Annotated in this window: 56 protein-coding genes, 1 pseudogene, 3 riboswitches and 1 other annotated feature (2 of these 61 only partly in view); of the genes and pseudogenes, 19 read left to right on the top strand and 38 right to left on the bottom strand. The window is 39.8% G+C overall.

What is annotated here, in order from left to right; all coding sequences use genetic code 11:
• Positions 1 to 6, top strand: a pseudogene (locus JOC74_RS01440) (GNAT family N-acetyltransferase) (it extends 654 nt beyond the left edge of the window).
• Between the two features lie 248 nt (positions 7 to 254).
• On the opposite strand, the gene ptsP reads toward JOC74_RS01440, so the two are convergent.
• The 9 genes from ptsP to JOC74_RS01395 all read right to left on the bottom strand — a co-directional run bounded on the left by ptsP (position 255) and on the right by JOC74_RS01395 (position 11,668).
• Positions 255 to 1,970 carry a phosphoenolpyruvate--protein phosphotransferase gene (gene ptsP, locus JOC74_RS01435; RefSeq protein WP_053602619.1) on the bottom strand — a complete coding sequence of 572 codons (1,716 nt, stop codon included), beginning with the start codon at positions 1,968 to 1,970 and terminating at the stop codon, positions 255 to 257.
• Complete coding sequence (locus JOC74_RS01430; RefSeq protein WP_053602618.1) at positions 1,970 to 2,236, bottom strand: phosphocarrier protein HPr; 267 nt, start codon at positions 2,234 to 2,236, stop codon at positions 1,970 to 1,972. The genes ptsP and JOC74_RS01430 overlap by 1 nt, the downstream gene beginning before the upstream one ends.
• Before the next feature lie 238 nt (positions 2,237 to 2,474).
• Positions 2,475 to 3,569, bottom strand: a complete 1,095-nt coding sequence (locus tag JOC74_RS01425; protein WP_053602617.1) for a M24 family metallopeptidase — start codon at positions 3,567 to 3,569, stop codon at positions 2,475 to 2,477.
• A 415-nt stretch (positions 3,570 to 3,984) separates the two neighbouring features.
• On the bottom strand, positions 3,985 to 5,898 hold the full coding sequence (locus JOC74_RS01420) for a heavy metal translocating P-type ATPase (protein WP_053602615.1): 1,914 nt from the start codon (positions 5,896 to 5,898) through the stop codon (positions 3,985 to 3,987).
• 185 nt (positions 5,899 to 6,083) lie between these two features.
• Positions 6,084 to 6,566, bottom strand: coding sequence for an endospore biogenesis thiol-disulfide oxidoreductase StoA (stoA, locus tag JOC74_RS01415; protein ID WP_053602614.1), 483 nt, complete (start codon positions 6,564 to 6,566; stop codon positions 6,084 to 6,086).
• Positions 6,567 to 6,618: 52 nt separating this feature from the next.
• Entirely contained in the window at positions 6,619 to 7,956 is a 1,338-nt protein-coding gene (locus JOC74_RS01410; protein WP_053602613.1) for a polysaccharide biosynthesis protein, read from the bottom strand.
• A 106-nt stretch (positions 7,957 to 8,062) separates the two neighbouring features.
• Positions 8,063 to 9,127 carry a Ger(x)C family spore germination protein gene (locus JOC74_RS01405; protein WP_053602612.1) on the bottom strand — a complete coding sequence of 355 codons (1,065 nt, stop codon included), beginning with the start codon at positions 9,125 to 9,127 and terminating at the stop codon, positions 8,063 to 8,065.
• A 2-nt stretch (positions 9,128 to 9,129) separates the two neighbouring features.
• Complete coding sequence (locus JOC74_RS01400) at positions 9,130 to 10,218, bottom strand: GerAB/ArcD/ProY family transporter (protein ID WP_053602611.1); 1,089 nt, start codon at positions 10,216 to 10,218, stop codon at positions 9,130 to 9,132.
• Positions 10,219 to 10,231: 13 nt separating this feature from the next.
• Entirely contained in the window at positions 10,232 to 11,668 is a 1,437-nt protein-coding gene (locus JOC74_RS01395; RefSeq protein ID WP_376773345.1) for a spore germination protein, read from the bottom strand.
• A 297-nt stretch (positions 11,669 to 11,965) separates the two neighbouring features.
• Here JOC74_RS01395 and JOC74_RS01390 point away from each other — a divergent pair, with 297 nt between their 5' ends.
• Positions 11,966 to 12,439 carry a sigma-70 family RNA polymerase sigma factor gene (locus JOC74_RS01390; RefSeq protein ID WP_053602610.1) on the top strand — a complete coding sequence of 158 codons (474 nt, stop codon included), beginning with the start codon at positions 11,966 to 11,968 and terminating at the stop codon, positions 12,437 to 12,439.
• 131 nt (positions 12,440 to 12,570) lie between these two features.
• Here JOC74_RS01390 and ykzS read toward each other — a convergent pair whose 3' ends face one another.
• Positions 12,571 to 12,768 (bottom strand): protein YkzS, encoded by a 198-nt coding sequence (gene ykzS, locus JOC74_RS01385; RefSeq protein WP_053602609.1) that lies wholly within the window; start codon positions 12,766 to 12,768, stop codon positions 12,571 to 12,573.
• Between the two features lie 150 nt (positions 12,769 to 12,918).
• Here ykzS and JOC74_RS01380 point away from each other — a divergent pair, with 150 nt between their 5' ends.
• Complete coding sequence (locus JOC74_RS01380; protein WP_053602608.1) at positions 12,919 to 13,104, top strand: YkvS family protein; 186 nt, start codon at positions 12,919 to 12,921, stop codon at positions 13,102 to 13,104.
• 322 nt (positions 13,105 to 13,426) lie between these two features.
• On the opposite strand, the gene JOC74_RS01375 is transcribed toward JOC74_RS01380, so the two are convergent.
• From JOC74_RS01375 to JOC74_RS01350, 6 genes are all read right to left on the bottom strand, one after another.
• Positions 13,427 to 13,627, bottom strand: coding sequence for a cold-shock protein (locus JOC74_RS01375; RefSeq protein WP_053602607.1), 201 nt, complete (start codon positions 13,625 to 13,627; stop codon positions 13,427 to 13,429).
• A 248-nt stretch (positions 13,628 to 13,875) separates the two neighbouring features.
• Positions 13,876 to 14,373, bottom strand: coding sequence for a preQ(1) synthase (gene queF, locus JOC74_RS01370; RefSeq protein WP_098945194.1), 498 nt, complete (start codon positions 14,371 to 14,373; stop codon positions 13,876 to 13,878).
• A 21-nt stretch (positions 14,374 to 14,394) separates the two neighbouring features.
• Entirely contained in the window at positions 14,395 to 15,126 is a 732-nt protein-coding gene (gene queE, locus JOC74_RS01365) for a 7-carboxy-7-deazaguanine synthase QueE (protein WP_053602605.1), read from the bottom strand.
• Entirely contained in the window at positions 15,119 to 15,559 is a 441-nt protein-coding gene (queD, locus tag JOC74_RS01360) for a 6-carboxytetrahydropterin synthase QueD (RefSeq protein ID WP_053602604.1), read from the bottom strand. The genes queE and queD overlap by 8 nt, the downstream gene beginning before the upstream one ends.
• Position 15,560: 1 nt before the next feature.
• The gene (gene queC, locus JOC74_RS01355; protein ID WP_053602603.1) at positions 15,561 to 16,217 is read right to left on the bottom strand and encodes a 7-cyano-7-deazaguanine synthase QueC; all 657 of its coding nucleotides are present in this window, start codon (positions 16,215 to 16,217) and stop codon (positions 15,561 to 15,563) included.
• Between the two features lie 101 nt (positions 16,218 to 16,318).
• Positions 16,319 to 16,363, bottom strand: a riboswitch (PreQ1 riboswitch).
• An 81-nt stretch (positions 16,364 to 16,444) separates the two neighbouring features.
• A complete protein-coding gene (locus JOC74_RS01350; RefSeq protein ID WP_053602602.1) occupies positions 16,445 to 17,500 on the bottom strand; it encodes a YkvI family membrane protein in 1,056 nt (351 codons plus the stop codon).
• Between the two features lie 378 nt (positions 17,501 to 17,878).
• On the opposite strand from JOC74_RS01350, the gene JOC74_RS01345 reads away from it, so the two are divergent.
• The 4 genes from JOC74_RS01345 to JOC74_RS01330 all read left to right on the top strand — a co-directional run bounded on the left by JOC74_RS01345 (position 17,879) and on the right by JOC74_RS01330 (position 23,342).
• A complete protein-coding gene (locus JOC74_RS01345; RefSeq protein ID WP_053602601.1) occupies positions 17,879 to 19,966 on the top strand; it encodes an ATP-dependent Clp protease ATP-binding subunit in 2,088 nt (695 codons plus the stop codon).
• Between the two features lie 153 nt (positions 19,967 to 20,119).
• On the top strand, positions 20,120 to 20,914 hold the full coding sequence (gene motA, locus JOC74_RS01340; protein ID WP_053602600.1) for a flagellar motor stator protein MotA: 795 nt from the start codon (positions 20,120 to 20,122) through the stop codon (positions 20,912 to 20,914).
• Complete coding sequence (gene motB, locus JOC74_RS01335) at positions 20,907 to 21,659, top strand: flagellar motor protein MotB (RefSeq protein WP_053602599.1); 753 nt, start codon at positions 20,907 to 20,909, stop codon at positions 21,657 to 21,659. Before motA ends, motB begins: the two co-directional genes overlap by 8 nt.
• Before the next feature lie 177 nt (positions 21,660 to 21,836).
• On the top strand, positions 21,837 to 23,342 hold the full coding sequence (locus JOC74_RS01330) for an ATP-binding protein (RefSeq protein WP_211086024.1): 1,506 nt from the start codon (positions 21,837 to 21,839) through the stop codon (positions 23,340 to 23,342).
• Between the two features lie 85 nt (positions 23,343 to 23,427).
• On the opposite strand, the gene JOC74_RS01325 is transcribed toward JOC74_RS01330, so the two are convergent.
• The gene (locus JOC74_RS01325) at positions 23,428 to 23,574 is read right to left on the bottom strand and encodes an aspartyl-phosphate phosphatase Spo0E family protein (protein ID WP_225970328.1); all 147 of its coding nucleotides are present in this window, start codon (positions 23,572 to 23,574) and stop codon (positions 23,428 to 23,430) included.
• Between the two features lie 276 nt (positions 23,575 to 23,850).
• Complete coding sequence (locus tag JOC74_RS01320) at positions 23,851 to 25,041, bottom strand: pyridoxal phosphate-dependent aminotransferase (protein ID WP_053602597.1); 1,191 nt, start codon at positions 25,039 to 25,041, stop codon at positions 23,851 to 23,853.
• A gap of 95 nt (positions 25,042 to 25,136) precedes the next feature.
• Here JOC74_RS01320 and JOC74_RS01315 point away from each other — a divergent pair, with 95 nt between their 5' ends.
• Both JOC74_RS01315 and mtnK read left to right on the top strand, forming a co-directional pair.
• Positions 25,137 to 25,913, top strand: a complete 777-nt coding sequence (locus JOC74_RS01315; RefSeq protein WP_211086099.1) for a carbon-nitrogen family hydrolase — start codon at positions 25,137 to 25,139, stop codon at positions 25,911 to 25,913.
• A gap of 69 nt (positions 25,914 to 25,982) precedes the next feature.
• Positions 25,983 to 26,130: riboswitch (SAM riboswitch) on the top strand.
• Between the two features lie 86 nt (positions 26,131 to 26,216).
• Positions 26,217 to 27,401 (top strand): S-methyl-5-thioribose kinase, encoded by a 1,185-nt coding sequence (gene mtnK, locus JOC74_RS01310; protein WP_053602596.1) that lies wholly within the window; start codon positions 26,217 to 26,219, stop codon positions 27,399 to 27,401.
• Positions 27,402 to 27,672: 271 nt separating this feature from the next.
• On the opposite strand, the gene JOC74_RS23790 is transcribed toward mtnK, so the two are convergent.
• The 3 genes from JOC74_RS23790 to JOC74_RS01300 all read right to left on the bottom strand — a co-directional run bounded on the left by JOC74_RS23790 (position 27,673) and on the right by JOC74_RS01300 (position 30,586).
• Entirely contained in the window at positions 27,673 to 27,795 is a 123-nt protein-coding gene (locus JOC74_RS23790) for a hypothetical protein (RefSeq protein WP_264080153.1), read from the bottom strand.
• Between the two features lie 86 nt (positions 27,796 to 27,881).
• Entirely contained in the window at positions 27,882 to 28,379 is a 498-nt protein-coding gene (locus tag JOC74_RS01305) for a methylated-DNA--[protein]-cysteine S-methyltransferase (protein ID WP_376773318.1), read from the bottom strand.
• Positions 28,376 to 30,586: a PAS domain-containing sensor histidine kinase gene (locus JOC74_RS01300; RefSeq protein ID WP_211086023.1), complete on the bottom strand. Its 2,211-nt coding sequence runs from the start codon at positions 30,584 to 30,586 to the stop codon at positions 28,376 to 28,378. The genes JOC74_RS01305 and JOC74_RS01300 overlap by 4 nt, the downstream gene beginning before the upstream one ends.
• Before the next feature lie 255 nt (positions 30,587 to 30,841).
• Here JOC74_RS01300 and JOC74_RS01295 point away from each other — a divergent pair, with 255 nt between their 5' ends.
• The gene (locus JOC74_RS01295) at positions 30,842 to 31,807 is read left to right on the top strand and encodes an acyltransferase family protein (RefSeq protein WP_053602594.1); all 966 of its coding nucleotides are present in this window, start codon (positions 30,842 to 30,844) and stop codon (positions 31,805 to 31,807) included.
• Between the two features lie 22 nt (positions 31,808 to 31,829).
• Here JOC74_RS01295 and ykzE read toward each other — a convergent pair whose 3' ends face one another.
• The 5 genes from ykzE to htpX form a co-directional block, all read right to left on the bottom strand.
• Positions 31,830 to 32,018, bottom strand: a complete 189-nt coding sequence (gene ykzE / locus JOC74_RS01290; RefSeq protein ID WP_053602593.1) for a protein YkzE — start codon at positions 32,016 to 32,018, stop codon at positions 31,830 to 31,832.
• Between the two features lies 1 nt (position 32,019).
• Positions 32,020 to 32,166, bottom strand: a complete 147-nt coding sequence (ykzP, locus tag JOC74_RS01285; protein WP_098945193.1) for a protein YkzP — start codon at positions 32,164 to 32,166, stop codon at positions 32,020 to 32,022.
• A 128-nt stretch (positions 32,167 to 32,294) separates the two neighbouring features.
• Positions 32,295 to 34,307: a penicillin-binding transpeptidase domain-containing protein gene (locus JOC74_RS01280; RefSeq protein ID WP_211086022.1), complete on the bottom strand. Its 2,013-nt coding sequence runs from the start codon at positions 34,305 to 34,307 to the stop codon at positions 32,295 to 32,297.
• A gap of 35 nt (positions 34,308 to 34,342) precedes the next feature.
• Positions 34,343 to 35,689: a TrkH family potassium uptake protein gene (locus tag JOC74_RS01275; protein WP_211086021.1), complete on the bottom strand. Its 1,347-nt coding sequence runs from the start codon at positions 35,687 to 35,689 to the stop codon at positions 34,343 to 34,345.
• 234 nt (positions 35,690 to 35,923) lie between these two features.
• A complete protein-coding gene (htpX, locus tag JOC74_RS01270) occupies positions 35,924 to 36,820 on the bottom strand; it encodes a protease HtpX (RefSeq protein ID WP_211086020.1) in 897 nt (298 codons plus the stop codon).
• A 142-nt stretch (positions 36,821 to 36,962) separates the two neighbouring features.
• Between htpX and JOC74_RS01265 the strand changes: the two genes are divergently transcribed.
• Positions 36,963 to 37,667, top strand: a complete 705-nt coding sequence (locus JOC74_RS01265; protein ID WP_053602589.1) for a DUF1836 domain-containing protein — start codon at positions 36,963 to 36,965, stop codon at positions 37,665 to 37,667.
• 144 nt (positions 37,668 to 37,811) lie between these two features.
• Positions 37,812 to 38,006, top strand: coding sequence for an alpha/beta-type small acid-soluble spore protein (locus JOC74_RS01260; RefSeq protein ID WP_053602588.1), 195 nt, complete (start codon positions 37,812 to 37,814; stop codon positions 38,004 to 38,006).
• 7 nt (positions 38,007 to 38,013) lie between these two features.
• Here the strand turns inward: JOC74_RS01260 and JOC74_RS01255 are convergent, their stop codons facing one another.
• The 3 genes from JOC74_RS01255 to JOC74_RS01245 all read right to left on the bottom strand — a co-directional run bounded on the left by JOC74_RS01255 (position 38,014) and on the right by JOC74_RS01245 (position 41,074).
• Positions 38,014 to 39,300 carry an anti-sigma factor domain-containing protein gene (locus JOC74_RS01255; RefSeq protein ID WP_053602587.1) on the bottom strand — a complete coding sequence of 429 codons (1,287 nt, stop codon included), beginning with the start codon at positions 39,298 to 39,300 and terminating at the stop codon, positions 38,014 to 38,016.
• Positions 39,297 to 40,049, bottom strand: coding sequence for an RNA polymerase sigma factor SigI (gene sigI / locus JOC74_RS01250; RefSeq protein WP_053602586.1), 753 nt, complete (start codon positions 40,047 to 40,049; stop codon positions 39,297 to 39,299). Before sigI ends, JOC74_RS01255 begins: the two co-directional genes overlap by 4 nt.
• A gap of 242 nt (positions 40,050 to 40,291) precedes the next feature.
• Complete coding sequence (locus JOC74_RS01245) at positions 40,292 to 41,074, bottom strand: MeeY/MeeF family manganese export membrane protein (RefSeq protein WP_053602585.1); 783 nt, start codon at positions 41,072 to 41,074, stop codon at positions 40,292 to 40,294.
• Between the two features lie 328 nt (positions 41,075 to 41,402).
• Here JOC74_RS01245 and ku point away from each other — a divergent pair, with 328 nt between their 5' ends.
• Together ku and JOC74_RS01235 are read left to right on the top strand one after the other, a co-directional pair.
• On the top strand, positions 41,403 to 42,269 hold the full coding sequence (gene ku, locus JOC74_RS01240) for a non-homologous end joining protein Ku (protein ID WP_053602584.1): 867 nt from the start codon (positions 41,403 to 41,405) through the stop codon (positions 42,267 to 42,269).
• A 14-nt stretch (positions 42,270 to 42,283) separates the two neighbouring features.
• Positions 42,284 to 44,104: a DNA ligase D gene (locus JOC74_RS01235; protein ID WP_053605974.1), complete on the top strand. Its 1,821-nt coding sequence runs from the start codon at positions 42,284 to 42,286 to the stop codon at positions 44,102 to 44,104.
• Positions 44,105 to 44,127: 23 nt separating this feature from the next.
• Here the strand turns inward: JOC74_RS01235 and JOC74_RS01230 are convergent, their stop codons facing one another.
• The 3 genes from JOC74_RS01230 to ykzB form a co-directional block, all read right to left on the bottom strand.
• Positions 44,128 to 44,592: a MarR family winged helix-turn-helix transcriptional regulator gene (locus JOC74_RS01230; protein WP_098945192.1), complete on the bottom strand. Its 465-nt coding sequence runs from the start codon at positions 44,590 to 44,592 to the stop codon at positions 44,128 to 44,130.
• Positions 44,593 to 44,741: 149 nt separating this feature from the next.
• A complete protein-coding gene (locus JOC74_RS01225) occupies positions 44,742 to 44,921 on the bottom strand; it encodes a Fur-regulated basic protein FbpA (RefSeq protein ID WP_053602583.1) in 180 nt (59 codons plus the stop codon).
• A 113-nt stretch (positions 44,922 to 45,034) separates the two neighbouring features.
• Positions 45,035 to 45,190, bottom strand: coding sequence for a protein YkzB (gene ykzB / locus JOC74_RS01220; RefSeq protein WP_098945191.1), 156 nt, complete (start codon positions 45,188 to 45,190; stop codon positions 45,035 to 45,037).
• A 180-nt stretch (positions 45,191 to 45,370) separates the two neighbouring features.
• Here ykzB and JOC74_RS01215 point away from each other — a divergent pair, with 180 nt between their 5' ends.
• The gene (locus JOC74_RS01215; protein WP_053602582.1) at positions 45,371 to 45,703 is read left to right on the top strand and encodes a MerR family transcriptional regulator; all 333 of its coding nucleotides are present in this window, start codon (positions 45,371 to 45,373) and stop codon (positions 45,701 to 45,703) included.
• 11 nt (positions 45,704 to 45,714) lie between these two features.
• On the opposite strand, the gene JOC74_RS01210 is transcribed toward JOC74_RS01215, so the two are convergent.
• Entirely contained in the window at positions 45,715 to 46,086 is a 372-nt protein-coding gene (locus tag JOC74_RS01210) for a hypothetical protein (RefSeq protein ID WP_053602581.1), read from the bottom strand.
• 118 nt (positions 46,087 to 46,204) lie between these two features.
• Positions 46,205 to 47,563 (bottom strand): magnesium transporter, encoded by a 1,359-nt coding sequence (gene mgtE / locus JOC74_RS01205; protein ID WP_053602580.1) that lies wholly within the window; start codon positions 47,561 to 47,563, stop codon positions 46,205 to 46,207.
• Between the two features lie 390 nt (positions 47,564 to 47,953).
• On the opposite strand from mgtE, the gene isp reads away from it, so the two are divergent.
• The 3 genes from isp (at position 47,954) to guaD (ending at position 52,500) form a co-directional block, all read left to right on the top strand.
• Complete coding sequence (isp, locus tag JOC74_RS01200) at positions 47,954 to 48,919, top strand: serine protease Isp (protein WP_053602579.1); 966 nt, start codon at positions 47,954 to 47,956, stop codon at positions 48,917 to 48,919.
• Positions 48,920 to 48,965: 46 nt separating this feature from the next.
• Positions 48,966 to 49,159: riboswitch (cobalamin riboswitch) on the top strand.
• Between the two features lie 142 nt (positions 49,160 to 49,301).
• On the top strand, positions 49,302 to 51,569 hold the full coding sequence (gene metE, locus JOC74_RS01195) for a 5-methyltetrahydropteroyltriglutamate--homocysteine S-methyltransferase (protein WP_053602578.1): 2,268 nt from the start codon (positions 49,302 to 49,304) through the stop codon (positions 51,567 to 51,569).
• Positions 51,570 to 52,029: 460 nt separating this feature from the next.
• Entirely contained in the window at positions 52,030 to 52,500 is a 471-nt protein-coding gene (guaD, locus tag JOC74_RS01190; protein WP_053602577.1) for a guanine deaminase, read from the top strand.
• 48 nt (positions 52,501 to 52,548) lie between these two features.
• Here guaD and ohrB read toward each other — a convergent pair whose 3' ends face one another.
• Positions 52,549 to 52,962, bottom strand: coding sequence for an organic hydroperoxide resistance protein OhrB (ohrB, locus tag JOC74_RS01185; RefSeq protein WP_053602576.1), 414 nt, complete (start codon positions 52,960 to 52,962; stop codon positions 52,549 to 52,551).
• Positions 52,963 to 53,098: 136 nt separating this feature from the next.
• Between ohrB and aldA the strand changes: the two genes are divergently transcribed.
• The gene (gene aldA, locus JOC74_RS01180; protein ID WP_053602575.1) at positions 53,099 to 54,544 is read left to right on the top strand and encodes an aldehyde dehydrogenase; all 1,446 of its coding nucleotides are present in this window, start codon (positions 53,099 to 53,101) and stop codon (positions 54,542 to 54,544) included.
• Between the two features lie 142 nt (positions 54,545 to 54,686).
• On the opposite strand, the gene JOC74_RS01175 is transcribed toward aldA, so the two are convergent.
• The 3 genes from JOC74_RS01175 to purU all read right to left on the bottom strand — a co-directional run.
• A complete protein-coding gene (locus tag JOC74_RS01175; RefSeq protein WP_053602574.1) occupies positions 54,687 to 55,937 on the bottom strand; it encodes a glutamate-5-semialdehyde dehydrogenase in 1,251 nt (416 codons plus the stop codon).
• Complete coding sequence (gene proB / locus JOC74_RS01170; protein ID WP_053605972.1) at positions 55,938 to 57,056, bottom strand: glutamate 5-kinase; 1,119 nt, start codon at positions 57,054 to 57,056, stop codon at positions 55,938 to 55,940.
• Between the two features lie 57 nt (positions 57,057 to 57,113).
• Positions 57,114 to 57,331 (bottom strand) — a binding site (T-box leader).
• Between the two features lie 45 nt (positions 57,332 to 57,376).
• A protein-coding gene (purU, locus tag JOC74_RS01165; RefSeq protein WP_053602573.1) for a formyltetrahydrofolate deformylase crosses the window boundary here: on the bottom strand, positions 57,377 to 57,671 show its 3' end. 608 nt of this gene lie beyond the right edge of the window; the window shows 295 of its 903 coding nt (coding positions 609-903); the start codon falls outside the window, past its right edge; the stop codon is at positions 57,377 to 57,379.

The raw sequence follows: 57,671 nt of genomic DNA, 5'->3' as shown, positions 1-57,671 counted from the left end.
GATTAATACGGCTTGAAACTCGTTCTTTTTTCATTTTACTTCTTAATTGGGCTGAATATTTATGGATTCTAGCAGGAAACGGAACATCTATTATTTCTGTCAGTTCACCTAATAATAAAAATCATCCCTGTTCCTTAAAAATTAAAACAGCCAAGATTATAATTATTATACGGTATGTCCTCTATTAATTGTATTGAAAAGGATACTAAAATTGGATAAAAAAACGGCCAAATCAAGTGATTTGGCCTTACGTGTTAAACATTGAATGTTTCTTTAACAAATGATACTACTTCCTCAGTTGAGCTCATGGAAAGGATTTTTTCTTTGAATGATTCAGCTTCTGCTTTTGATAGCTTGCTGATTTGTGTTCTTGCTGGAAGGATTGATGTTGCACTCATCGAGAATTCATCTAATCCAAGTCCCAGCAATATAGGAATCGCTACTTCATCTCCAGCCATTTCACCGCACATTCCAACCCATTTCCCTTCCTTATGGGCTGCTTCTATAACGAGTGTAATCAATCTCAGTATGGCAGGATTATACGGTTGATATAAGTAAGACACGCGTTCGTTCATACGGTCTGCTGCCATTGTGTATTGAATGAGGTCATTCGTTCCAATACTGAAAAAGTCGACTTCTTTCGCAAATTGATCAGCTAAAACCGCTGTAGAAGGAATCTCAACCATGATACCGATCTGTATATCATCGCTGACTTTATGCCCTTCATTCAAAAGCGTTTCTTTTACTTCAAGCAGTAAAGATTTTGCTTCTTTAAATTCATTGACAGTAGCAATCATCGGGAACATAATCCGTAAATTTCCATATGTACTCGCTCTGAGCAATGCACGAAGTTGAGTTTTAAAAATGTCTTGTTCCTCAAGGCACAGTCTGATGGCCCTAAATCCGAGGAATGGATTCATTTCTTTTGGCAGGTGCAAATATGGAAGTTCCTTGTCTCCGCCAATATCAAGCGTTCTTACAACAACCGGCTTTCCTTCCATTTGCTCCAAAACTGATTTATACGCATCAAATTGCTCTTCTTCAGTCGGAAGCTGGTCTCTGCCCATATAAAGGAATTCGGTACGATAAAGGCCTACCGCTTCGCCGCCATTCTCAAGAACACCTTTGACGTCAGCAGGTGTACCGATGTTCGCAGCAAGTTCCACATGCTGTCCGTCTGTAGTTACAGTTGGTTCATTTACGAGCTTCGCCCACTCTGCTTTCTGTTCTAAAAATTTGTCGTTTTTCGCCTTATATTCTGCGATCGCATCTTCTGATGGGTCAACGATTACTTCTCCGCTAATCCCGTCAACGATAACCAATTTTCCATTTTCGATTTCCTGGGTAGCCTTTTTCGTGCCGACTACTGCCGGGATTTCTAAAGATCTGGCCATAATCGCTGAATGTGAGGTGCGTCCACCGATATCTGTTGTAAAACCTTTGACAAATTCTCTGTTAAGCTGAGCAGTATCAGAAGGAGTCAAATCTTCCGATACGATAATCACTTGCTCGGAAATCAAGCTCGGATTTGGGATCTCCACACCAAGCAAATGCCCGATCACACGTTTTGTCACGTCTCGAATATCGGCAGCTCTTTCTTTCATATACTCATTATCCATTGATTCAAACATACTAACGAACATATCAGCGGTTTCTCTTAAAGCAAATTCTGCATTGACTGATTCGGAGCTGATTTTTTCCTTTACAGGGTTCAAGAGCTCCGGATCGCTTAATACGAGCAAATGCGCGGAAAAAATATCGGCTTTGTCTTGTCCAAGTTCTTTTAACGCATGAGCCTTGATGACTTCCAGCTCTTTTTTTGAGTTTTCAACCGCTTGAGCAAATCGCTCGATTTCAGCCTCCGAGTTTGTAACGGCTTTCTTTTCTACTGATAAATCCGGCTCTTCCAGGCGGTAAGCCTTTGCAATTGCAATGCCTGCAGAAGCACCGATCCCCTTTAGTTCCAACATTATTCCCCTAGTCCTTCACTCTTCATTGTTTCTTCAAGTGCGCTAAGTGCATCATTTTCATCTGATCCAGCTGCAGAAATTGTAATTTCAGCACCTTTTGCAATGCCAAGAGACATAACACCCATGATAGACTTTAGGTTCACTGTTTTTCCATTATACTCAAGGTTAATATCTGAGTCATATTTGCTTGCAGTTTGAACTAAAACTGTTGCGGGACGTGCGTGGATACCTGAATCTGCAGTTACTTTAAATGTCTTTTGTGCCATATTATACCGATCTCCTTTTTGCTATGCTTAATATACGCTCACAATATTACATCATACATCCGTAGTTGTCATCTGACAAGTGATCCATTTTAACAAAATTCTTTGTTTTTCGCTAAAATTGTTATTGTTTGTTGATAGTTTGACCTAAATGGCTGAATTCATCACAATAAAAATTAACTTTTCATTTTTATGCAGCAAAAGACCCACCTAACAATTATGATAGATCCCAACCTTAGTGTTATTTGATGATCATTTGATCCTTAGGATAGCTTGTCATTGTTTCGAAGCCGTCATTGGTAATCAAAATATCATCCTCTATCCGGACGCCCCCGACCTCAGAAAGGTAGATCCCCGGTTCGATTGTAAATGCCATTCCCTTTTCTAAAAGCAAATCATTCGTATGAGTGATAGACGGATATTCATGAACGGAAATTCCTAACCCGTGCCCGAGACGATGTGGGAAATAATCCCCGTATCCGCTTTCTTCAATGATTTCTCTTGCTTTTTTGTCTAGGTCACCTATCCGAACCCCGGGCTTACACATCTTTAACGCAGACGTTTCTGCATGTAATACGGTGTTGTAAATGTCGTTCTGCTTCTCATCCATATGCTTATAGGCAAAAGTTCTTGTAATATCCGAGCAATACCCTTCGAAAACTACTCCTAGATCAAATAGAACGAAATCTCCTTCTTTTAACTGCTCTAAGCCGGGATTTCCGTGAGGCTTGCTCGATTTTTCTCCAAAGAGGACCATCGTCGAAAATGACATGTCTTGAATTCCTTTTTTCTTTAATTCAAATTCTATTTTTGCTAAAACATCCATTTCGCTAACTCCTGCTTTAATCGCACTTACACCGACTTCAACACCATAGTCAGCAAGCTTGGCAGCTTCTCTCAAAATCTCTATCTCGCGCTTGTCTTTTACCAGCCTTTCTTCTTTCAGCTTTCCGTCAACTGAAACAAATTCGGCTCCGGAAAAAACCGATTTCAGAGCTTCTGCATGTGCATATGATATCTCTTCCGTTTCAATAGCTGCAGCTTCGATTGCCAGCTTTCTTTTTTCCAACTCTATTTTCACGAGATGCCAGGGGTTTTCATGATCTCCGTAGCCAATAATCTGATGATTCCAACCAGCCGTTCTAGCCTGCTCGACTTCCATGTTCGGACAGAGAAAAAAAGGCTCTTCATCCGGAAAAAGAAACACACCCATTACTCTTTCATGTGGATTTGTCAAAAAACCAGTCAAGTAAAAAACGTTTTCTTTTGAGTGGATAAATGCACAATCTGCCCCTTGATTTTTTAACCAATTTGATATTTTTTCAATGCGATCCATCGCGATTCAACTCCATTTATTAACGTTTCATTATTGTAGCATGATGTAAGTCACATGAAAAAGCGCAAAAGCACATACATTATAAAGGAATACACCCGAATTTTTTGGTATACTGAGTTGGAGATCGGATGAAACAGGAGTTGAGGTCTGCATTGAAAAAATTTTTGAATAAAAGTGTTGTGTCTCTCTTATGCTTTAGCGGACTATCAGCTCCAGCACTTAGCATATTGTTAGTTGAATACTATGATTTCAGTTTCTTTTACGGTTGTGCGATCGGATTCCTCTGCTTCCTCGTTTCGTTTATAATCGTAATGAAGCGTCCCGATAATGAAAAGAAAAAAATAAACGCGATAGAAAGAGATTCTTGAATATCAAAAAGATAAGCCGGCCTTATAAAGTACCAGCTTCTTTGTGCTTATGATTTTAACAGCCTTAATCCATTCAGAATTACTAATATGGTACTGCCTTCATGACCTATGACTCCTAAAGGTAAATCTAAAATTTGCAGGAAATTTGAACAAATGAGCAGACAAATGACTGCCATAGAAAAGATAATGTTTTGCTTAATAATTTGATTCATTTTTTTTGAGAGTTTGACCATTCTTGTCAAGCTTGATAAATTGTTTTTTATGAGCACAAGATCCGCTGTTTCAAGCGCCACGTCTGTTCCTCCGCCCATTGCAATTCCGACGTCTGCTGTAGCAAGTGCGGGAGCGTCATTTATCCCGTCACCGATCATAGAAACAGTGCCGTGGGCTTCACGGAGCTTTTTAATTTCATCTGCTTTATTTTCAGGAAGGCAATCAGAAATCACAACTGATATTCCTGCATCCTTAGCTATTGCAAGGGCAGTTTCCCGGTTGTCCCCCGTAAGCATAGCGGATTTTATTCCCATTTTCGTTAGTACTTGTATCGCTTCTTTTGCTTCCTGCCTGATCTTATCCTTCAAGGCGAAGCATGCAACAATTTCAGTATTTTTCTTTACAAAAACCAACGTGTACCCTTTTGTCTTCGTATCATTGGCTTGACGCTGAAGAAACAATTCTGCTTCCTTCTTGCCTACAAAAGCATCCCTTCCCACGGTCCATTTCTCACCATTGATTTGTGCAGAAACACCAAATCCCGAGGTTTCTTCAATCGACAGTGTCTCGTATTGTGTGTCATTATTTTTGTTTATAAAACGAACGATTGCCTTTGCAAGCGGATGGGACGACTGGTTTTCAATTGATGCTACTGCTGTCAAAACTACTGTGCTATCCTCATCGGCACTGGCAATAAAAGCTTCTACCTCAGGGGTGCCGGTTGTGATCGTTCCCGTTTTATCAAACGCAACGACTTTTGTATCTCCTAAACTTTCAAGGAATTTTCCGCCTTTAATTAATAAACCGTTTCTCGCTCCGTTCGAAATCAGCGATAAAAATGCCGGCGTAATGGAGGCAACAAGAGCACAAGGTGAAGCTACAACCATAAACACCATGGCCCGGTAAAATGTTTCATTCAAGCTCCAGCCCAGCAGGAAATGGGGAAGAATAAGCAGAACTGCCGTGACAGACAAAACGGCATTCACATAAATCCCTTCAAATTTTTCAATAAATTTTTGGGATGGCGATTTACTTGATTGCGCAGCTTCAACCAGTTTTACTATTTTCTTAAACAGGGAATCTTCATTTTTTTTCGTCACTTCAATCGTGAGTGAGCCGTTTAAGTTTATCGTTCCTGAAAAAACGGCGTCACCTTCGCCTTTTTCCGCAGGAACTGATTCTCCAGTAAGTGCTGCTTCATTTATACTGGAATTCCCCGATTTAATAAGTCCATCTGCTGCAATTTTCTCACCGGGTTTTACTAATATGTGCTCCCCAACGGATAGTGCGGCTGCTGAGATAACCCGGGTATTTCCGTTTGACAACAGAACGGCTTCTTCTGGTTCGAGAGCCATGATAGAGGTTAAATCCTTTTTACTTTTGTTCATAGTGTAGGTTTCAAGGGCCCCGCTCAAAGAAAAAATAAAAATCAGGACCGCGCCTTCAGCCCAATAACCAATAAGAGCGGATCCGATAGCAGCGAAAATCATCAAAAGCTCCACATTTAATTTTTTGCTTTCCAGTGTGGCTTCGATCCCTTCTTTCGCTTTAGCAAAACCGCCAATTATAAATGCGCTGATAAATAAAATAGCTGACAAAGCAGGGGATTCGTTATAAAACCAGCCTAAGAAAATAAGTATTCCAGAGACAATTGCTGCAATGAGTTCGATATGCTGAAAGAATACAGACATTCTGGCCTGATTAAAATATGTGGTGTGCTCATGTAAACTGCTCGTTTTTTCTGACAAACCCAGTACCCCCTTTAAATAAAGTGAATCTTTGTAATCGTTTAAGGAATACTTAAAGTTTATCATATCTCCATTTATTTTCAAGTGATAATTATTACAATTACTAATTGATAATAATTATTAATAATAAAAGCTCACTTTCATCTGCCTCTACGGCTTAATAAAAGTGAGCTTTTAAACAACTCTTATCTTGGGATTTTTTTTGCTGACCAGCTGTGCAGTTGATCCGACGTCATAGGACCGACAATCACATTTTCAAGCTTTCCATCTTCATTATATAAATAAGTCGTTGGAATGGTGACAATTCGGTACAAATTCATGAACCTTCCATCCGGATCTAAGACAACCGGCAGAGTAAGATGATACTCTTTTAAAAATCTGCTTACAGACTCCTTGCTCTTTTCCTGTGAGGTTAAATTGACTGTAATCAGCTGAGTACGATTTTTATTCTCCTCATAGAATTTTTGAAATTGAGGCAGCTCTTCTTTGCATGGCGGACACCACGATGTCCAAAAATGCACAGCAGTTTTCTTTCCTTTTTCGGGGATGATCATTTTTCCCCCGTCAATCGTAGTTGCATGTATTTCAGCCTGTGCTGCTTCGACGGGCCAACTGATAAGAAAGAGCAAGGGAATACATGTGAGTGCGGCGATCAGTCGATTGAGCATAGCAATAGCTACTCCTTTTATTTTTTATCTTACCCAGGATACCGAATCGCACTCATATTTTATTTGCTGCAGCATTTGGCTTATCCATCATAAAGATCGTCATATTCAACTCTTTGCATATCGTCAAATAATGCATGCTGGTTAAAAGAATGACTCCCATATTCATGCCTAAAATAATGCCTGTCATTTGAAACTCGCTCATCGAACCAAGAAAATACATCATTAGGAATGATATAACGGAAGCCCAGACGTTATGATAAAACGCGTCTTTTACGAGCCCCATCCCGATTAAACAGGCTTGAAACGGCATGACAAAAAAGTGAAAGAGAAAATACGGCCATAAAAGCTGTAAATAAACCGATGCTTCCGGGGAATCGAAAAATAAATGAGTCAAAGGTTCAGCAAATTGGTACATGACCCATACAGCAGGAACGCCATAGCCCAGTGTGATAAAAACAGCCTGTCTAAGCCTCTGAATTACTTTGGCATATTCTCTTCTGGAATAGGCTTCGGATATGCTTGGGATCAATACTGTCAGCAGGGCATGGCCGATAAATGCCGGGAAAAAGCCAATCGTCAACGCAACACCGGCAAGCATGCCGTACTGGTCGATCGTTGATGTACCGGCTACACCGCCTGCTAACAGGGCAGCCTTAACTAAGAACGGTTCAATCGCATTCATGACAGCGTGAAAAATTCTCAATCCTGTCGTGGGGATCGAAACCGAAAGCAGTCTTTTTCTTACGTCCTTCCCGCGAAGATAAATTTTTTGGTTCTTTTGCAGCGTCCTTTTTTTGATGACATATTGAGAATACAGGTAAATGAGAACCACTACTTCACTTAGTACCAGCACACATAATGAAATAAGCACAGAAGTATCGTCCTCAAATGAGAACCAGGAAAAAATGAGAAACAAGCAAAACAGCTGTATCGTTTTTCTTAGCAGGTTCGAGATTGCGATTCTGCCCATTTGCTGGACGCCCATAAAATAGCCCCTGGCGATCGAGCTAAATGCAATTGTCGGAATAAGTGCGATCACCAATCCTTTTATTAACGGATGATAATGATCAAAAACCGGTATCAAAGGAAGGGCCACAATTGCGACAACTGTAGATATGCTTGTATACAAAACGGTTAATCGGAACGCATGCCTCAGCATGCTTGCGTGAAGCTTCTGTTCAGATTCTGCAATAAATTTAGCAATTGATATTGGCAGCTCCAAACTAGAAATAACCACTAGAAGTATAATGGTCGGCAAGATGCTCATGTACAAGCCCATCCCATGCTCTCCAAGTTCTCTTGCCAATATAATGTTAATGAAAAATTCCAGACATTCTCCAAAAAATGCTGCAATTGATAACAGTAATACTCCCTTTGCAAATCGATTCATATGGACGCTCCTTGTCTCGTGATTCGTAATATCATATGAGACAAGATATAAATTTATTTTATATTTAAAGAACAATTACAAATCTTCTCAAATTCGTGGGTATTTGTTATTCAATGACACCTGATTGTGTTATATTTACATCAACATCGAAGTCCACTTTAAGCTGATCGTAATCTCTGTATAAGTCCTCTTTATTGTAGTGTCCTGTTTTCCATTCGATTTGCTCTGAAATAGCTAAAGGATCAATTTTCAAGTCTCTGAACGTATGAATAAGCTCAGTACACTTATTCTTTATATCTTTTTCAAACTTCCTTTCAATTCCCTTCAATTTTTTCCTATCCAGTTTATTCCCGGTATATTCCTCTATAATCCCCGTTACTTTTATCGTATATTTCACATCATGAATATCATTATTTATCAGTGAAAAAGTTCTTTTTGAAGCAATGCTCCTGATAGCTGCTTTTGTTTTTTCTTTAAGAGTTACAGTATGTTCGCCTTTCACATGGCCGTCGGTCAATAACTTAAAAAAGAAAAGATGGTCCCTTCCGATCTCTCCTATCATAGTTTGACCTTTGAATAATGCCAGTCCGTCTATTTCAATTGAATCCTTGCGGTTGAGAGAAAGAATCGGAAGATAGACGTCACCGCCTGTCAAATTAAGTAAAAATAAAAATACATGCAAATTCGTTCTTGGCAAGTCCCCATATTCAATATTTTGCTCGATCATGGAAGATATAAAATACGGAGTCCCCTTGCGGCCATAATATTTTGACAGCACCTCTTCCGCTTTATTTCTGCTTATGGCCAGGTATATTCGCGAACCTACTTTCGGGTCACGCTGCAGTGCATCAATCTGCTCAGAAATCCCCCGTTCAGCCAATACTTTGTTAAAGATGACTGTTGTAAGCTTTCCTCTGCCCAGCGGAGAATCGGATTGTTTTTCCAAATCACTGATAATGTCCCGGCTGATATCTGATACCGCAGTAAGAATATCATCTTTTACAGGCTGATCTTTTTCATAAATCGGACTGACAGCTATACCTTTAATCAATCCCGGCTCATACGGATCAAAGCCCAAGCCTTGAATCAACGAAAGATCGTCAAGTGTCATTTTTTGCACACCTGAAATTAGCAAAAGACATAGGCTGACGATAATAACGATATACTTCATTATTATGCCCCCCTCCATTTTCTCGCTAAAATCTGCAGAATAAACAATAAAGGAATATAAGAGATCAAAAAATAGAAACCTACATTTCCTAAAATGGTATTAAATTGATTAACTATCTCCCTGGAATTTAAACTATACAAACTGAGAAAAATGATTGCTAAAATGATATAAACAGCATTTTTCTGCTCGATGTGAAACAGCTCTCTCCATAAACGGCTTGCACACCAAACGCCTAAGCAGAGATTAGGCAATATCACAAGGCACCACGCGGCAATCCCGATGTATTCGAACCGCTCGACGAAAGGAAGCTCAATGACTTTCCAAATCGAAAGAGTCGCCCAAATATTTTTTTCAAGCTGCGCTGTACTAAAGAAAATAATGGCTGAAGCCATCCATACCAAATAAACAACAGTAGTAAAAAGAAGAGACGCATGAGCCCACGGTTCGGATTTTTTCGGATTTTTAATAAATGGAAAGTAGACTAACAGCGCTTCAAAGCCGAGAACTGATAGAGACATTTGTTTTGCACCAAGCAATATATCCACTAAGGGAACATTCAACACCGGATAAAACCGCCCAAAGACACCAAATTCAATTGTGCTTAAAAAAGTAAGAAGTAAAAAACTTGGAATAACGACTCCTAAAAAACAAATTCCCGTCACGACACGAAATCCCCCAAGCACAGCATAGAGGACTAGCACAAGCAATAAGAATGAAAAAATATTCGTGTTTATTGTGGCAAACATCCACACCTGAGTGACTTCAACATAAGTCCGCAATACATTAACTGCCTGCGCGATAAAGTAAATGCTCAGCAAAAACGTAAAGACCGACCCTAGTCGTACTCCCGCGATTTGATTATGGACAGACAGAATATTATTACCATTCGAGTTTTCGAAAAGCCGATAAATAAGCCAGACAATAAGGTGCGTCATAATGCCTGCGATCAAAACAGATATCCAAGCATCATGTTTAGCATGCTTTGCGATAAGTCGTTGAAACCCAAGAATCCCAACACCATATTGCATGCCATGGATCAAGAAAAACACAAAGTACGGCGATACTTGAAACTTTTCAGACACTTTGGGCATTTTTTCGCACCTCCTATTTCTGATTACCGTCATTTTTTTTCTTCACATTTGCTATATTAAACTTTCCGATTCTTTGCGGCCGCAAAAATACAGGACGCTTATACATTTTTGAAAACGGCGCTCTAAAAATCGCATCCTTAATATCGTTAGGCCGCATTGGAAAAATCGGCTCAAGGTACGGTCTCCCCAATGACGTCAATTTCAGCAAATGAACCATTAGAAAACTTAGTCCGTAGACAATCCCGAGGAGGCCGTATTGATTGGCTAATAAGAGTAATGGAAAACGCAAAATGCGAATGGTATTGCCCATGTTATAAACGGGTGTTGTGAAGGATGCAAGAGCGGTTAACGCTACTACGATCAATAAAATATTGCTCGTGAGACCAGCTTCAACCGATGCCGTTCCGATAACAATACCGCCCACGATACCGATCGTCTGCCCGACTTTGGTCGGGAGTCTTGCCCCCGCTTCACGAAGCAGCTCGATCGTCAATTCTAAAAAAATCGCTTCAAGAATCGGCGGGAACGGTACATCTCTCCTCGAAGTAATGACCGTATTAAGCAAATCTCTCGGAACAAGTTCGTAATGATAATTGAGCACAGCAACATAGACAGGTGTGATCAATATCGAAAATGTGACAGAAAATAACCTGACGATACGAAAAAACGATGCGACAATCCAGTTGTAATAGTAGTCATCGAACGCAGCAAAAAACTCGACAAATGTCGTCGGCCCTATTAATAACTGGGGAGAACCATTGACTGCAATGGACACTTTCCCTTCGGCGAGCGCCGCCGCAATTCTGTCCGGTCTCTCTGTATCCAAAAGCTGCGGAAAGGGAGAATATTTATTATCGCTTATCAGCTGGGTAATCATCGAGCTGTCATTAATCAAATCAAAATCTATATCATTCAGCCGCTGCCAAACGGTTTGTACATTATCTGGGTCTGCTATCCCTTCAATATACATTACTGCTATTTTTGTAGAGGAAAGATTGCCGACTTGTGTTTCTATCACCTGCAATTCACTTGTCGCCAATCTTTTTCTTATGAGGTTTATGTTTGTGTCAAGTGCTTCGACAAACGATTCTTTCGGTCCGATTACACTGAATTCAACCTCTGGCAATGTAACACTTCGGTTATTGGACACAGGCGCTTTAATAACAGCTGCAGGTGACCCGTATTCAGTCAAGGCGATAATAATATATCCTCCGAGTGCTTTTTGCTTAATCATATCGGTATCTATCGTAATGACTATATCCTCAATAGGAACAATCTTTGAAATGTCTTCAAGCGAGCTCCACTCTTTGTGGGAAAGAGGGGTTAGAATTAATTTTTCTAAAACGGCCGGATCAACCATTGTCCGATAATAGCTTAACCAAAACCGGATATCTTTCCCGTGAATTACCATCTGTAAAAAATCAGTGGAATTTTTTAAATTAGTCATCATTTCAATCATGTTTGGCTTTTTCTCGCCATTTTCATATCTCAATACAAGTATCCCTCCCCCCACTTTTTGCTTAGATTGCGTAAAAAAAACGAGATTATGCAAATAGGGGCTAAAAGGAAATTTTGCAGTATTGACAAGCAGTTAATTGATAATTTTTCAGAGGGAAATTGACGTTTTCCTGTAAAAAATCGATTTTCCTCTTCAATAACGTCTTTTTAACTTTAATCCTATCCGCCCTACAATAAATTTACCGCGGAATTGATAGAAGCGCGCTTCTCATAAGAGAGGCATTACAAATTGACGTATGAGCAGATTTTAAAAGACCATGAGAGAATGATTTTTTACCTGTTAAAGCATTTGAACATTTATAAAGACAGAGACGAATATATTCAAATTGCCTATATCGCACTTTGGGAGTGCACGATTGCTTTTGATCCGAAAAAAGGAAACTTTTCTTCCTTTGCATTTGCATCGGTTCGCGGAAAGCTGATCAATGAATTGAAAAGAAGGAGAAAGCACGAGGAAAGAAATGAGTATAAAGAAGTAGCTGCGTCATATTATGAGACGCCATTTATCGAACTAGTCGATGAGTGGGAAAGAAAAGCAGAAGAAAAAAAGCTGACAGACCTTCAAAAGAAATGGCTTTTTTCCGCAATTCGCGGAGAAACACTGCAAGAAATCGCTGAAAGGAACAATTGCTCGGTCGCCGCAGTCAAATCGTGGAGAAAACAGGCTTTAAAAAAGCTTGGCATAAAAAGAAAACAAAAATAAACTTATTTCAGCAAGCAGATACTTCGGGAACACGCAGATGGAGATCTATTCCACTTGCGTGAAATATCATGCCTGACTTTGCTAGAGGATGTGAACTTATCATAAAGCAAATTAGGGGGGAAGATCCCCCCCTAATCTATTTTCGAGTCCACATGATACTCAAATACGATATGACCGCCATGCCGGGCAATTCCCCGGAATTGCTGGAAATCGGGCTGTTCAATAAGCACCTCTCGAAAGGAGAGAAAATCATCTTTTTCAATATACAGCTGCTCCACTTCTCTTATTCGCAGTTTTTCAAGCTGAAAAACCGCCATTTCACGATCCATTTACATCCCTCCAAGAAATTAATATAACACCTGATATTGACTTGAACAATCTAATTAGCTTTGCACATCCAGAGTTTTTCCTTTACAACTAAGACAAAATATTGCAAAATACGTTCAATAGGGTTGATTTATATTCAAGGAGTGATATCAATGAAAATTGCAAAAGTGGGTAACGTGATTGAATTTAAAAACGGAATGACTGGAGTAGTTGAAAAAGTAAATGAAAATTCGGTTATAGTCGATGTAACCATTATGGATAATTATAGAGATTTGGAGCTTGATTCCTTAACGGTAGTTAACCATAAAAATTATAAAATTATTAAAGAATCCGTCTAGTACAATATCCCCCGCCTTTTTTGCCTCATTTAGAGCAACATTTTTTATTGAACTGCAAAAATCAATACCGCCTCTTCTAACTCTTAAGAAGATGGATTATTTTTAAATGCTGCCCTATTAAGATTTATGAGCTTTTTTTACAATGAAACAACATATTCTTTTTCATCGGATCGATCAACATAGGGTGGCAATTGTATTATAATTATGTTAGTATGAACTGAAACCATTTTACTAATACTCGAAAGCACCTCTATTCGCCTCCTGAATAGAGGTGTTTTATTTTTGGCAAAAATAAAAAAAGGCTCCACCGAGCCTTTTTTACTTATATTTTTTGAACGTTAGATGCTTGAGGTCCGCGTTGGCCTTGCTCAACTTCAAATGAAACTTCTTGACCTTCATCTAGTGATTTGAAGCCATCACTTTGAATAGCAGAGAAGTGAACGAATACATCGTCTCCACCCTCACGCTCAATAAATCCAAATCCTTTTTCTGCATTAAACCATTTTACTTTACCTTGTTCCATTGTTGTTTCCTCCTAGTGCATTCTTCGCACTGCTAGATACTACTCTTGCTCTGTGTTAAGACCGAACAAAAATAATTCCTTTTAATCATAGCAGAAGCAGCGGCACATAGCAAGGTATTTAAGGATGATGTGCAGGACAAGGATGATGAATTAGACTTGGGAATAATTCATTATTTCAATTCAATCTCACTTTGCCGGCCGTCCCCACATTTCATGGATGGGTCTTAAGGACATTTGTAATCAATCTGCTACCGATTATCCACCTTTTCCGGATACAAATCATGGTTCATTAGCCGGTGGGCTGCCATTTCTTCATATTTCGTCCCTGGCTTGCCGTAATTCGTATACGGATCAATCGAGATCCCGCCTCTTGGGGTAAATTTCCCCCACACTTCGATGTAGCGGGGATCCATCAATTCAATTAAGTCATTCATAATGATATTCATGCAATCCTCATGAAAATCGCCATGATTGCGAAAGCTGAACAAGTATAGCTTCAACGATTTGCTTTCAACCATTTTTTGATCCGGGATATAGCTGATATAGATCGTAGCAAAATCAGGCTGCCCTGTCATTGGACATAACGATGTAAACTCCGGACAATTAAATTTAACAAAATAGTCTCGATTAGGATGTTTATTTATAAAAGATTCTAAGATTTCCGGTTTATAGCTGAACTCATAGGATGTTCCTCGGTTTCCAAGGAGCGAAACTCCTTCGAGCTCTGATTTTTTTCTAGACATGATTCACCCTTCTCTCCCTATTAGTTATACTCCTCTTTTATTCCCCCATATTAAGGTGTGAAGCTGGGGAAGAACGCGGACATTGGTTAAATCCTCATCCGCACAAACCTTTTCGACAAGCCCTTCATATTTTTCCAGAAGCTTTTGCGCTAAATCATTCGTATCCCGAGAATTCAGATCATCGTTTCCAACTTGCAGAAACAACGGGAGCCCGGGGTATTTCTGATGCACTCCTTTAGCAAACTCCAAATCTTCATCTGAAAAAATAACGATTTTCAAGGTTACACTTTGAAGACGATTCATTTTTTCTAACGATTCAAATATAGCTGTAAGCTTCGTAAAATCGCAAACCATTCCCGAGCTTGGCGGCTTCGGTGAAATGGTTAAATCATCGATATCCGCGAACCACTCCTGGAAGATACTCCCTTGTGTCTCAAGTGCAATTCGATAGCCTTTTTCTTTTAGCAATGCAGTCAATCCGCCAAGAGGTTTCAGCAAGGCGGGGTTGCCTCCGGAAATGGTGACGTGAGAAAAACACCCTCCTCCTGTCTCTCTAAGAGAATCGAGAACTTCATTTGGCTCAAGCCACTTGATATCTCCTTTTGCTGAACCATCCCATGTAAAAGCAGAATCACACCAGCTGCAGGAATAATCACAGCCCGCCGTCCGGACAAACATCGTTTTCTGCCCGATGACACTGCCCTCTCCCTGCACGGTCGGTCCGAATATTTCTAAAACGGGAATTGGTTTATTCATGGGCTTGCTCCTTTTTCGGCCGGTATACACAATAACTTGTCGGCGTCTCTCTCACGAAAACCTGGACGCAGACGGGCCGGTTGGACAATGTATTCAAATATGTTTCTACTGCATCATAAATCGATTTAGCCACGACCTCAGTCGTAGGAAACGAATAAGCATCTTCGCCTGAAAATTCAAGATGATCATTTAAAAGCGTATGATCGTATTTTCCATGGACGATTTTTTTTAACGTACTAAAATTAACCAAAAAACCGCAAGAATCCAGGGTATCTCCTGCAATCGTCAGATTTACCGTGTACGTATGGCCGTGGACGCGGCTGCACGCGCCCGCTTCTTCTCTCGGAATAAAATGTGCTGCAGAGATCTGCATGTCTTTATTCAATTCAAACGAATATGGATGAAATGCTTGAGGATACGTTTGTGAAAGCATTCTAATTTCCTCCTTTTTCATGTAAATATTCGTTTAACCCATTTTTCCTAAGCACACAGGCAGGGCATTCGCCGCATCCGTCAGCAATGATGCCGTTATAGCAAGTCAAGGTTTCATTTCTCACTAAATCCAGTGCATGAAGCTCATCAGCAAGCTTCCACGTTTCTTTTTTATTCAGCCACATTAATGGTGTATGAATGACAAAAGGCTTATCCATTGCCAAATTAACTGTCACGTTGCAGGACTTAATAAAAGAATCCCTGCAATCCGGATATCCGCTGAAATCTGTCTCGCATACACCGGTAACAATATGTCTGGCTCCGATTTGATAAGCCAGTATAGAAGCAAAGGATAAAAAGACTAAATTTCTGCCAGGGACAAACGTGGAAGGCAAGCCATCCTCATTCATTTTTATCTCCATTTCGTCTCTTGTCAGGGCATTAGGGGCCAATTGATTCAGCAAAGACATATCAAGCAAATGATTCTTAACGTTTAGCTTTTTGGCAATCTTTCCAGCTACCTCTGTTTCCAGCTGGTGCCGCTGGTTATAGTGAAAAGTAACAGTTTCGACTTCAGCAAACTCCTGAAGCGCCCACACAAGACAAGTTGTGCTATCCTGTCCTCCGCTAAATACAACAACTGCTTTTTCCTTCCTCATTTTTACTCCTTCTTTCGTATAACATATAAAAAACACCCTCCGTTTGAATGGAAGGTGTTCTAGCCATAAAAAACAAAAAGCCGCATCCAAGGATACAGCATGAGTCCTTAGTTTTTTATAGAGGGTTTTTCTAGAACCTCTCCCGTTTAGTTACACGGTATTTATTTATTTTGTAGACACGTTCGTTAGTTTAGCATATTTTAAGCTTGCTGCCAATGTGCTGCTTCTCATTTCAAGACGCTGTTGTCAGGTATTTTTTTAAACAATAAGAACAAGACAAAAAATATGCTAACATTTCCGAACAAAGGATAAATGGCAGTCAAGAGCTTCCCGTATCCTACGAGACTGATGCAATAAGCTATACCTAAAATCATGCAATAAATTACAATTCGATTGATGTTCACATATTTTCTGATCTGCTTCTCCATACCGTAAATGTTGCCGATGACAGAGGTGAAAATTTCCCCGAAAATAATTAATAGATAAATCATATGTATACTCCCGGATGAGATTTGCACGACATGAGCCATTGGAACGTCAAAAAAAAGAGTATCCGGCAGCGTCGTCATTGCCAAAAAAGAACAAAGCAAAATGACGGTTAAAATCCCTCCTCCCAAATACGCTCCTGCTTTTATTTGTTTCTCAGATTCTAATTCAGAAGCAACCGGGACAAGAACAGCTTGTGCAAGCGACAAATTAAAAGCGCCGTAGGAAATTGCTGAAACGATCCAGCCAACGTCTGATTTTTCTAAATCGACTACCCAAAATTGCGAGCCCAAGTCTTCATAAAACAAAAACGAATCCGTAAAGACAATCATCGTAAAGAGCATAAGCATCGGCACCACAAGGATATTCACTCCGAAAAGCCCATTTATTCCCCGCGAAAGAACCAGCAAGCAAATAGCAATCGTTAAAAGGATTCCGAAATGGGCAGAGGTATGAAGCTGTTCCTTGAAAATCGCTCCCGCTCCCGATAAAAGTACTGAGGTAACCCCGAATAAGATCAGCAGCAAAAAACCATTTACGACCGGGCCGATTGTTTTTCCAAAAAGAAATATGTTAAGCTCCCGATAAGACGCCGCTCTGATCCTTCTTGAAATGATCATCATTTTGGATCCTAAAAAAGTAAACATTATTCCGCTGATAAGGATACCCAGCATCCCTGCTGGTCCGAATTTCAAGAAAAACTCAACAATTTCTTTTCCAGTGGCAAAGCCTGCACCGACAACAGTCCCCACATAGACAAACGATAGTTGAATAGTAGAATTTCCCGAATGCTTCATTTGATTCCTCCGTGTGACAAGCCTTGATACAGCTTATGAGACAAGTAGCTTGAAAAGAAGAACATTTCATGGTTTACTTTTAAAAATATCCCGCATAAAGTGACCAGTAAGCTCTCCTATCTCGAGGGCTATAGGTTCCAAGAAAAGTCTAGGTGAGGTATGTATGTACGGCGGCTTTACTCAGGCATCCTGTTGAAATGCCTTCAATATCGTCGAATCCCCGCTTATTGAAGATTCACTTTTTCAAAAAAGGTTAAGCATATTATTTGAAAGTCAAAATAGGTCAAAGTATACTATAACCATAGATGGTCACAAGAGGCCATTTTTTCAAATCGCATTAGTCAAAGATAATCAAACTTTATTAGGGGGTTATGGCAAATGCTTTGTCAAAACTGTCAAAAAAACGATGCAACCATTCGATTGAATATGCAAATAAATTTCAACAAAAAACAAATGGATATTTGTGAGTCCTGCTACGCGTCTTTAACACAGCCGTCAATGAACGCCGGAAACACACCATTTGGCGGATCATCATTTTTCAATCCGCAAGGACCGGAAGTTAAAAATCGCAGCCATAGCCGAAAAGGATTGCTTGATGAATTGGCCACAAACGTGACAAATGCTGCGAAAACGGGAGTTATTGATCCGGTGATTGGAAGAGATGGAGAAGTGAAACGCGTCATCGAAATTCTAAACCGCAGAAATAAAAACAATCCTGTTCTTATCGGAGAGCCTGGTGTCGGAAAAACAGCAATTGCTGAAGGCTTGGCCTTAAAAATTGTCGAGGGCGACGTTCCAAACAAATTAAAGGACAAGGAGCTTTATCTGCTTGACGTCGCTTCCCTTGTTGCCAATACAGGTATCCGAGGCCAATTTGAAGAACGGATGAAACAGCTCATCCAAGAGTTGAAAAGCAGAAAAAATGTAATTCTGTTTGTGGATGAAATCCACCTGCTTGTCGGGTCTGGAAGTGCTGAAGGATCAATGGATGCCGGCAATATTCTCAAACCCGCGCTTGCCAGAGGCGAGCTGCAGCTCATTGGTGCAACTACACTGAAAGAGTATCGCAAAATTGAAAAAGATGCAGCTTTGGAACGCCGGTTCCAGCCAGTCATTGTTAATGAGCCGTCCATTCAAGAAGCGATGACAATCCTAAACGGAATTAAGGATAAATATGAGGCTTACCATGGTATTTCATATTCCGAAGACGCAGTGAAGGCTTGTGTGGAATTATCGCACAGATACATTCAGGACCGCCACTTGCCGGACAAAGCGATTGACCTATTGGACGAAGCAGGTTCAAAAGCCAACTTGCTTTTGGATACAAACGAAAGCACAAATATTCCGGAGCGGCTGAAAGCCCTGGCAATTGAGAAAGAAAAAGCCCTCAAGGAAGAAAACTACGAGCTGGCAGCAAAATTGCGTGACGAAGAAGAGGTATTAACTAACAGCACAGAAAAACATTTTGAAAAGCCAACAGTAGATGCCGCTGCAATACAAGCAATTATAGAACAAAAAACAGGCATTCCAGTCGGAAAGCTACAGGGAAATGAACAGCAAAAAATGAAAGACCTTGAAGACAAGCTGAATGAAAGAGTCATCGGGCAAAAAACAGCAGTCCAAAAAGTTGCAAAAGCTGTCAGACGCAGCCGGGCAGGTCTAAAATCTAAGCAAAGACCAACAGGCTCATTCCTTTTCGTAGGTCCTACCGGCGTTGGTAAAACAGAACTCTCAAAAGTCTTGGCAGAAGAGCTTTTCGGTACGAAAGAAAGCATCATTCGCCTTGATATGAGTGAATATATGGAGAAGCATTCGGTCTCAAAAATTATCGGATCTCCTCCAGGTTATGTCGGACATGATGAAGCGGGGCAGCTGACCGAAAAAGTTCGCAGAAATCCTTATAGCATTCTTTTGCTTGATGAAATTGAAAAAGCACATCCGGATGTGCAGCACATGTTCCTGCAAATCATGGAGGATGGCCGTTTGACAGACAGCCAAGGGCGAACTGTCAGCTTTAAAGACACGGTCATTATTATGACAAGCAACGCAGGCACCTCTGAAAAGAGAATAAAAGTCGGCTTTCAACCTGAAGGCAGTGCGATAGAAGAACAAACTTTAATTGACTCCTTGAGTTCATACTTTAAACCTGAATTTTTGAACCGCTTTGACAGCATCATCTCTTTCAATGCATTAGAAAAAGAGGATTTGAAACAAATCGTCTCTATCCTTCTACAAGATCTGGAGAAATCATTGGCAGAACAAGGTACCGAACTCGAAGTGACAAAGGAAGCTGTCAATAAAATTGCCGAGCTGGGCTATCATCCTCAATTTGGCGCCCGTCCGCTAAGAAGAACGATACAAGAGCAACTTGAAGATAAAATGACTGACTTGCTTTTGGATCATGAAAGCATCGGTAAGTTTCTGATTGAAGTTGAAAATGGTCAATTGACAGTTACCGCGAGATAAGACGCACCCGTAAGCATCCATCCTTATTCCAAGGATGGATGCTTTTTTCATTTTTATGAGAAAGACTCCGACCCATTTCTCCTTCGAAAGCCTAAAGACCTTTTAAAAGTTACCGATATAAATTGTAGAAAAATAAAGGAATTGGTGTGAGCTATGGATAAAACTTCAATAATTGGTATCATTCTTGCGTTTATTGCCATTGGTGTTGGAATGGTTTATAAAGGGGTAAGCTTGGACGTATTAGTAAACCCTGCAGCGATCCTCATCATTTTTCTGGGAACGGCGGCAGCGGTTATTATTGCTTTTCCTACTGAAGAAATCAAACGCGTTCCAAAGCTGTTTGGCGTTTTATTTAAAGAAAAAAAACAGACTGAAATAGAAGATTTAATTACAATGTTCTCTGAATGGGCGCAAATTGCTCGAAGAGAAGGCCTTTTAGCTCTTGAAGCAAAAGTAAATGAAATAGACGATCCTTTTTTAAGCAACGGCATCACGATGGCTGTTGATGGTCAAAATGCTGAATTTATCAGAGACGTGCTAACTGAAGAAATCGAGGCAATGGAAGACAGGCATCAAGCAGGCGCAAGCATTTTTACACAAGCTGGAACGTACGCTCCTACTCTAGGAGTACTCGGGGCGGTGATCGGGCTCATTGCCGCGTTGGCCAATATGGACAATACAGAGGAGCTTGGCCATGCTATAAGCGCTGCATTCGTAGCCACTCTACTCGGAATATTTACAGGTTATGTGTTGTGGCATCCTTTCGCCAACAAGCTGAAACGAAAATCCAGGCAAGAGGCGAAAATCAGGGAGATTATGATCGAAGGAGTGCTTTCAGTATTAGAGGGCCAATCTCCCAAAATAATAGAAGAAAAATTACTCATGTATGTGCCGGCAAATGAACGGTCAAAATTGAAAATTCTTGAAGGAGAAACCCGCAATGTGTAAAAGAAAGAGACGACAACGCGAAGACGATCATATTGATGAATCATGGCTGATCCCTTATGCTGATCTGTTGACTCTTTTATTGGCGCTATTTATTGTGTTATTTGCTATCAGTTCTGTTGACGCTAAGAAATTCCAAACGATGTCGCGGGCATTTAACGACGTATTTACCGGGGGATCGGGGGTACTGGATTTTACAAGCATGGAGCCCCCCCTCGACCCTTTGCCTATTGAAAAAAAAGATCCGTCTGATCAGAAACAGCAGGAGAAAGAAGAATATAAATCACTATTAAATATTAAAAAACACGTAGATCATTTTATACTGAATAATAAACTTCAAAACCAATTGAATACAAAACTTACAGATGAAGGGTTATTTATTACGATTAAAGACAATATCCTATTTGATTCCGGCAGTGCAGAAATTCGCAATGAGGTTATGCCTCTGGCAAAAGAGATTTCAGAACTGCTCGTTATCCGGCCACAACGAAATATCATTATTAACGGCCATACAGATAATGTTCCGATCCATAATTCTGTATATAATTCTAATTGGAAGCTTAGTGCAATTCGTGCGGTAAATTTTTTAGATGTGCTGCTTGAAAATCCTCAGCTGGATTCAAATGTTTTTAGTACGAAGGGTTACGGGGAGCATAAACCGATTGCAGACAATGCAAGTTCTATTGGCAGAGAGAAAAACAGACGTGTTGAAATTCTCATTAAGCCGATAGAAACCAAGGATTCTTGATCCATAGAATGACCTTCTGAAAGGAAAAGGAAGTTGAGGCATCATTCAACTGCTTTTTCCTTTCCTATTGTATATCCTTCATACATAAATTATGTAGATATACAAAGTTATCATATGTTTGTACATAATTAAATGCTATAATTACCCATATCCATGTGTATGCTTGGAGCGATGAATATGCAAAAATTAAAACTTTACTGGAAAAGATTCGGACTTTACATTTTACTTGTTATCTTACCTGCATTGATACTATGTATAGCAGTCTATACAAGCACAAGGGATGCGACGCTCCAGAAATACAGGCAGGATGCTTATTTAACTTTATTCATTGATAGACAGCAAATCGATTCACTTATTAGCGAAACAGAAGCGAAAATAAACTCGTTATCATTTGCCCTGCATCCGCCGTTTCTGAAAAACGAAGTTGAAATGTTATTTGACGACGAGATTCAAAAAAACCCTATTCTATCAGGCTTAAACTTACTGAATCAAGACGGGAATACCATTTACTCTACAATTCCATATGATCGAAATATTTATATGAAGGATGAGTTTTTTCAAATCGCAAAGCAGACCAATAAGCCAGTTTCATCAGACCCTTATTACGAAAAAACGACAGGGAAACACCTTTTTTCTATCTATCATCCAATCATCGATGAAAATCGAAAGACGATCGGCTTTTTACTGGCATCTGTTGATATGGATTATATAAAAAACATGATTAATAGTCTAAATTCTGATATGTATATTCGGGTGAAGAACAGCAAAAATCAAACGATATTAACAAGTGGAGATGATTCGTTTTCAGACTTGAACGTCTCCCCTGTTGAGACAATCCTGAATAAATCAAATTGGAAGCTGGAAGCTTATCCAAAAGCGGTTAAGTCGTTTGCACTTGGCAAAAGTCTATTTTTATCCTTTTTAACGAGTTTTATCGCTCTTAATATCGTGTTTTTATTTGTGAAATATCTCATGCTTAAAAGAAGGACAAAGACAGAATTATCTCAAATCAAAGCGCAGAAGCTCGAATTGTTGAGCAGTCTGGCAGCCAGCACTGCTCATGAAATCAGAAATCCGTTAACAGGTATTCGGGGATTTATCCAGCTTCTAAAGAAAAAGCATCAATCAGATGATGACAGCTTTTATTTTTCAATCATTGAAAACGAAATCAACCGTATCAATCAAATCGTTACCGAGTTCCTTGTATTAGGCAAACCTACAGCCGTACAGGATAAAGTACATTCACTATTTGATATCATCAATGAGATTCTGCCTATTATTCATTCCGAAGCTAATTTGCATCGTTCAGATGTCTCACTGGAATTTGTACCGAATGAAGAAATTCACATTCGGGGCTCTAAGGATCAGATCAAACAAGTGATCTTGAATCTGGCAAAAAATGCATTTGAATCAATGAAAAATGGCGGTATTCTGCATATACAGGCTATAAAAAAAGACGATCACGCGATTTTACGGATCACAGATAACGGCGAGGGCATTCCGAAAGAAATGATCCAAGAAATTTTCCAGCCATTTGTTTCTCATAAGAAAAATGGCACAGGACTTGGCTTAATGGTCTGTAACCGTATTGTTGCTATGCATGGCGGAAAAATTGACATCTCAAGCGAGCTGAGTAAGGGAACAACGGTAACTGTCACCTTTCCGGCTGTATCCCCTGGTTAAGCAGTAAAATCAAGTGCTTACTTCACCGTAAGCACTTTCACTTTTTATAGGCAAGTGTTTAATGAGAAGGAATAGGATTTTATAATTAGTATTTTTGGAATAGATTAATTAGGTTGTCCAGTTCTTGACTTCGTTTTATCGTTTCATTTCCGGTATATCCTTGCCTTTTTGCTGTTTCAACCATTTCTTTTCGCTTTTCATCAATCGTCAACATTAATTTTGTAGTTTCCAAATTAACGTTCTCCCCTCTCGTTATTTAGATAAAACTTTAAATACCGGTAAATTAATGTCATGAAAACTTTACATAAGTATACCCTGTTTTTATTTACAATTTAATACCCAGATTCAAAGTTTTGTAAACAATTTTTATTCAATTTCCATAATGATTTTTGCTAAAAATACAGAAAAAACGCCTCACTGGGTTATGAGACGCTATACTTTTATTAATTATGCTAATTGCAAATTTCTTACGTATACTTTCTTAAAGCTTTTCAGCGCAGGATATTTATTAGGAGAAATGATTTATTTTCCTAAAAAGGCCTAACTCGCCAATTCGTTCGGCTGCTTCACGAAGACGCTGTTCGCTTGTCAACAGGCCGACTCGCACATAACCCTGTCCGTATGCGCCAAACCCTTCGCCAGGTGCAACGACAACTCCTGCTTTCTCCAATAATAGATCTGAAAATTCTACAGATGTATAGCCTTTTGGTACCGGGTGCCATACAAAAAAAGAGCCCGCAGGTGATTCCACATCCCAGCCTATCTCACGTACGGCTTTGACCCAAACATTTCTCCTTTTTTCATATAATTCGACGAGTTGATCCACACAGCTTTGTTCAGACAAAAGAGCCGTTACTGCCGCTTCTTGAACAGCACCAAAAAGACTGACATACATGTGATCCTGGTACAAATTGATTGCTTCGATCACAGAAGCATTCCCAACGGCAAAACCAACACGCCATCCAGCCATGTTATAAGTTTTTGACAAGGTATAGATCTCGATGCCGATATCTTTCGCTCCTTTTGTCTGCAAAAAGCTTATCGGCTTTTTATGATCGAATCCGATCGCACCGTAAGCAAAATCGTGAACAACACAGATGCTATTATCCTTTGCAGCTTTCACAGTCTCTTCGAAAAACGGTGCAGTTGCCGCTGCTCCGGTCGGATTGTTTGGGTAATTTAAATACATAAGCTTGGCGTCCTTCATTTTTTGTGAAGGAATTCGGCCATAATCAGGCAAAAAATTGTTTTCCGCTGTTAGCGGCATCATTTCCATCTCAGCTTTTGCCAAAGCGACTCCGGACATATAATCAGGGTACCCCGGATCAGGCACTAAAACTGTATCACCTGGATTCAGAAGGCATAAGGGCAATTCAACCAGCCCCCCCTTCCCGCCAAACAGTATAGCAACCTCCGTGTCTGGATCGAGAGTAACACCGTATTCTCTACTATAAAATTCACAAACGGCTTCTTTCAAGGCTTGGCTTCCACGAAATGAAGAGTACTTGTGATGTACAGGCTTCCGAACAGCTTCTTCCATTGCCTCGACAATATGCTGTGGAGTGGGCTGATCGGGATTTCCTTGCCCTAAATTAATGACATCAACACCTTCATTTATTTTTTTAGCCGCTTTCTGTACGAGTGCAGCAAAGAATTGATCAGGAAGCTGCTTTAAAAGGGTGGACTGTTCAAAATTCATTTTTCTGTCACCTACTATAAAAAATTCTTGAAATGATTCTAAGTTATCATTTATTGTATAAACAAAATGTAAAGCAATTTTCGGGAAGGAGCAAGATAAAATTGAAAATCGCATGTCTCCAATTTGATATTTCTTTTGGAAATCCCGCAGAAAATTATCAAAAAGCAGAAAGGTTTATTAAAAAAGCCAGCGATGCAGATGTGGTTATACTGCCTGAACTGTGGACAACGGGCTATGATTTATCAAGGCTTGATGAAATCGGCGATGAAAATGGCAAGTATACTAAACAGTGGCTGTCAGACATTGCCCGCACCTACGAAGTGAATATTGTCGCCGGTTCGGTAGCAGTGAAAAAAAATGACGGTATTTACAATACGATGTACATTGTCGGGAAAAACGGAGATATGTTAAGTGAATATAGCAAAGTCCACTTATTTAAATTAATGGACGAGCATCAATATTTAGCAGCAGGTTCGAAGGAAAACACATTTGCTTTGGAAGGCATTCAAGCTTGCGGAGTCATATGCTATGACATTCGATTTCCTGAATGGATCAGAAAGCACACAGAAAACGGGGCTTCTTTACTATTTGTTTCAGCCGAGTGGCCAGCTCCAAGGCTCGATCATTGGAAAGCCCTTCTAATAGCCAGAGCGATCGAGAACCAGTGTTTTGTCGCTGCATGCAACTGTTCCGGGAGCAACCCTGATAATCAATTTGCTGGCCACAGCATGATTATTGATCCGTGGGGGAAAATTATCGCCGAAGCTTCTGACGGTGAAGAAATCATTTCAGCGGAGCTTGAGCTTGGAATCAGCGAAAAGATTCGGGCGCAAATTCCGATCTTTTCCGACAGAAGAACAGAATTATACTAAGGCTAAAAAACAATTGACAAACATGTTACACCTTGGTACATTCTAAACAGTCGACAAAATAATATATTTCTCTTATCGAGAGTCGGGCGAGGGATTGGCCTTTTGACCCCGACAGCAACCGACCGTAATTCCATTGCGAAATGGGGCGCAGCATGATTCAAGCGCCTATGCAGGGCACGGTGCTAATTCCATCAGACTTATTTCTGAGAGATAAGAGAGGCAAACCTGTTATTTTACTTGCAAAGCCTCTTTCTCAGAATGGGAAAGAGGCTTTTATATGTTTACTGGAGGGAGAAACGTACTATGGCAACTACAAAAACACCTGCGTATGAAACGCTTACTGTGAGTTCCGGCGCAGCACTCGCCGTCAAGCTTGGACTTTTTTCAGGAAAAAGCACAATTACCTGTCAAGAAATCGGAAACAGAAATCGAAACCGGGTTTTTCGAGTGAGAGATCAAGAAAATAATAGAAGCATTATTATTAAACAGGTTGTCCCATTCGGCCAACTTTTCGGCGAAAGCTTGCCGTTACGAGCAAACAGAGCCAGAATCGAAAGCAGTGCATTGATTCGGCAGGCAGAGCATGTCCCGCACCTCGTTCCGAAAATTTATTATTCGGATACCACACTTGCCGTAATCGTGATGGAGGATTTATCCCACTTATCCATATTGCGAAAGGGGCTGATTGAAGGCAAAACCTATCCGCTCTTCTCAGAGCACGTTGGAGAATTTCTTGGGAAGACGCTATTCTACAATTCGGCTTATTTTCTTGATCCGCAAGTCAAAAATGAATTGGAGAAGCAATTTTCGAATCCCGATCTGTGCGCAATTACCGAAAAACTATTGTTTACTGACCCCTTTTTCGCTAGTAATTCGAATGAATTTGAAGAAGAACTGCGAACCATTGTTAAAGGTTTTCGGGATGACTCCTCGCTTCTTGATGAAGCATCTAAACTAAGGAATACATTTACTAGTAAAACAGAATCTCTTATCCATGGAGATCTACATACTGGAAGCATTTTTTCTAATCAACATGTAACGAAAATTATCGATCCTGAATTTGCTTTTTTCGGACCGATCGGTTTTGATATCGGAAAAATTATTGCTGATTTGTTGATCCATACAATGTCTCATGATGATGAGAAAAGCTCACTGTTACATCACATTATTACTGTGTGGACCGTTTTCAGCAATACATTTAAAGAGGCTTTCCGCAAAGACTGCCGCGAGCTGTATAAAACGAAAATCAATATTCAAGATCTGTTATACCAAATTTTTGCAGACGCAGCTGGCTTTGCCGGATGTGAATTAATCCGCTACTCAATTGGAGCCGCTCAAGATTCTGATATAAATCCAGTCCCAATTGTCAATCGAATCGAAAGAAAATCCTTGGCCATTCGTTTTGGACTGCTACTCATTAAAGAACGTGAAAATTTACAAGATGCAGAAGGCATGATAACTTTGCTCACCCAGTTAGAACACGAGTGATGCTTCTTACTCTGCAATAAAGTTCATCTTTAATCAGTGGGATAAGTATTTAGCCTTTACACATGACATCCAACACTGATTGTTAAATGATCTGATCCAAAATTTACTGGCAGATAATCCCCACCTGCTTCAAAAGTTAAGGTGGGAGTCTTCTTGCCCGTTCCTGCAGGATAAAAATAAGGACGTTTCCGAGTCTCACTTGTTTAGGCAGAGCCCATCACATCTAGTATTTTTCAGCCTAGAATTTGATCGTATATCCATTATAGAAAAGCTATGCATCGTATTTTTGCATATGCATTTGGATAATCATATCCTTTTGTTCAATTGTAAGAACGTGTAACTTACTTAATAAGATAGCATAGCCTGCTATTTTGGATGGTCTTCCTGTTTTCATATAGACCCTCCTTTTTCACAAGACCAACTTTTTTGACTTAATTAAATAATATGTCTTGCGTAAAAAAACGGAACATGCCATTTGAATTATTTTTCCTTAAACAAAATGTTTTCATGCTTTAGCAATATCGCTTTTTGATCTGTTTTTTGGCCGGCGTACCCGGTAAGAGACGAATTTTTTCCGATCACCCGGTGGCAAGGAACAAACACAGGTAGCTGATTGCATTTGTTTGCTTGGCCGATTGCTCTCACGGCAGCCGGCTTGCCAATTTGCAGAGCAATATCCGAGTAGCTTCTGGATTCACCGTAAGGGATTAAGCTGAGAGCCTCCCATACGTTTTCTTGAAATGGCGTTCCTTTTTGTTTGATAGGCACTGTAAAATTTGTACGTATCCCATCAAAGTACTCCTGCAACTGGAAAATCGCTTGTTGTAAAAGCTCCGTTTCCTTAAAGCGTATCTCTATACCTTTGTTTAGCAGCTTATCAAGCTGGGCTTGATCCAACAGCAAATGACTGATATACCCGTCAGTTTCAAGGATCGATACTTGTCCAATCGGAAGATCAACTTTCATTCCATAGATCACTTGATACTCTCCTCTTCGACTTTTTGCCTGATCGGCAAGGTTAAATAGAAGCTTGTTCCTTTTCCTTCTTCACTTTCTACTTCTATTTTCCCTTGATGCTCTTTCATAATCTTATAGCTGACCATAAGACCAAGTCCTGTCCCTCTTTCCTTCGTTGTATAAAAGGGTTCTCCCAATCGCTTTAATTTATCTTCACTGATTCCGCTGCCTTCATCCGTCATAGAAATACATATATGATGATCATCAACAGACTTAATCGCCACGTATATATTTCCACCAGAAGGCATGACTTCAATCGCATTTTTTAAAATATTTATAAAGACCTGTTTTAATTGATTTGGTTCGCAGTATATGTCGGCGATCTCTTCATAGACGTCAAGATGGATTTGTACATTGCTCATGTTTGCTTGGGCATGCAGGAGTTCAATTGTATCTCTCATAATTTGCGTTACGTTTCGTTCTTCATACATAATGGCCTGGGGCTTAGCAAGAATTAGGAATTCCGTAATGATAGATTCGATTCGTTTCAGCTCAGAGGTGATGACGTTAAAATATAGTGTATAGTCCCCTTCGATACTGCTTTTCAACAGCTGGATAAATCCTTTTAAAGCAGTCATCGGATTCCTTATTTCATGAGCGATGCCTGCAGCCAGCTCGCCAACAACGTGCAGCGTATCCGACTTCCTCAGCCGCTCCTCAAGCTCTTTTCTTTCAGTAATATCCCTGAATAAGGCAAGATTCATATTATGAATAATGTTTCTCTTATAGGAAAATTCCAATATCTGATCTTCCTCTTGCTTTAAAATGATCGGAAGCTCGTTATTCTTCTCGCTGAGCGATATGACCCGATCTGCCGATGCAGCGTGCTCAACCTCGTATTTTGAGATTAAATCAGTAATTCTGGATTCCTTTATCTTTTGCAGCGGAAGATTTAAAATTTCACCCGCGACAGGATTGGCATCGATAATTTCATTATTATTGTTAAAAAGCAAAAAGCCATCCATTGCACCATTGAACACTTTTCTGAATTTCAGTTCATTTTCTCTTAGTTCCTTTTCCATCCTTTTACGGTCGCTTACATTTCGCAGAACGGTTAAGTGATGATCTTCAAATATTATTTTTTTCGACGTAAATTCGAGTTCTTTGTATTGCCCATTTGGCATATAAAATTGAAGCTCAGCCCTTAACTCGTTTTTTTGCTTGTATTGCTTTAAAACCGTTTCGAATTTGGGGTCGTTTTTGTCGATAAAGTCTAGAAACTTGCTCTGTAAAAGCTGTTCCATCGGAAGTTCAAAAATTTTACAAGCAGAAGCGTTAGCTTCAATAATTTGTCCATTATTTTTCCAAATAATTATCGCATCCATCGCATTTTGAAATACTTCTCGAAAGCGTTCCTCGCTTTTTAAGAGCTGAATTTCCATGTTCCTTTTTTCCGTTATATCTCTCATAATCGACATATAAAAACCGCTGATAATATTTGAGGTAATAGTGAATTCAAACAGCTTTTGATCACCGGAAATAAGAGTAACCGGCAGCTCTCCTTTTGCGCGTCCCTTCGCATCTAGCGTTTCCCATATTTTTTTTAATTTTTTCTTAAATGGCTCTCTTATAAAAAGATCAAGTTTCAGCTTTGACAATTCCTTCTTGTCAATTTGAAAGCTTTGACAAAACGAACGATTTGCATCAATAAAATTTCCTTGCTTGTCAAAGATAACAATTCCATCAACAGCGCGTAAAAATAAATCCTTAAATAGCTGTTCATTAATAGACCTCTCGCGCTCAAGAATCTTTTTTGAAGAAATATCCCGCAAAGATGCAAATGACCATTCCTCACCGTCAATTTTTTTCAATAGCATTTCAAGATGCTTTGTCGTTCCGTTATCCAGTTTTACACAAACATCCTTTTTTATATGTCCTTTCTCATTAAAGCGCTTTAAATCCAGCTTACTTTTAGAAAGGCTGGGCAGAAAATCGTAGATAGACCTGTTAATCAGCTTGTCTTTTTTTATCTGCATCAATTGAGAGGCAGCTTCATTGGCGTGAATAATAGTTAGCTTATGATCGAACATAAACATCGCATCCCAAGCATGTTCAAACATAATCCGCTGCATTGCCAATTGTTCTTTTAGACTTTTATTCTCAGCGCTTTTTTTTGCAAGCTCTTCTTTTAATTTTAAGGAATCATTATAGTCAAGTGTTTCATTCATCCACTTTACACTCCCTCTTCTTTACCTATCCTCCCTTTAATTCTACAATAACCAGCAACTTCCTTCACAGTTTCTGAACAATTGAAACATTTCATCCACCTAAAATTCGTTAGTTTACGATAACTTTCTTTACTTTTCTTTTAAAACAAAGTAACATTTCCTGGTTTTCCATTTAAAAAAAGAACCGACTCCCTTTATCATTCACTAGATATGAGGGAATAAGGTTTGATCATATTCTCGAAAAAGGTGGTTATGATGGAGAAAAACAGAGAACCCTACTTTGACAATGCAAAATTCCTTCTCGTCTTTCTTGTCGTTTTTGGACATATTATACAATCTTATATAAGCAGCAATGAATTCATGCTTAACATCTATAAATTTGTTTATACCTTTCATATGCCGGCGTTCATACTCGTTTCTGGCTATTTTTCAAAAGGGTTTAATCGTCACGGGTATATAAAAAAAATTACGTACAAACTCATTTTCCCATATTTAATTTTTCAAGCCATCTATACAATTTACAACCATTTCATCCAAGACTCAAAAATCAAATTAAATCCTTTTGATCCCGAGTGGTCGCTCTGGTTTTTAATCAGCTTATTTTGCTGGAACTTGCTTTTGTTTCTTTTTACAAAAATCCCGCCAAAGCTGGCATTCACTGTATCATTAGTGATAGCTCTGACTGTAGGTTATGTTGATTTCGTCAATCATGTTTTAAGCTTATCTAGGACACTCGTGTTTTTCCCAATCTTTTTAGCTGGGTATTATCTAAAGAAAGAACACTTCGATAAAATTCGTACCATGAAATCGAAGCTCACTTCTATCGCAATGCTCACAGTCGTTTTTATTTGCTGCTTATTGATACAGTTTGATTATACTTGGCTGTTTGGCTCAAAACCGTATTCATATTTCGGTGAACCAGGCGTTATTAGCCTGGTTGAGCGGCTAGGGTTTTACTGTTTAACTTTCGTTGCGACATTCAGCTTTCTTGCTATCATTCCCGAGAAAAAATATTTCTTTACTCGGTGGGGCACACGAACCCTATATGTATACCTGCTTCATGGCTTTGCGATTAAATTTTTTCGCCACAGCAGCACGATGGAATGGCTCCATAATTACGAAAGCTTGTTGATGGTTACCTTACTTGCAGCTGTACTTACATGCTTCTTGTCAACAACATTCGTGAAAAAATTGGCTGAGCCAGTCATTGAGTTAAAATAATTTCTACAAAAAACGGCCGGAATTACCGGCCGTTTTGTTTATCCTTACAATCGCTCTTTTTCTTATCCTTCAGCTTCCCTACTTGAATCAACTCAAAAAACTTTCCTGCATGAACATCTCCCAGTTCATGGGAATATTCTTCCTCGAGAATTTTGGGATTCATTTTTTTCTTATGGTTTTCAATGTCTTTGCTTTTATGATTTTTGCCCATGTTACTCCCCTTGTCTGCCGTGTTTTGAGTTTCGGTTTGCAGGATTGGTTTCATGGTGAACTTGAGTCAAATACGAATCTTTCCCCATACTTTCTTTCGGCGTTTGATTATTTTTTAATGCTTCATCTCTTGCTGCTTTTCTCTTCAATGTGCTTCCTCCCTTTTGTAGTTGTTTGTTTCTTTTGAAAATGCATTGGTCTCCTCCTCTTTCTCATAGGTTCACCATTTTTACTGCCTTTCACTTCTATAAAGAAATGGAAAAAACACTGAATTCCATCAGTGTTTTTCCGTGAACAATGCTTTTCCTTTTTTTACAACGTAGGAGCTTCCGCCCTTTTTAGAAACATCTTGAACCATCATCGTAACCAAAAGGTCTTCATTTTTATAATCATAGGCTACAAACCAGCCGTTTTCTTTCCCGTTTTCGTCATCCTGGCTTGCTTTTAATTCCGCCGTTCCAGTTTTCCCTGCTATCGTCAGTTTTTTATTAACGGGTTTATAAGCTGAACCACGCGGATCCTCGACTACTCCTTTTAAGCCTTCAGTAATATATGAAGCCCCGTCCTTAGAAACGACTCCTTCATGCCAAGCATTTGGACTTTGGCCTTCTTTTTTCAGCAAATAAGGTTTAATCATATTTCCTTCATTAACAAATGAAGTATAAGCAGCAGCCAGGTGAATCGGTGACATTAGCATTTGCCCTTGCCCGTATCCGCTATCCGCAAGCATGATCTCATTTTTAATTCCTTCGTTGGCTATCGTAGACTTTTGTGTCGTAAATTCATAGCCAAGCTCTTCTTCAAAACCAAAGGATTTCAGCCCTTCAACAAATTGATCGGTTCCTGTATCTAAAGCAGTTTGCGCAAAATAAATATTGTCGGATGTTATCAAAGCATTGACAAGATTCACTTGATTCAAAGCGTCTGATACCCTTGTAACACGGTATCCGCCCCATGATGAATCTTTTTGCCACTGTTTGCCGTTTATCGACTTAGCCTCCTGCGGATTTAGCTTTCCTGAGGCAATCCCGATTGCTGCTGTGATCGGTTTAATTGTCGATCCAGGAGCATATGTTTTATTAAATTTGGCTGAAAAAGGCATATCAGGGTTTTGGATCAGTCGGTCCCACTCATCAGGAGCCCACCCAAAAAGAAAACCATTTGGATCATAGGACGGTGTACTTGCAAGAGCAAGCGTTTCACCTGTTTTTGGTTCAAGTACAACCGCTGCACCCGTATCGCCCTTTAGTTGCTCATATGCTTCGGTTTGTTTATCAATATCGATCGTTAATTGGATGTCCTTTCCGTCCTCTTTGCCTGAAGATGCGATCATTTCATTAGATTCGGGAATTTTGATCGTCCAGCCTGTTTTACCCCGAAGATCTTTTTCGTACAAGCTTTCTAAACCAACAACACCAATTAATGATGAAGGACTATAACCTTCTTTCTCTTTTTCAGCCAGCTCTTCATTCGTAATTCCTCGTATGTAGCCTGTTAATTGTGCAGCTTGTTCTCCATATGGATAATATCTTGACTCTGTCTCTTTTTTCATTACCCCAGGCAATTGTGTCAGTTTTTCCACAAGCCCTGCCTGATCAGGTTTTAGTTTTTTTATCGGAACGTATGAATCGTCGGTTACCCAATTCGCTGCAAGAAGGGTTTCAATACTTTCACTGGTCATTTTGAGCTCTTTGCTTAACTCGGTAATCACTTTTTCTTTTTCGGAACCCAATTGTCCCGGGACGACGCCGATTTCATTTACTGTTGCATTGATCGCGAGCGGCTGCCCATTCCGGTCAAAAATTTGGCCGCGTTTCGGTTCATTCGCCGCGATTTGAATTGTTTCGCCTTCATTAAGCTGGGAGAACAGGAAGGAAGGATTCCAATTGAGCTTCCATTGATTTTTGTCGTCAGTTTTTTCTTGTACTAATTCAGCTTCGCCTTGAAAAGAAACAGGTCCCGCTATTGTGTTCATTGATACTTCATAAGGAATTTTTTCTGTCGTCCCTTGCTTGCCTTGCTTTTCCTCGTCTTCCTGCTTTGCTATTTTTACTTTTAGATCTTTTGCACCTATATCTTCATAAATCTTTTCATATCTTTCGACAAACTGATCCTTTGAAATGGACTTTTGTGCATTTGCTGATAGCTTTCCGTACATATTGGAAAATTCCTGTTTATTCCATTGATTAACAAACTCCTCCATGCTTTGATCAGGTGTCTGTTCGTTTGTACATCCATTTGACAGCAACAATCCCATTATAAGTAATAGCAGTAAATTGAGCTTTCGCATGACATCTTCCCCTTTTGTCTCTTTCGTCTAATTAACTATCCGATAATCACCCGTTCCTTAGGATAATGATAATCGGCTTCGACTACTTTCCTTCCAATCAAATACAACATTGTTAAGATACCAATTCTTCCAATAAACATGATAATCATCAGCACACATTTTCCGAAAGGAGTTAAATCAGGCGTAATTCCGATTGATAAACCAGTTGTACCAAAGGCTGAGCATACTTCAAATAGAACGGCGACGAATGAATGCTTCTCTGTAATTGTCAAAAGAAGTGTAGAAGCAAAAACGAGCAGTATCGCCATCATTGTAACGACTAACGATTTTAACAGGTCTTCCTGATAAAGCTCCCGTTTGAAAATTTTAACAGATTTGTTCCCTCTTGCAAAATGAAACAACGCCAGCAAATTAAGAGCAAACGTCGTTGTCCTTATACCGCCTCCAACAGAACTGGGAGATGCACCGACAAACATTAAGGCACAGATAAATAGCAGTGTTTGTTCCGAAAATTGGCTGATATCAATCGTCGTAAGCCCTCCGCTCCTCGTTGCAACGGATTGAAATAACGAATAAAAAAGGATTTCATGCCATGACATTCCTGAAAATGAGAATCGTGCTTCCAAGGCAAATATCCCCATTGCGCCGCCGGTAACTAAGAAAAAAAACGTAATGGTTGTCAACTTCGAAAAAAGGCTAAAGCGAGTTCTTTGATTCCTTGAAAACAAAAAATTCTTCACTTCAACTAAAACAGGAAAACCAATGGCACCCAAAATAATCAAAATCATGGTAATCAACTGGACAAAATAGTCATCTTTAAAAGGAACCATCGAGTCACCGGTAATATCAAATCCTCCATTGGTAGTTGCACTAATACTCGCGAAGAAGCCGTGTAAAAAAGCCTCCTTCGCATCATAGTAGGTCAAAAAATAAAGACTAAGGATCAGGCCGCCAATAAATTCAATTAATAGGATGAGCATTAATACCTGTTTTATCAATTTTACGATCCCAGATAAATGGGATTGATTATGCTCGGCCATAATAAGCATTCGTTCTTTCAGGCCAATTCGCTTTCCGACTATGATCCAGACTAAGGTACCTAGCGTCATAATACCAATTCCGCCCAACTGCAGCACTAGGGCTAAAATAAAGTACCCCGCTGTGCTAAAGGTTTCGGCTGTATTTACTACTGTTAAGCCGGTCACACTTACCGCACTTACCGCAGTAAACAGTCCGTCAACAAATGACCATTGAACGCCTCCCTTATGTGCAACAGGCAAACTGAGTAAAACGACTGAAATCGTAATAGCCAGAACATAATAAAGGGCGATTAATTGAAAAGGTGTTAATATCTTCAGGATTTTTTGCAACTTTATTTTCATGAGAGTCCTCACTTTGGAATTAAATACAAACTACAGTATATAGAAAATCTTGTCGTTTTAAAAGTCTAATTCACTTGATTAACTATTCCAGTACGCAAAAAGAAGCATCTCTTCGGCAAGAGATGCTCCCATAGTTACTTTATCACAAATTAGTTCATCCAACGATCAGCTCGGATGAGTGTACGAAAGCTAAATATTAAACGCTCTCTTCACTGTACATCCCATGAACACTTATTATTTTGCTTCCAGCCGGCTGATTCGTTCGTTCAGATCAGGGTGAGTTGAGAAAATGGATGATTTTCTCCTGCCATTGATTTTTAAAGTCGCCACAGATGCTTGCTCTTCTTCTCTTACACGGGATGAGTAGTGTTGCAAAGAACGAAGTGCATGAATCATTTTGTCTTTGCCTGCCAAATCGGCTCCTCCTCTGTCCGCATGAAATTCGCGATGGCGAGAGTAAGCAAAAACAACAAGGCTTCCTAAAATTGAAAAGACAATTTGGAAGATGATCACTGCAATAAAATGAACAATTGGAGCTAGATCTTCCCTTACGAATCTTGAAGCGATCCAAGCAGCAACTCTGGCGAAGAAGACGACAAACGTATTGACCAGCCCTTGCAGAAGGGTCATCGTAACCATGTCGCCGTTGGCAATATGTGCTACCTCATGAGCCAGAACCCCTTCGACCGCATCATCGTCCATTTCATTTAGAAGACCTGCAGAAACGGCTACTAACGATTTGTTTTTCGAAGGGCCGGTTGCAAAGGCGTTAACCTCAGGTGACTGATAAATACCTACTTCAGGCATTTTAGTAATGCCCGCCGCGCGAGCAAGCCTGTGCACCCGCTCAACCAAGCGTTCTTCTTCAAGCGACAGCGATTGTTTTGCCGGGTTGAGTACCCGTACACCCATCATCATTTTCGCCATCCAGCGAGACATTGCCAAGGATATAAACGATCCCGTAAAGCCGACGATCGCACTAAACACAAGCAGATAGACAAGGTTGATGCCGCCGCCTGCTGTGAAGTATCCATTGACTCCTGTTGCGGAACTTACAATTGTCAACACAATGCCAATCGTTGTGATAACAAGTATATTAGACAACAAAAAGAAAAAGATTCTTTTTCCCATTTTTACCCTCCATGTTATAATAAGATCAAATGAACTTATATAGAAAATTATATAAGAATCATTTAAAATTGCAAGAAATATCACTTATAAAGACAAGCTTTATCCCAAAAATCAACGAAGAAAGCTGATACAGAGGTGAGTTATGAAACTCCACAACTTAAACCGAATGGAAATGGTTAAGCTATTACATTCGCTAAAGGGCGAAATCGATGAGAAACCTTTAGAAATAATCAGTAAGTCAGAAAGAAGCAAGCACGACACAGTCGTCCCTCTTTTTTTGATGAGGTATGAAAAACGAAAACAAAAAAAGGATTACGGCTTTTCAACAAATGAAATTGTTGAATTAGGAAATTTATGTGAGCTGACATCCTTAAAGCCTTCAGCCATTCAAAATTGGATTAAACGAGATATAAAAGATTTAATCGGCCATCCAGAGCTCGGCAAAAAATATTCTGTCGATCAAGTGGTGATTCTTTTAATTGTACGAGACTTAAAGTCCATTTATGACTTTGACACGATCAGAAACATTTTAAAGCTGCTTTTTAACAACATTGATGACCGGTCTGACGATGTCGTCAGCCCTATCGATTTTTACGAGGGCTGCGCCCGGCTTTTATCCATTATGCTGTCTGAAGAAAAAAATTATTCACTGAAAGATAACGAAATCACGATTATACTAAAAAAAGAAGCAGAGCAGCTTGCTGGTTTATTTCCACATCTAAACAATGAAGACTGGGAAATGGTGAAGGAATTAACAGCTGCTACTGTTCTTTCGATTCTATGCTTTCATTTGCAGGTATCCGCCCAATCCATTGTCCAGCATGCACTTTCTGATCGGCCAATGTAAAAAAGTAAGCGTTCAAATTACGGGCATATGTCCGGTTTTTTTGAATGCAAAGTTTTATATCCCTCAACAATTGCCAGCATAAAAATTAGGAGGCAGCCAACACTATACATGCAGCAATTTTTATATAAAGGGGGGTAAAAAAACATGGCACGAAGAAATAAATTACTTGTTCCGGCAGCCGAACAAATTCTTGATCAATATAAATTTGAAATCGCAGAAGAATTCGGAGTTCAATTGGGGTCAGACACTGTGTCACGGGCCAATGGATCTGTCGGGGGAGAAATCACCAAACGTTTGGTTCAACAAGCACAAGCTCAATTAAATGGAAATACAAAATAACCATAGATTAATCGCCGGGATTTCTCGGCGGTTTTTTTTCAGAGTGCTGTTTATTTCTCTTATCGCTCTCTTCTCTCTCCTCTCTTCTCTCTCTCTTTTTGTCATATTTGGATAGAAAAAATTCGTCATTATCCTTCCACTTTTTTTTCGAATAATAACTCTCGTCCTTATTTTCTTCATGTTCATTTTTACGATCATGTAAATCGTTCTTTCTGTCTTCTTTCTCATTTTTGTGAATTTCATCTTTATTATCGTTTTTATTAGTTTTGTCTTCATTATCATCTTTTTCATCGTTTTTATTAGTTTCGTTTTCATTGTCATCTTTTTCGCCTGACCAGCTCTCGTTTTCCTCTTCATCATTTTGCTGATCTTTGTCTGATGGTTTTTCAGGTACATTTTCTGGATTCCCATCTTCTGATTTCTCAGTTTCGTCTTCAGCTGGTACATTGTCGGAAGTTTGGTCTTTTTCGGCGTCATTTGGGATGTTTTCGTTGCGATCTTCCTGCTCTGAAGTTTCTTTATCTGTGTCTATTCCTGGAGTTTTCGAGGATTCCTTTTCTTCAGAATCATTCGAAAGGTTATCGTCGCTTTTTGAATCCGGTTCTTTTTCAAGGACCTTTGATTGCTCTTCGCCTTCAAGGTATTTCCCTGTAGAAACGCCTTGTTCTTTCGCTTTTTTTCTAGTATCTAAATCAGATTTCAGGGTTCTCATCTTATAGTCTTTTTTTCTGTAGTTCGTTGAAATTTCATCTATTCGGTTGTTTACATCTGTTTGATATGTATTCTGTGTATCATTTTCAAAAACTGTTGAAATAAGAATTTCTTGATTTTTTACAAGATAATGGGATTTGGAGCTGTTCGCAATAATCTCGTCTACCACTTTTCTTACGTCCTTTTTTCTCCAATCATTCATCCCATTTAATAAGTTTTCACCTTCGGCATTTAACGCACTGATTGACAGCACTTGACATTTACTGTCCAACGTCAACTCAAAGCTGGGGTTAATATCAATCGTCATATAAGCATACGCCTTATTATCAGCGAACATCGGTAAAATTGTAAAAACAAACAACACAATGGCCGCTATTGAAATAACGCCTGACTGAACAGGGCGAAGCCGGAGCAAATCAAAAAAGCCGGCACGCCTTCTATCTACCCTTGTTTCCGGCATAAATGTGATTTCCTCGCCAATTTCACAAATACTTTCATGCTGTTTAGTTTTTAAAAATTGTCCGTCAGGGGTAAGCAACGTGACAATTCCTCCCGATTTTTCAACAACGATTCCTTTTTTCATGAATGAAGCACCCCTTTTAAATACTCTCTCAGGTATACATAGTTTCCAGATAAAATAATAAACATGGCAATGATATATTTTCTGTTTCGTTCGATTGTTTTTCTGCTAACTTCAACAAGCTTTTCAAGCTGTTTGACAGGCAGTTGTTTTTTTTCTGTAAGTATGGCTTTTAAATCTTCATTTTCATTTAAAATAACAGCTACTTTAATCGCATTCTGACGTGCATCGGCATGTTTAGGCGACTGTTTAATCAGTTCTTTAAAGGTCAGCCCATATTCATTAAGTTCTTTCGTAAAATGCAGAATTTCTTCTTTTCGTGACTCTTGTTCACTTAAACGATGATATTCATCAATAGAAAGGCTTGCCTCTACTTTGCTTTGGGAAGATTCCAAATCATCTCCCTCTTGCAAGTCCATATAGATGTTTTGTGCATTTTTTGCTTCTTTTCGAATATAATCAATCACTTTTCGTTTAATAATCAATTCTGCAAATGCCAGCAGAGAATTCCCTTTTTCAGAGGAATATTTTTCTATCGCTTCATTAAAGGCAATTAAGCCTATGCTAAATTCATCATCTTTTTCGTCTATATATCGTTTACAAACGGAAGAAACAGTTTTAGCCACAAATGGCTTATACTGATGAATCAAATCATTTCTAAGCTCAAGGTCTCCCTTTTGGATAATGTTGATTGACTCCTCTAACGTTTGTTTTTTGCTTGTCCTTAATAAAAGGCTAAACACTGGTTTCACCTCAGTTCCTCCCTGTTCACCCATTAATAATAGCTAATTTAACAGGGATTCGCAAAGGAAGAAAAGTGAAAATCAATGTTTTAGACGGATTGTAACAACCCGCTATTTTATATCTATTAGAAAAATACGTGGAAGTGCGCGGTTATAAGGGGGTTCATAGTGTGAATTTGTAATACATCTGTTAACAAACTGAAATGTTGTTTCACTTACAAAAAAAAGGCTCCAATAAGGAGACCTTTTGCTTAGCCTTGATTCATTTTTCTTATTTTATCTTCTGATTCTATCTGATTCGGCTTAGAGAGAAACCATCCGCCCACTGCAATTCCAGCCAGAACGATCCAGAAAATGAGATTAAACAGGCCGCCATGGATAAATTCATGAGATATCACGTGAATGTCCTCATGACCCAGTGTAAACAAAGCAAGCTTTACGCCTACCCATCCGACGATTAAAAACGCCGCTGTTTCTAAGCTTGGACGACTCTTCAACAGATTGACAAACATTGTGGCAGCAAACCTCATAATAACAACCCCGATTAATCCGCCGGCAAGAATAACAGCAAATTGTCCGCCGTCCATACCGCCAATTTCTGGTAAATTTGTTGCCGGAAGTGTTACGGCAAGCGCGACTGCTGCAAGTATGCTGTCAACAGCAAAAGCAATGTCCGCCAATTCGACTTTTAAAACAGTTGCCCAAAAGCCGCTTTGCTTCGTTTTCATTTCGTGCTCATCTTTTTTGAATACAAATTTTCTCAGCACATGATTGACAGCGATATACATGAGATAAATCGCTCCAATTGCTTGTACCTGCCAAACATTCACTAGGAAAGAAATTGCAAACAAAGCTCCAAATCGAAGAATTAATGCACCTGCTAAACCATAAAATAGAGCTTTTTTCCGCTGTTCATCAGGCAAGTGCTTAACCATTACTGCCATGACAAGGGCATTATCAGCAGCCAAAATCCCTTCCAATGCAATAAGCACCAGCAGTACCCAACCGTATTCTAATAATAATGATACATCCAACTGTTTCTTCCTCCTTAGTTTTTTCTTCTTCCATTTCCTAATAATGGCAGAAAATGAAAAAGACCTCTGCCATTATTAGGCAAAGGTCTTGCTAAACATGGTTAGAAAATCATGTCAACAAAGCCGATGAAATTAAATTTCATGAATTGACGACTTTGTTTCCGAAAAAACTTCCGGACGCTACTCCCCTTTGGAGAAAGAAGTATTCTTTTATAGACTAATCTTATTATGATTTGATCAGGTTGTCAACGTTTTTTTGAACCAAAACTTTCTACTCATGAAATCAGTACTCTTAAAAAAAACTATAAAAAAAGGAGGAGGAAAAATCATGCATACGATGTGGAAAGGATCGATCAGCTTCGGTTTAGTAAACATTCCGATAAAACTCTTTTCAGCAACGGAAGATAAGGATATAAAGCTCAGAACTCTTCATACTGCATGTCGTGCCCCTATTAAATACGAAAAAGTCTGTACAAATTGCAATCAAGAGGTCTCTCCGAAAGAAATTACAAAAGGGTATGAATACGTCAAAGGAAAATATGCGATTTTTTCAGAAGATGAGCTCGCTGAGTTAAAAGAAAAAAATGAAGAAAAAGCGGTAGAAATTGTTGATTTTGTCAAATTAGAAGAAATTGATCCGATCTATTTCAATCGATCCTATTACATGGGGCCGGGTGAAAACGGAGCTAAAGCATACAGCCTTCTGCGTGAAGCGCTACGGAAAACGGGAAAAATCGGAGTAGCCCATATTACCATACGTTCCAAAAAACAACTCGCAATATTAAGAGTGTTGGAAAATTCTCTTTTAATGGAAACCATTCATTATCCTGATGAAATCAGGCAAGCAGACCACGTCCCTGCCGTACCCGAAAATATTGAGATCAATGAAAAAGAGCTTCAAACGGCCATTAAGTTAATTGATGAATTGACGATTCCATTTGACCCTGAACAATATGAGGACACGTATCGTGTAGCGTTTTTGGAAAAAATCAAAGAAAAACTGCAAAAAGAAGATCCAGTCTCGCCTACTGCCACTCCGAAGGAAGATGTAGTTGACTTGGTCAGTGCCTTGCAAGCCAGCATAGAGCGTACAAAAACAGGTTCAACAAGACCGAAAAAACCTGTACCTCTTCATCAAAATGCCGAAAAGAAAAAACAAAAAACGACTCGAAAAAAAGCTACCGGAGCACAGTAAAACTTATGATTACAATGCAGCCTACTTTGATAGATACTGTCCCAACCGGGGAGAGCTGGCAATATGAAGTGAAATATGATGGATTTCGCGCCTTGTTCTATCTTTCTCGAGAAAAAATATCCCTGACAAGCAGGAACGGGCGATCATTAGATCTATACTTCCCTGAGCTTCTCTTGTTTGCGTCAGAGATCATCAATTCGTTTGACGATTCGCTTCCAGTTATGCTTGATGGCGAAATTACAGCTTTGGAAAATCCCAATAAATCCAATTTTGAATATGTTCAGCAACGTGGAAGAATGAAAAATTCCGAAATGATAAATTCCGCAGCTGACCGACGTCCAGTCGTTTTTTTGGCGTTCGATCTTTTACGTCTAGGAGAAGAAGACCTTTCTTCTTCGCCGCTGAAAATGAGGAAACAAAAGCTGAAGGAATGGGGAAAGCAACATAAGCTTCCTGTAGAGCCATCAATTGATGACAAAAAAGCGATTCAATTAATTCCTCCCTTTGAAAATAAAGAGCTGATATGGGACCACGTCATATTGAATGATGGAGAAGGCATTGTTGCTAAAAAGAAAAACAGTGAGTGGAAAAAAGGCAAAACGACCGACTGGATGAAAATAAAAAACTATAAGACAGCTGATGTTTTTATCAAAAGTTACAATCCCGCTAATCATTATATAGACGTAGCTGTCATAGATGATCACGGAAACTCTCTAACAGTTGCGCAGCTATATCATGGATTGTCTGCAGATGAACGTAATGCAATATTGACGATCATGAAACAAAACGGCACTCTCACAGGGTCAGGAACTTATATGATTCATCCATCCATTTGCTTGACTGTAAAGTATTTGTCCTATACGAACGGCGTATTGCGTGAGCCATCCTTCCTTTCATTTCAGCTGAAAAAAAGCTATGAGGAATGTACAATACAACAGTTGATTCTATCAACAAAATCGTTGCATCCTTCTGTAAAATTTACAAATTTGGATAAACCGATTTTCCCGAAAAAATCACTAAATAAGTCGGACTATTTAACCTATCTTATGCAGATCAGTGACGTTTTCTTGCCTTTTTTAAAGGACCGGGCGTTAACGGTTATTCGTTATCCGCACGGACCAGCTGGCGAATCTTTTTATCAGAAAAACAAACCTGAATATACACCGGATTTTATACACACGGCTCCTTCTAATTCACATGACTATATTCTTTGCCAGGATTATTCTTCGCTTCTTTGGCTTGGAAATCAGCTTGCTTTGGAATTTCACGTGCCCTTTCAAACCATTGATACGAACAATCCTGTTGAAATCGTATTTGACTTGGATCCTCCGTCTGCAAACGATTTTGAATTGGCTATCGAATGCGCGATTGAACTGAACCGTTTTCTACTTTCTCTCGGAATTCATTCGTTTCCGAAGCTATCTGGAAACAAGGGACTTCAGCTTTACATCCCCATATCTAAGGATTCGTTTTCGTATGAGGAAACAAGAAAGTTTACAGCGTTTACGGCAGATTATTGCATAGCATCCTTTCCGCATTTATTCACTACTGAAAGATTAATTAAAAATCGGCAGAATCTATTGTATTTAGATTATTTGCAGCATGCATACGGGAAAACGATCATTGCCCCTTATTCCCCGAGAGGTAATGAAGATGGTACGGTCGCTCTCCCGCTGTATTGGGACGAAGTAAATTCAAAGCTATCCCCGAAGGATTTTACGATGGAAAAGACGATAATCCGCCTGAAAAATAAAGGCTGCCCTTTCGGACAGATGAGACAGCAGCCTCAGGATCAACCAATTGCCGTTGTATTAGAGCATTTGAACCGTTCGTAACACACATTAATCTTGTAAGCGCTTTATCTGAACAAAAGATGCTGGCTGTGAATTCCTGCTTTTTTCAGCAAAATGATCAATTGCTCCTGTTCCTCCTGTGTCAGCCCGGAAAAAGCGCGGGCAATTCTTAAGGAATGAATCGGGTAAATTTCATCAAGATAGGTCCTTCCTTTTTCTGTTAAGTTTGCATATACGGATCTTTTGTCTTTTTGATCCTGTTCCCTAACGATAAAACCATTTCTTTCAAGCTTATCAATGACGTACGTCACGTTTCCGCTCACCAATAGCAGCCTGGACCCAATTTGCTGCAGCTTCTGGGGACCTCTCGTATACAACAGCTCCAGAACGGCAAATTCCGTAGGATTAAACCCGTGCTCTTTACTATCCCTGATACTGTGCTCGGAAACACTTTTAAACGCTTTCGCAAATACCTTATACAACGCCATTGATTTTTCAATTTCTTGGTCAGTAAAGGTTAGTCTCATCATTCATCTACCTCTTATTTTATTTTTTGTAAACCCTTACATTTAACTTTAACAAAAATTAAATGCTTTTTATACTGTATTCGGTAATTTTTTTAAAAACCCTTTTTTATTTTTCACAAAAAAAGAGTCCCCATCTCATGAGAAGAAACTCTTTACTGTGGGAACTTTGGTTTTTTATATGTGATTTTATGATAAAAATAGTTATATTCATCTTTTAATTCAGAAACGGTCATTCGATTTAATACCTCTTTATTATAAACTCCGATCGCGAGGAGCTTTTGAGAATAATAATTTCTTTGATCCTCCAAAGCCATTTTTAATTGGTGACTCATGGTTCCCTCAATACTCCTTTCTAACGTTTAATATTAGAATAACCGTTTATTGTTATAAAAAGATGAATCAAACGTAAATCTTTATCATTGGTTTTATTAAGAAATTTAAGAGGTCATGATGACTTGCGGTATAAGTCATTCTGGACAGCCCGCAGCAACGAAGGTCCTTTGTTTCCTGTGAGTGCCATAAACGCCTCCAGCATTTCATCACGCTTCAAATCCAAAGCAATTATTTCTTTAGCGAGTTTAATAGCTTTTTCCTCTTCCACTGTTCAACCTCCTAAAAAATATATATAATAAAGGATATACAGAGTCGTGTTTAAAATCACCTCTTATGTAATGTAATCTTCCGAATTTTTTATTATTTGTGTTAGATTTTCTTACAAGTGTCAGGTTTTTTATCAAACTTTTCTTTATAATGATAAAAAAGACATCACAGGGGTGGAAATATGACCATTGAAGATAAATCATATAAAGAAAAAAAAGTAATATCCATAGGAATTGTCAGTGAGCTGACGGGATTATCCGTACGGCAAATCAGATATTATGAGGAAAGAAAGCTCATATCTCCTCAACGTTCAACACGAGGCACGAGAAAATATTCCTTTTCCGATGTCGAAAAGCTTATGGAAATTGCCAACAAAAGAGAAGATGGGGTTCAAACTGCAGAAATTCTGAAAGATATGCGAAGAAGAGAGCAAGCGTTAAAAGGCGATAACCAGTTAAGAAATAAGATGCTGGAGGGCCAATTAAATGCGCACTTTAAATATAGAAACCGCTAATTATCAACGATTTATAAAGGTTTCACATGTCCGATAAAATCGATCATGATACGGCCGTCATCCATCGTTTTAACCCGAAACGCAACAGCTTCAGTATTCTCATTATAGCTTGCTTTAAACATATGGATGCCGGCTTCTGATATTTTGAAATCTTCAAATGCAAGTCCTTCTATTCCCCATGCTTTCTTTCCGTTAATGATTTCTTCGGGATCTGGAGAAGATCCTTCAACATAAAGCTTCTTCATTGTTGATACGTCTTCATTCAGAATCGCCATTAGCATTTCTTCTACTGCAACAAGCCGGCTGTCTCTGCCTTCGTCCTCGTTCTGGCAGCCTGTGATAAGCAATAACGATAGAAAAATAAAAACATAAAAATATTTCATTACTCTCTCCCCTCGCGGCTGGGATCTATTACTATGATATCCCGCGCCTTATCTCTTTTTCAATAGAATGATAAAACGTTTTCATTTCTGAAAGAGCAGCTTTTCTAAAGCTGCTCTTTCACATGAGTTTCGTAATAAAAGCTGTCGCAATTCCAAAATAGATGAGCAGGGAAAGGATATCATTTAACGTAGTTATTAGCGGTCCTGAAGCAATCGCGGGATCTACATTCATATACTGCAATACAATGGGCACAATTGTACCTGCCATTGTCCCGATTATTAGCGTAAGCAGAAGAGATAAACCAACGACAAAGCCCAGCAATAGTTCCCCCTGCCAGATAACTGCAATTCCAGTAATTAAAAGGGCGCAAACTGCCCCGATCATTAATCCGACTTTTAACTCACGGAAAATAAGCTTGCTTATCACTTTTTTATTTAAGTCTTCCTTTGAAAGACCGCGGATCACAACCGCCAATGATTGCGTCCCTGTATTGCCTGTCATGCCTGCGATCATCGGCATAAAAAAAGTCAGTGCGACTACCTGCTGCAAGGTACTTTCAAAAAAATTCAATATGCTTCCTGAAATAAGGCCGATAAATAATAACAGGATCAGCCAGGGAAGCCGGCGATAAGCTGCAATGTAAGCTTTCGTATCAAAATCTATTGCTTTCCCGGAAGCTGCAAATTTTTCATAATCCTCATCTGCTTCTTGAATCACGACATCTATTATGTCATCGACTGTAACAATTCCTACTAAAACATGATTCTCTTCAACTACGGGTATTGCCAAAAAGTTGTAACGTTCTATCAGCCTAGCTACCTCTTCCTGATCCTGAAGAGCCTCAGTAGCTATCACCCGGGTAAACATTAAATCTTTTACTTTTTCCTCTGGATCCCCTAAGATCAAATCTCTGTAGGATAAAACGCCAACCAGCTGCTTTTTGTCATTAATTACGTAAAGATAGTTGATGGATTCAGCAATTTCAGCAAGGCTTTTCAGCTTATCGACCGCATCCTTGACGGAATAATGCTCAGGAATCCATACAAACCGGTTCGTCATGATTCTTCCAGCCGTTTCAGGTGGATAGTTCATTAATTGCTGAACTGCTTGAAGCTCTTCTTTTTCCAAATTGGATAAAAATTGATATTTCAGCTCGCTGTCCATTTCTTCAAAGAGACTGGCAAGATCGTCGTTATCCATTTTATTCATAATATGAACCGTTTTTTCTCGTCCCACTTTTTTCAAAGCAGCGATTTGAAATTCATGTTCCAATTCACCAATCATATTTGTAATATCATCAATGTTTAGAAAGGAGAGAAATCTGGCGCGATGTTTTTCAGGCAGCTCCTTAAACAAACTGGCAACATCATATGGCTGAAGCTCATCGATAATGGCCCGAAACTCTTTTCTTTTGCTATCCCTCAAAACAAGGACAATTTTTACGATTAATTCATTGAGTGTCATATTGTTAACCATAGAATACCTCCTGTCACAGGAGATTCTTCTCACGTTTTTTTCGCATGGTGTAAGAACTGATCTCCATTTTCTGCTAGTTATGTCTTGCTGTAACGAATGCGGCTAGCTTACATGAAGACACGCCTCACTCACACCTCCTATATAAAAGTAACACAACAAGACAGCGGATAAAAAGAATCTAGCGTAAATTTTGAGCAATCTATCAGCAAGAATCCTTTATAATAATCCAACTCAAAATTCAGACAATTAGGAAGATATGACCTTTTTTTACTGGTTCTCCTACTTTATAATTATCACTATCCCACTCTCTCCCTCAGGTTTATTCAACGAAGCTCTGCCAAACGATTAGGGTCATAATCAAATTCCCAATTACCAAAAGGAGGCTTCACAATGCAAAAAGTCATGCGTTTAGTGCCCTATGTGATGAACAAAGCACTTCCGGAAGCAAATGAAACTCCAGAAGGTATCCGTCTCATTAAAGCTCCGGAAATTTGGGCTAAAGGCTTTAAGGGAAAAGATATTAAAGTCGCTGTGCTCGATACAGGCTGTGATATTACCCATCCCGATTTAAAGGATCAGATCATCGGAACGAAAAATTTCACTGATGATGATGAAGGCGCCCCCGAATTGGTGAACGATTATAATGGGCACGGAACCCACGTTGCAGGTACGATTGCCGCAAATGACAAAAATGGCGGAATCTCCGGAGTTGCTCCTGAAGCCGGTCTTCTTATCGTTAAAGTATTATCTGGCGAGAACGGGAGCGGAGCATATGAATGGATCATAAACGGCATAAATTACGCAGTCGACCAGAAAGTTGATATTATCAGCATGTCACTTGGCGGTCCTGAGGATGTGCCCGAGCTGCACGAAGCCATTACCCGCGCTGTCCAAAACGGGGTCCTTGTTGTCTGCGCCGCGGGAAATGAGGGAGATGGAGATACGGCTACTGAAGAATTTTCTTATCCTGCAGCCTACAATGAAGTCATTGCTGTAGGGTCTGTGACATTGACACGAGATTCTTCGGAATTTTCCAATGTAAATAAAGAAATCGATTTAGTTGCTCCAGGTGAAAAAATTATTTCTACATTACCTGGTGAAAAATACGGTGAACTTACAGGAACCTCAATGGCTGCACCTCACGCCAGCGGCTCTCTTGCAATCATTAAACAAATGGAGGAATCCTTGTTCGACCGTGATCTGTCTGAGCCGGAGGTTTATGGACAATTAATTCGCCGCACTTTACCTTTAGACGAATATCCGAAGACGCTGGTAGGAAACGGAATCCTTTACTTAACAGCGCCTGAAGTGCTTGCAGAAAAAGCGAGTAACGAAAAAATACTATCGGCTTATTAAAATTTCTTTTGACTAAATGCTCCTAGCAGGATATAATCAAGTCAAATTTCATACCGGAGAACTAGGTAATCTAACAATTGTTAGATTTTAAAAGGGAAGTTTGGTGAAATTCCAACGCGGTCCCGCCACTGTAAGTGAAGAAATTTTTCCAAAAGAAGTGCCACTGTTTATGAAACGGGAAGGATTAGGAAAAATTGATGATTCACAAGCCAGGAGACCTGCCTATTCTGACACACCAAAAACTCACGGTCGATGGGAGGGTGTTCGAATGACGTAACTTTGCTAGGTTTATACGTTTATTTTCCGCACACGTTTATATATTATAAACACCCACTTATCGACCAACTCGATTTGTGGGTGTTTTTATTTAGGAGGAAAGCAAGTGACGACAATTAAAACAAGCAATCTTGGATTCCCGCGCATTGGCGCAAACAGGGAATGGAAAAAATCTTTAGAAGCTTTTTGGAGAAAGGATAAGGATGTCAACGACTTTTTGCAGGAGATGGATACTCGATTAAAAATCAACATCGGCAAGCAAAAAGAACTAGATTTGATCCCAGTTTCAGACTTTACCTTTTATGACCATGTGCTGGATACTGCAGTAATGTTCAATTGGATTCCAAAACGGTTCCGTCATATTACGGATCCGCTAAGCCTCTATTTTGCAATGGCCAGAGGCACAGATGATGCCGTTTCCTGTGAAATGACGAAATGGTTTAACACCAATTATCATTATATCGTTCCAGAATATGATGAGGAAACTGAATATAAGCTTACAGAAAACAAGCCGCTTGCTGCCTATCGGAAAGTCAAAGAGGAATTTGGAATCGATTCAAAGCCGGTTGTTCTTGGAATCTATTCCTTTGTTACGCTTGCAAAAGGCTACAACGATGAAGAAAAGGGTCAAATTTACAACAAGCTACTCCCTCTTTATATCCAGCTTTTAAAAGAACTTGAAGCTGAAGGAGTCACTTGGGTGCAAATTGATGAGCCGGCGTTGGTTGCAGCAGACAATGCGGATGTACAAGCTGTAAAATCCTTGTATGAGCAAATTAAGTCAGAGCTTACAAGCGTTAAAATTTTATTGCAAACTTATTTCGACTCAGTTGATGAATACAAAGAATTGATCACGTATCCTGTTGATGGAATCGGTCTTGATTTTGTCCACGACAAAGGAAAGAATTTTGATTCTTTAAAAACGCATGGATTCCCTGTTGATAAAGTGCTTGCAGCAGGTATATTGGACGGGCGCAGCATCTGGAAAGCAGACCTCGAAGAACGGCTTGATTTCATCCAATCATTAGCAGGAGAATTGGACATTGCAGAGTTTTGGATCCAGCCTTCCTCCAGCCTATTGCACTTGCCGGTGGAAAAGCATCCGGATGAGCATCTTGATGAGGAACTGCTAAACGGGCTCTCCTTTGCAACAGACAAGCTTAGTGAGCTTAACCTATTGAAAAAGGGACTGATTTCAGGAAAAACTTCGATCCAAGAGGAAATCAAACAGTCTCAGAACGATTTAAACATCTTAAGGCAATACGCAGAAACAGGAAATCGCGAAGAAGGAACTCAGAAAGAACTTTTCCATAGAGAGCTTCCGTTCGAAGAGCGATTAACCCTTCAGCAAAACTCTCTGAAGCTTCCACTCTTGCCAACGACGACAATCGGCAGCTTTCCGCAGACGACTGAGGTCCGTAAAGCAAGATTGAAATGGCGGAAAAAAGAATGGAGCGATCAAGAGTATGAGAGCTTTATAAAAGCAGAAATAAAAAGATGGATTGACATCCAAGAGGAAATTGGGCTGGATGTTCTCGTTCACGGAGAATTTGAACGGACAGACATGGTTGAATTCTTCGGAGAAAAGCTTTCAGGATTTGCTTTCACCAAGTATGCATGGGTTCAATCATATGGTTCAAGATGTGTGCGTCCGCCGATTATCTATGGAGACGTTGCCTTCACAGAAGAAATGACTGTAAAAGAAACAGTATATGCCCAATCCCTGACTTCTAAAAAAGTAAAAGGAATGTTGACGGGACCTGTAACCATTCTTAACTGGTCTTTCCCGAGATACGATTTGCCGAAAAAAGAAATTGCTTTCCAAATCGCACGGGCATTGAAAAAGGAAGTCGAAGCTCTCGAGAAAGCCGGTATTACAATTATTCAAGTGGATGAGCCGGCCTTGCGTGAAGGCTTGCCTTTAAAAGAATCAGATTGGAATGAGTATTTAACTTGGGCAGCTGAAGCATTTAGATTGTCTACCTCAAGTGTGGAACCGACAACACAAATCCATACGCATATGTGCTACAGCCACTTCGAAGACATCGTTGATACGATTAATGACTTGGATGCAGACGTCATAACGATTGAGCATAGCAGAAGCCACGGCGAGCTAGTTAATTATCTGAAAAATGAGCCGTATGAAAAAGGACTTGGACTTGGCGTATATGATATACACAGTCCGAGGGTGCCGTCTGTACAGGAAATGATTGATATTATCGATGATGCCTTAACCGTATGTCCTACCGACCGTTTTTGGATCAATCCTGATTGCGGCTTAAAAACAAGGCAGCAAAAAGAAACGGTTGCTTCGTTGAAAAACATGGTTGACGCAGCAAAACAAGCAAGGAAAACAGCATCTGTTCAAGTATAAAATATAGAAAAATGAAAACTTTGCAGGTTTTTACTGCACCTCAATTGTTGGACTACTAACAATTGCAGGTGCAGTTTTTTTATGAAATTAGTATTTTATGAAAGTTGTAACTGTACGCTTCGAAGCTATAGTACTTTTAGAAAGCTCTTCTTTCCATTTTTTCTTGGTTAATTGATATTTACTATATAGATCTTTATAAGTCTTATTTAAAATTTTTATGGTTCTGGCTTCTTCCGGATAATTAATAAACGAAACAAGACTCTTTTGTGGTCACGTACCACCGAAAATCACACTCATTAACGGTTCTTATGCTGAAGTCACAACAGAATACGGCAAAACTGCTATATTGCAGCACTTTAAACAATAATGAGTAAACGGTTGGATAATGCTACAAAACAATTCATTTTGTCACAAATTTCAGATATACTTAAAGAGGTTAGAATTGCGAGGGGGAAAGCTAATGACACACGAATTATTTTTACAACGGGCAATTGAGCTGGCGGTATCAGGCGTAAATTCCGGAAAGGGCGGACCCTTCGGTGCTGTCATTGTTAAAAATGGAAAAATTATTGCTGAAGGGCAGAACAATGTCACAAGCAGCAACGATCCGACAGCCCACGCTGAGGTAACTGCTATTCGTGAAGCGTGTAAAGCCCTCGGTGAATACCAATTGGACGATTGTATACTCTATACTAGCAGTGAGCCTTGTCCTATGTGTCTTGGAGCAATATACTGGGCTCGTCCGAAAAAGGTTTATTTTGCCGCCAAGCATGAGGATGCTGCCCACGCCGGTTTTGATGACTCGTTTATTTATGATGAAATCGCTAAGCCGCATGAAAGCCGAAAAATTGTCTTTCATGAGCTGAATTTAGAAAACAAAATGGCGCCGTTTGAGTCTTGGGCTCAATACGAAAATAAAAAAGAATACTAATCAAAAACGAGCCACTGCTATGTAGCAGCGGCTCATTTTAACTTATCATTATTGTATTTCAAGCTCCACATCGATATTCCCTCTCGTTGCTTTGGAATACGGACAGAAATCGTGGGCATCATGAACGAGCTCTTTTAACTTTCCTTCATCGATCCCAGGATTTTTAACGATTAAAGTAACGCCAATTTTAAATCCGCCATCGCTATCATCTTTCAAAAGACTGACTTGCCCTTCAACTTCAGCTTTTATATCCACGTCTTTCTCTTTCGCAACATGCTGTAGTGCTCCGCCAAAGCATGCGGCATAGCCGGCAGCAAATAATTGCTCAGGGTTGGTGCCTGTTTCTCCGTTCTTTTTTTCATTAGGCATCACGATGTCCAGGTCTAGTACCTTATCATCAGATTGAATATGACCTGCTCTTCCTCCGACCGCCGTAGCCTTTGCAGTAAATATTTTTGCCATTTTTATTCCTCCTAATGTTCGTTTGTTCTACTCTTCTTATTTCACAAAAGCTCTCTCGTTAAACCTCTGAACGTTTAATAGATTTGGGATGTGGAATAGAAAAAATAAAACTTTAAAAAATTGGAGGTTCTAATCCATGAAATTCCACAAGCTTTATATGAATGGAGAATATACCGATTCCGATTCTACAGAAACAATAGATGTGATCAACCCTTCCACTGAGGAAACGATATCCCGTATATACAGCGGCACAAAAGAAGACGTAGATAAAGCCGTTCAAGCGGCAGTTGAAGCACAAAAGAAATGGGAGAAAACGACCTCTATTGAAAGAGGCAAATGGGTGAAGCAGCTTGGTGAAAAAATCGCCGAGAATCGTGAACTTTTTATCCTAGCCCTGGTAGAAGAACAAGGGAAAAGTTATCGCTTGGCCGAGGCCGAGGTTGATACAGCAATTGATTATTTTGCCTACATGTCAGAATGGGCACGAAGAATCGAAGGAGAAATTGTTCCTAGCGACCGCCCGAACGAAAATATTTTGATTTATCGCAAGCCAATTGGAGTTATTGGAGGAATCGTACCTTGGAATTTTCCGGTTTTTATTCTCGCGCGAAAAGTCGCAACAGCACTCGTAACCGGCTGCACCATTGTTTTAAAACCGAGCCAGCAGACGCCTAATACAGCTGCTCTCTTTACAAAGCTCGTTCACGAAGCAGGACTTCCTAAAGGCGTATACAATTATGTGACAGGTAAAGGCTCTACGATAGGCAAAGCACTTGCTTCTCATCCTTGTATTGCTATGATTACGATGACAGGCAGTGTTGAAGCAGGAGTAAAAGTGATGGAAGCTGCTGCACAAAATATTACGAAAGTGAATTTAGAGCTTGGAGGAAAAGCACCGGCCATCGTGACAAAGCACGCCAATCTTGATCTTGCGGTTGAAAAAATCAAAGAATCCCGCATCACAAACGCAGGTCAAGCCTGCACAAACGCTGAGAGAGTATACGTCCACGAAGATGTCAAAGATGAGTTTATCGAAAAATTAACGACAGCCATGAAAGAGACTTCGCTCGGCAACCCTCTGCAAAAGAAAGAGGCAGAAATGGGCCCGCTTATAAGTGAGGAACGACTGAAAGAGGTCGACGGAATGGTAAATGAAGCTGTAAACAGCGGCGCTCTTCTGCAGACGGGTGGAAATAGGCTTGACGAATCAGGATTCTTTTATGAACCGACGCTAATAACAAACGCCACCCATGATATGGACATCATGAAACAAGAAATATTCGGTCCGGTTCTTCCTATTGCTACATTTCAAACGTTAGATGAAGCCATTGATTTGGCAAATGACTCAGAATACGGCCTGTCATCCTCTATTTATACCGAGAACGTACACGAAGTCATGCGTGCAGCAAACGAGCTCAAATATGGAGAAACCTTCGTTAACCGAGAAAACTTCGAAGCCATACAGGGGTATCACGCCGGCATGAGAAAATCAGGTCTCGGAGGAGCAGATGGGAAACACGGAGTGGAGGACTTCCTCGCCACTCATGTTGTTTATATGGAGTATAATGACAACCAACAATGAATGAGTAGATTTATTCAAAGGTTGGTCAGATATAATTCCATAATAGGGGGATATATTCAAAAGATAGGTGAATAAAATTCGATCAAGGTAGAAATCGACTCATACAAAAGCGGATAGACATATATGCCTATCCGCTTTTGATTTATGTCTCTCTTACTTGGCCTGTCCCTTGAATGATAAATTTCGAAGAGGTGAGCGCCTGTAAGCCCATCGGCCCTCTCGCGTGAAGCTTCTGCGTGCTGATCCCGATTTCTGCTCCGTAGCCAAACTCAAAGCCGTCTGTAAAGCGTGTAGACGCGTTATGATAAACTGCAGCAGCATCAACCGATTTTTGAAAATGCTCAGCATGTGCAGTGTCTTCTGTAATAATTGCTTCAGAATGCTTTGTTCCAAAGGCTTCAATATGGGAAATTGCCTCGTTCAGCTCCCCGACAATCTTCACTCGAATAATCGGAGCCAAAAATTCGGTCTCCCATCCTGTCTCATCTGCTTGTTTGGCTGAAGGAAACAGCTCACAAACCCGTTTGTCACCTCTAATCTCCACTCCTTCACGCTCTAATGTTTCGAATAGATCAATACTGTGAGACAGTGCCCAATCGCTGTGCAGCAGCACCGTCTCAACCGAATTGCAAACTGACGGCCTCTGGACTTTGGCATTACGGACAATATTGATGGCCATTTGTTTATTTGCTGAAGCATCTACATAGATATGGCAGTTTCCTGCTCCGGTTTCCAGTACTGGAACTGTTGACTCTCTGATCACTGTTTGAATGAGCCCTTTGCCGCCGCGTGGAATTAATACATCGAGATACTCATTTAAGGTGAACAACGATTTGGCTGTTTCCTTGCTCGTATCTTCGATCAGCTGAACCGCCTCAGCGGGAAAGCCGGCTTCTACCAGGGCCTCTTGAATTGAACCGACAAGTGCCCGGTTACTGTGAGATGCAGATGAACTTCCTCTCAAAATGACGGCGTTCCCTGTTTTCACGCATAAGGTTGCCGCATCGACAGTTACGTTCGGGCGTGCTTCATAAATCATCCCGACTACTCCTAATGGAACACGGGTTTTGGTAATGAGAAGGCCATTTTCCTTTTCAATCGTTTCAATCGTCTCTCCAACAGGATCTTTAAGCTCTGTTAAAAGCTTTACGGCATCCGACATATCCCGGATTCGTTTTTCATCCAATCGCAGACGATCGATGACTGAGTCGGAAATTCCTTTTTCTTTTGCCGACAAAACGTCCTTTTCATTCTCTTCAAGCAATCTATCTAAATTGTCTAACAGTTTTTTTGCGATAGATAATAACGCTTGATCTTTCTCAACACTTGTTTTTTGTACTAATTCAAGCTTTATTTGTTTCGCTTTTTTCGCTTTTCTTATGACCTCATTCATCTACTTAACCTCCCCGTCAATTAGGTTGACCCAGTAATTTCTGTGAATAACTTCCGGCTTTCCTGCCGTTCCTATTTCTTCTATCTCAAAGGTTTTCTTTCCGCGCATTTTCAATAATTCTTCCGATGAATAAACGGTCTGCCCTTTTCCGATAATGCCGCCGGCTCCGGAAACTTCTACAACCGCCCCTCTCGGAAAATGGCCGATGACTTCCACTACACCTGCCGGAAGCAGGCTTTTTCCTTGGCTTCGTAAAGCGGATTCCGCTCCATGATCAATCATGATTCTCCCTGAGATCGGGGAATGAAAAGCAATCCACTGCTTAAGGTTGTTAATCGAAGTCAGGTCAGGCTCACCAATATACGTCCCATCCCCTTTTCCGAGTAATATATCGGATAATTTTTCTTCCCCTTCTCCATCACCGATAAATACTTTTACCCCTAATGACAGAGCCGTTTTCGCAGCCAAAATTTTCGATTTCATTCCGCCCGTCCCTACCTTTGAACCGGATGAAGAAATGGTCGCTGCAAGCTCATCTGTAATTTCACCGAGAAAATCGAAACGTTTTGCATTTGGATTCGATTTGGGATTTCCATCATAGATACCGTTGATGTCTGTTAAAATAATCAGCTGCTCCGCGTGAATCAGACCGCTGACCAAGGCAGAAAGCATATCGTTGTCTCCAAACGTCAATTCTTGAACGGAAACCGAATCATTTTCATTAATAATTGGTACGATCCCGCGTTCCAACAGTTCATTTATCGTAAAATAAGCATTTCGGTAACGGTCTCTTTTCACAAAATCATTTCGTGTCAATAAAATTTGAGCGGGTACGGTGTCTTTCAAGCAAAAATGTTTAATGTATTGCTGCATGAGAAGGCTTTGCCCCACCGCAGCCGCAGCTTGTCTGCCTTTGAGAGTGACTGGCATGGAAGGATAACCTAATTGGACAAAGCCTGACGCCACTGCTCCTGAAGAAATAAAGATCACCTCATGCCCCATTTTTTTCAAATAGGAAATCGCTTTGACGTGGTCTTTAATTTTTTCTTCGTCAATATATCCCTTGCTGTCTGTTAATGAGCTGCTGCCAACCTTAATCACAATTCTCTGTCTTTTCACTGGTTTTTCCTCCATTATCTTTATCACAGAAATAAAAAAAACTCTTTTCATCCCGATAGAAAGGACGAAAAGAGTTCCGTGGTACCACCTTAATTGAGCATGCGAAACAGGCACACTCCACTTCCACCACATAACGCAGGTTATGCGCCCGGATTTTTGTGCCGGGACTCAGAGGGAGGTTCTGCAGGCTTTTTGCCGCGAAATGTTGCAGCCTGGGCATTTCGCTCTCTTTTTGCAAAAGGTATCTGCATACTGGTCCTCTTCAACGCTCACTAATTTTTTATTATTATGAATAGGAAATCAAGGGTTGTCAAGAGTTTTTAGTTGAAAACGATTGTTTTATTTTCATGAACAAGGATTCTGTCTTCAATGTGCCACTTCACAGCTCTTGCCAGGACACTCCTCTCGATCGTACGGCCGATATTCTTTAGTGCTGCAGCATCATCGCGATGGTCGACCCTTTCAATATCCTGTTCAATAATCGGCCCTTCATCCAAGTCGTTTGTAACGTAATGAGAAGTAGCTCCAATTAGTTTTACCCCTCTATCATACGCTTTTTTATATGGATTTGCTCCAATAAATGCAGGCAGGAACGAATGGTGAATATTAATAATT

Origin of the sequence: Bacillus capparidis, from assembly GCF_017832095.1 — a bacterium.
In the GTDB taxonomy this organism is placed as follows: domain Bacteria; phylum Bacillota; class Bacilli; order Bacillales; family Bacillaceae; genus Bacillus; species Bacillus gobiensis.
This window is presented reverse-complemented; position numbering and strand designations above follow the sequence as displayed.

Coding starts and splice junctions, on each gene's coding strand:
- JOC74_RS01425 (WP_053602617.1), bottom strand. CDS start 3,569: ATGGATCGCATTGAAAAAATATCAAATTGGTTAAAAAATCAAGGGGCA.
- JOC74_RS01280 (WP_211086022.1), bottom strand. CDS start 34,307: ATGCGAAAGCTCAATTTACTGCTATTACTTATAATGGGATTGTTGCTG.
- aldA (WP_053602575.1), top strand. CDS start 53,099: ATGAAATTCCACAAGCTTTATATGAATGGAGAATATACCGATTCCGAT.
- JOC74_RS01410 (WP_053602613.1), bottom strand. CDS start 7,956: ATGAATCGATTTGCAAAGGGAGTATTACTGTTATCAATTGCAGCATTT.
- JOC74_RS01300 (WP_211086023.1), bottom strand. CDS start 30,586: ATGAATGAAACACTTGACTATAATGATTCCTTAAAATTAAAAGAAGAG.
- JOC74_RS01260 (WP_053602588.1), top strand. CDS start 37,812: ATGGCACGAAGAAATAAATTACTTGTTCCGGCAGCCGAACAAATTCTT.
- ohrB (WP_053602576.1), bottom strand. CDS start 52,962: ATGGCAAAAATATTTACTGCAAAGGCTACGGCGGTCGGAGGAAGAGCA.
- stoA (WP_053602614.1), bottom strand. CDS start 6,566: ATGCTCAATCGACTGATCGCCGCACTCACATGTATTCCCTTGCTCTTT.
- queE (WP_053602605.1), bottom strand. CDS start 15,126: ATGAATAAACCAATTCCCGTTTTAGAAATATTCGGACCGACCGTGCAG.
- ptsP (WP_053602619.1), bottom strand. CDS start 1,970: ATGTTGGAACTAAAGGGGATCGGTGCTTCTGCAGGCATTGCAATTGCA.
- JOC74_RS01400 (WP_053602611.1), bottom strand. CDS start 10,218: ATGCCCAAAGTGTCTGAAAAGTTTCAAGTATCGCCGTACTTTGTGTTT.
- JOC74_RS01210 (WP_053602581.1), bottom strand. CDS start 46,086: ATGAAATATTTTTATGTTTTTATTTTTCTATCGTTATTGCTTATCACA.
- JOC74_RS01225 (WP_053602583.1), bottom strand. CDS start 44,921: ATGAGTCACCAATTAAAAATGGCTTTGGAGGATCAAAGAAATTATTAT.
- queD (WP_053602604.1), bottom strand. CDS start 15,559: ATGCTTTCACAAACGTATCCTCAAGCATTTCATCCATATTCGTTTGAA.
- JOC74_RS01430 (WP_053602618.1), bottom strand. CDS start 2,236: ATGGCACAAAAGACATTTAAAGTAACTGCAGATTCAGGTATCCACGCA.
- ykzS (WP_053602609.1), bottom strand. CDS start 12,768: ATGGATCGTGAAATGGCGGTTTTTCAGCTTGAAAAACTGCGAATAAGA.
- isp (WP_053602579.1), top strand. CDS start 47,954: ATGCAAAAAGTCATGCGTTTAGTGCCCTATGTGATGAACAAAGCACTT.
- motA (WP_053602600.1), top strand. CDS start 20,120: ATGGATAAAACTTCAATAATTGGTATCATTCTTGCGTTTATTGCCATT.
- motB (WP_053602599.1), top strand. CDS start 20,907: ATGTGTAAAAGAAAGAGACGACAACGCGAAGACGATCATATTGATGAA.
- JOC74_RS01375 (WP_053602607.1), bottom strand. CDS start 13,627: ATGGAACAAGGTAAAGTAAAATGGTTTAATGCAGAAAAAGGATTTGGA.
- JOC74_RS23790 (WP_264080153.1), bottom strand. CDS start 27,795: ATGAAAACAGGAAGACCATCCAAAATAGCAGGCTATGCTATCTTATTA.
- htpX (WP_211086020.1), bottom strand. CDS start 36,820: ATGGGAAAAAGAATCTTTTTCTTTTTGTTGTCTAATATACTTGTTATC.
- JOC74_RS01295 (WP_053602594.1), top strand. CDS start 30,842: ATGGAGAAAAACAGAGAACCCTACTTTGACAATGCAAAATTCCTTCTC.
- JOC74_RS01405 (WP_053602612.1), bottom strand. CDS start 9,127: ATGAAGTATATCGTTATTATCGTCAGCCTATGTCTTTTGCTAATTTCA.
- ku (WP_053602584.1), top strand. CDS start 41,403: ATGCATACGATGTGGAAAGGATCGATCAGCTTCGGTTTAGTAAACATT.
- JOC74_RS01320 (WP_053602597.1), bottom strand. CDS start 25,041: ATGAATTTTGAACAGTCCACCCTTTTAAAGCAGCTTCCTGATCAATTC.
- mgtE (WP_053602580.1), bottom strand. CDS start 47,563: ATGGTTAACAATATGACACTCAATGAATTAATCGTAAAAATTGTCCTT.
- guaD (WP_053602577.1), top strand. CDS start 52,030: ATGACACACGAATTATTTTTACAACGGGCAATTGAGCTGGCGGTATCA.
- mtnK (WP_053602596.1), top strand. CDS start 26,217: ATGGCAACTACAAAAACACCTGCGTATGAAACGCTTACTGTGAGTTCC.
- JOC74_RS01395 (WP_376773345.1), bottom strand. CDS start 11,668: ATGATGACTAATTTAAAAAATTCCACTGATTTTTTACAGATGGTAATT.
- queC (WP_053602603.1), bottom strand. CDS start 16,217: ATGAGGAAGGAAAAAGCAGTTGTTGTATTTAGCGGAGGACAGGATAGC.
- JOC74_RS01350 (WP_053602602.1), bottom strand. CDS start 17,500: ATGAAGCATTCGGGAAATTCTACTATTCAACTATCGTTTGTCTATGTG.
- JOC74_RS01330 (WP_211086024.1), top strand. CDS start 21,837: ATGCAAAAATTAAAACTTTACTGGAAAAGATTCGGACTTTACATTTTA.
- ykzE (WP_053602593.1), bottom strand. CDS start 32,018: ATGGGCAAAAATCATAAAAGCAAAGACATTGAAAACCATAAGAAAAAA.
- JOC74_RS01265 (WP_053602589.1), top strand. CDS start 36,963: ATGAAACTCCACAACTTAAACCGAATGGAAATGGTTAAGCTATTACAT.
- JOC74_RS01215 (WP_053602582.1), top strand. CDS start 45,371: ATGACCATTGAAGATAAATCATATAAAGAAAAAAAAGTAATATCCATA.
- JOC74_RS01230 (WP_098945192.1), bottom strand. CDS start 44,592: ATGATGAGACTAACCTTTACTGACCAAGAAATTGAAAAATCAATGGCG.
- JOC74_RS01255 (WP_053602587.1), bottom strand. CDS start 39,300: ATGAAAAAAGGAATCGTTGTTGAAAAATCGGGAGGAATTGTCACGTTG.
- JOC74_RS01235 (WP_053605974.1), top strand. CDS start 42,284: ATGCAGCCTACTTTGATAGATACTGTCCCAACCGGGGAGAGCTGGCAA.
- JOC74_RS01175 (WP_053602574.1), bottom strand. CDS start 55,937: ATGAATGAGGTCATAAGAAAAGCGAAAAAAGCGAAACAAATAAAGCTT.
- JOC74_RS01275 (WP_211086021.1), bottom strand. CDS start 35,689: ATGAAAATAAAGTTGCAAAAAATCCTGAAGATATTAACACCTTTTCAA.
- JOC74_RS01345 (WP_053602601.1), top strand. CDS start 17,879: ATGCTTTGTCAAAACTGTCAAAAAAACGATGCAACCATTCGATTGAAT.
- JOC74_RS01380 (WP_053602608.1), top strand. CDS start 12,919: ATGAAAATTGCAAAAGTGGGTAACGTGATTGAATTTAAAAACGGAATG.